We start from the raw sequence: 55,283 nt of genomic DNA on the forward strand, positions 1-55,283 counted from the left end.
CCAGGCCTACTACGACGCCCTCGCCGCCCAGCGCAGCCTGGCCGCCTCGCGGCAGGTCGCGGAGCTGGCGGCGCAGAACCTGGAAGCCGCCGACGCCAAGTACCGGGCCGGCGCCGCCGCCCTTTCCGATCGCCTGCAGGCGCAGACCGCGCTGTCCCAGGCGAGCCTCGCCCAGGTCCGCGACGAAGGCGCCCTGAGCAACGCCCTCGGCGTCATCGCCCTGCGCATGGGCCTGGCGCCGGATACCCCGCTGCGCCTCTCCGGCGAGCTGGAGGCGCAACCCGACACCGGCTTCGTCAAGGCCATCGACGAGATGCTCGCCGAAGCCCGCCGCGAGCATCCGGCGCTGCTCGCCGCCCAGGCGCGGCTGAAAGCCGCCGCCGCCTCGGTGGAGGAAAGCCGCGCCGCCGGCCGGCCGAGCCTGGCGCTGAGCGCCAACCTGGCACGCAGCCATAGCGACCAGGCGATGGCGTTCAACGGCGATACCCGCGAACGCGACCGCAGCATCGGCCTGCAACTGAACATCCCGTTGTTCGAAGGCTTCGAACGCACCTACCAGGTCCGCAACGCCCTGGCCCGCCGCGAAGCCAGCGAAGCGGAGCTGGCCGACACCGAGCAGCAGGTTTCGCTGGAGGTGTGGAACAACTACCAGTCGCTCAGCGTCGAGACCCGCAGCCTGGCGCGCACCCGCGAACTGGTCGAGCAGTCGCGGCAAAGCCTGGAGGTGGTGCAGGGCCGCTACCGCTCAGGGGTCGGCAGCATGATCGAGCTGCTCAACGCCCTGACCGCCTACGCCAGCGCCGAGGACCAGCACATCCGCGCCCTCGGCAACTGGCAGACCTCGCGCCTGCGACTGGCGGCGAGCCTCGGTCGCCTGGGCTTCTGGAGCCTGCGCTGAAAAGCCCGGGAAGCGCCGCCGCTCTCTACCTCTCGCGCTTGTCCGGCTGGCCGCCATCGCGCAGGATGCACCCAGCCCCTGCGACGAGAGACCGCATGATCGACGACATCCGCTACCTGATCGTATTCGCCAAGATCGCCGAGACCGGCTCCGTCTCCGGCGGCGCCGAGGCGCTGGGCCTGAGCGCCGCGACCGCCAGCCTGCACCTGTCCAGGCTGGAACGGAACCTGGGCCGTGCGCTGCTCTACCGCAACAGCCGCAAGCTGTCGCTGACCCAGGACGGCACGCAGTTGCTAGACACCGCCCGCTCCATGCTGGAACTCTACGAGAAGGGCTTCATCGAGTTCCGCCAGCGCGCCGTCTCGACCCGCAACAGCCTGCGCATCTCGATGCCCGCGGTGTTCGTCAACGGCGACTTCACCCGTCACCTGGCAGCCTTCATCGAGGAGCATCCCGACCTCGACCTCGGCATCGCCTGCGACGACAGCCGCCACGACATCATCGGCGACGGCATCGACATCGCCTTCCGCATCGGCGACCTGCCGGACAGCTCGCTGAAGGCCCGTCACCTGTTCCTGCTGCCGCGCCAGGTAGTGGCGGCACCGGCATTCCTGGCCCGGCACGCGCCGCTGGAACACCCGCGCGACCTGCAGCGGCTGGAATGGATCGGGCTCGGCATGCGCCCCGACAGCCGGCTATTCCGTCATGCGCGGGACGACGAGGAGGTACGCGTCGACTACACCCCGCGGGTGCGCGTCGACAGCGTCGAAGCCTCCTGCCGCCTGGCCCGCCTCGGCGTCGGCCTGGCCGCGCCGCCGACCTACCTGAGCGACGAGCCGATCCGCCGCGGCGAGTTGCGCGCGGTGCTGCCGGAATGGCGCCTGGAGCCGTTGAAGGTGTATGCGGTGTGGCCGCCCAACGTACCCGCCAGCAGCATCGCCTATACCCTCATCAATCGCCTCTACGAGGCCTTCAATCCGGGCTAGCGGCGAGCTGCAGGTAGAGCATGTAGCCAGCGGTCAGCACCAGGGTGCCGCCCATCGCCCGATTGAACAGGCGCACCCGCCGGGGGCTGTCGAGCAGCAGCGCCACGCGGTCACCGAGCAGTGCCCAGGCGGCCAGCGAGAGGTAGCAGACCACCAGGTAGATGGCCATGAAGACCAGCAGCGGCGCGTGCGTGCTCGGGCTGGCGAACAAGGCCACGCCGGAAGCGCAGGCGATCCAGGCCTTGGGATTGAGCCATTGCAGGAGCACGCCCTGGAAGAACCCGGGGACCCCGTTTTCCTCCAGGGCCAGGCGTGGATCCGCGGTGGCGATGCGGTAGCCCACATGAGCGATGAACGCCGCGCCGGCCATCCCCAGGTAGTCGAAGAAGCGCGGGTAGGCCTCGATCGCGCGGACGAACCAGAAGCCGATGAAGGCCAGCAGCAGGACGAAGCCGAGGGTGGCGCCGGTGACGAACGGCAGGGTCCGGCGGAAACCATGGTTGGCGCCGGAAGCGACGATGGTCAGGTTCACCGGACCGGGGGAAATCGACAGGCTCAGGGAGAACGCGCCCATGGCGAGCAGCAGGGCTAGCGGCATGGGTCGAACTCCCCGGTCGGATTGCGGGCTGGCTGGTGCGGGGCGGGCATGGGTTTCCTCCGTAGGCTCCTGGCGGGGCGCGACCGAACGGGTTGCGCCGCTGCCCGGAACGCTACAGGGAAAGCCCACCGGCATTAACGGGGCAAGGCTCAAGGCTGGTTTTGATTTTCCGCGCTTGACGACTGCGCCGGCCGCCGGCGCACCTCAGTCGTCCGCCTGGCCCGGCATGCGGATGCCATGCCGGCGCACCCGCCGATACAGGGTCGCTCGCGAGATACCCAGTTCCCGCGCCGCGGCCATGGGTTTCCAGCGATGCCGCACGAGGGCGTCGAGCAGGGCGTCGCGCTCCGGACCGCCGCCGCTCTCGCACGCACTGGCCGGTGTCCGGCCTTCGCCACGCAGCTCTGCCGGAAGGTCGGCGAGTTGCAGGGTGGCGCCGCCGCACAGCGCGCAGGCGTAGCGCAACACATGCCGCAACTGGCGGACATTGCCCGGCCAGCGATAGCCGAGCAGGCATTCCAGGGCTGCCTCGCCGAGTTCGATGCGTACGCCGCAGTGCGCGGTTTCCTCGTCGAGGATGCGCCGGATCAGCGCCAGCCGGTCGCTGCGTTCGCGTAGCGGCGGCAGTTCGAAGCGGGCGCCGCCGAGGCGGAAGTAGAGATCCTCGCGGAAGCCGCCGGCCGCCACCAGCGCCGCCAGGTCGCGGTGGGTGGCGCAGATCACCTGGATATCCACAGCCTGCCGGCGCGCAGCCCCCAGCGGCGCCACCTCGCCCTCGGCCAGCACGCGCAGCAGGCGGGTCTGCAGGCCCAGCGGCATGTCACCGATCTCGTCGAGGAACAGGGTACCGCCATCGGCCTGCTGCAGCAGGCCGCGCATCCCTTTCGCCGCCGCGCCGGTAAAGGCTCCGCCAACGTAGCCGAACAGCTCGCTCTCGATCAGGCTTTCGGGAATCGCCGCGCAGTTGAGCGCGACGAAGGGTTTGTCGCGACGGGCGCTGGCCTGGTGCAACTGGCGGGCGAAAACCTCCTTGCCGGCGCCGGTCTCGCCCTGGATCAGCACCGGCAGGTTGCGGTCCTTGACCCGCACCGCCAGGCGCAGGCTTTCGGCGATGCGCGGGTCGAGCGCAGCGTCGTCGGGCACCTCGCGCTCCAGCCGCCGCGCCTTGGCCCGCGGCGCGCTGAGACGCACGTGCAGCTCGCCGGCCTGGCCGCGCAGCAGGCACGGCGCCTGGTCGGCGGCGGCGTGCAGGGCGTCGAGGTCGAACACCTCGCCGATGTGGCTCGGCACCTGCCCCAGGCGCTGCCGCAGGTAGTGCCGCGCCGCCGGGTTCAACGCCAGCAGGCGCCCATCGGCGTCCCAGGCGAACAGGTAGTCCGGCTGGCTGTCGACGTAGCCCGGCGCACGGTGCGCGCGCAGCACCCAATGGCCCTGGGCGCTGTGCATGAAGAAGGCGTTCTCGATCTCCCGCGCGCTCTGCGCCACCATCTGCCGGATCAGATGCTGGCTACGGCGGTCGTCCGGCGATTGCACGGCGGAAACGTCGAGCACACCGAGCAACTCGCCCTGCGGATCGAAGACCGGCGCCGCGGAACAGGTCAGGTCGATGAAGGCGGCGCGGAAGTGATCGCGCTTGTGCACCGTCACCGCAGTCCTGTCGGTGAGTACGGCGGCCACCCCGCAGGTGCCCTCCTCGCCTTCCGACCAGCAGGTGCCGAGGTACAGCCCGGCCTTGCGGCAGTCGTTGCGGATGGTCGACTCGACACGGTAGTCGATGGTCCGCCCCTGGGCATCGGTGAGCAGTACGCAGTAGTCGGCATCGCGCACCCGTCCATGCAGTCGCGCCACCTCTTCGCTGGCGATGCGCAGGAACAGTTCGGAACGCTCGCGACATTCGTCGAGGAGGGTCTGCGAGAGAATCCGCGGCCCTTGCAGGGACCCCGGGTCGAGACGGTGCTGCTCCATGGAGCGGCGCCAGGAGTCGAGGATCGGCGTCGGCACCGGCGCCTGCGGCAGGCGCGCGGCGTTCCTCAGGACACGGCTGACACAGTCCACATGGTCCTTCGAGTGTGCGGAAAGCATGGGGCCTCCGTTGCTCGGCATCTTGTTGTTGTGCCGCCCATTAAGCGCCCATCGGCGACCCTCGACAAGCGCCGGGCCGCCACAGCCGACGACTGAGACGGAGCGTCTCAGCGTCTCGCCGGGAACCCGTGCGCGATGACATGGGTTGTCTCGCCGGACGTCGCCCCGGCGGTCGCCGGCCTTCCCATGCCGGCGCTCTACGACGGGCCTTCCGGCCGCCACGCCGCAACCTGGCATCGGCCTTGCTCCAGCCACGGCGACGGCAGGGCGGACTGTCCGCTCCTCCCAACGCCCTGCCGCATACACCTACAAGAACAATCAGAGGTGAAGCATGCACGCTACGTCGTCCGACGATTTCTCCCTGTCTTCCCGGGTCGCGCTGGTGACCGGCGCCGGACGCGGCATCGGCCGGGGCATCGCCCTCGCCCTGGCGCGCGCCGGCGCCGACGTGGCGGTGGCCGACCTCGATCCGCAGGTCGCCGAGGAAACCGCCGCCGCGATCCGCAGCCTCGGTCGCCGCAGCCTGGCCCTTGGGGTCGACGTCAGCGACGGCGACAGCGTCCGGGCGATGGTCGAGCGGGTCGCCACGGAGTTCGGCCGGCTCGACGTGGCGGTGAACAATGCCGGGGTGATCAGCATCCGCAAGGTCGCCGAACTCAGCCTCGCCGACTGGGACCGGGTGATGAACGTCAACGCCCGCGGCGTGTTCCTCTGCTGCCAGGCCGAACTGCCGCTGATGCAGGCGCAGCGCTGGGGGCGAATCGTCAACCTGTCATCGATCGCCGGCAAGGTCGGTCTCCCCGACCTCGCCCACTACTGTGCCTCGAAGTTTGCCGTGATCGGTTTCAGCAATGCCCTGGCCAAGGAGGTCGCGCGCGACGGGGTGACGGTCAACGCGCTCTGCCCGGGAATCGTCGGCACCGGAATGTGGCGCGGCGAGGACGGCTTGTCGGGCCGCTGGCGGCAGGCCGGCGAAAGCGAGGCGCAGTCCTGGGAACGCCACCAGGCCAGCCTGCTGCCCCAGGGCGAGGCGCAGACCGTCGAAGACATGGGCCAGCTCGTCGTCTACCTGGCCTGCGCGCCGCACGTCACCGGCCAGGCCATCGCCGTCGACGGCGGATTCTCGCTATGACCCCGCCCTCGCCGATCGTCGGCATCATCGCCAACCCGGCCTCCGGTCGCGACCTGCGTCGCCTCACCGCCCATGCCGGGCTGCACTCCAGCACCGACAAGGCATCGGTGGTGCAACGCCTGCTCGCCGCCTTCGGCGCCACCGGCATCCGCCATGCGTTGCTGCCGCCGGACATGACCGGCATCGCCGCCGCCGTGCTCCGGGCCAGCCAGACCCGCCAGGCCCGCGACGGCCACTGGCCGTTCCTGGAGTTCCTCGACATGCCGCTGCGCCAGAGCGTCGAGGATACCCGCCTGGCGGCGCGGCGCATGGTCGAGCGCGGCGTGGCGCTGATCGCCGTGCTCGGCGGCGACGGCACGCACAAGGCAGTGGCCGCCGAGGTCGGCGACGTCCCCTTGCTGGCGCTGTCCACCGGGACCAACAACGCTTTCCCGGAGCTGCGCGAAGCCACCGGCGCGGGGCTCGCCGGCGGCCTCTGCGCCAGCAACCGGGTGCCGCCGGAGATCGGCCTGCGACGCAACAAGCGCCTGCTGGTGCGCGAGCCGCGCCGCGGGCTCTGCGAGTGGGCGCTGGTGGACGTCGCGGTGTCGCCGCAGCCGTTCATCGGCGCCCGCGCCATCAGTCGCGCCGAAGACCTCGCCGAAGTCTTCGTCAGCTTCGCCGAACCCCACGCCATCGGCCTTTCGGCGCTTTGCGGACTGTGGTCGCCGGTGAGCCGCGAGGAGCCCCACGGCGCCTGGATGCGCCTGCATCCGGACGCCCGCGAGAGCCTGCTGGTGCCGCTGGCGCCGGGCCTGCTGGTGGGCTGCGGGGTCTCTGCCGCCGGCTACCTGCAACCCGGCGTGGCCCACGCACCGAGCCTGTCCAGCGGGACCCTGGCGCTGGACGGAGAGCGCGAGATCGAGTTCAGCGCCACCGACCGCCCGAGCATCACCCTCGACCCTTCCGGCCCGTTCAGCGTCGATGTGCCGGCCACCCTCGCCTACGCCGCCCGCCATCGCCTGCTGGCCGGCCAGCGAACCCCGATGACCCCGTGAAGACAACCTGGAGAACAACAAGATGTCCACTCTGAGCACCGACCAACTGCTCCATGCCTACCGCGTGATGCGCACCATCCGCGCCTTCGAGGAACGCCTGCACGTCGAGTTCGCCACGGGCGAGATACCCGGCTTCGTCCACCTCTACGCCGGCGAGGAGGCCTCCGCCGCCGGCGTGATGGCGCACCTGCGCGACGACGACTGCATCGCCTCCACCCATCGCGGCCACGGCCACTGCATCGCCAAGGGCGTAGACGTGCACGGCATGATGGCGGAAATCTATGGCAAGAAGACCGGGGTCTGCCAGGGCAAGGGCGGCTCCATGCATATCGCCGACCTGGAGAAAGGCATGCTCGGCGCCAACGGAATCGTCGGCGCCGGCGCGCCGCTGGCCGCCGGCGCTGCGCTGGCGGCCAAGCTGAAAGGCAGCGATGCGGTGGCGGTGGCCTTCTTCGGTGATGGCGGCTCCAACGAAGGCGCGGTGTTCGAGGCGATGAACCTGGCCTCGGTGTGGAACCTGCCGTGCCTGTTCGTCGCCGAGAACAACGGCTATGCCGAGGCCACCGCGGCCAACTGGTCGGTGGCCTGCGACCACATCGCCGACCGCGCCGCCGGTTTCGGCATGCCCGGGGTGACCGTCGACGGCTTCGACTTCTTCGCCGTCCACGAGGCTGCCGGCGCCGCCATCGAGCGCGCCCGCGCCGGCGAGGGGCCGTCGCTGATCGAAGTCAAGCTGACCCGCTACTACGGACACTTCGAGGGCGACGCACAGACCTACCGCGACCCCGACGAAGTAAAGCACTACCGGGAAACCCGCGACTGCCTCAAGCAGTTCCGCGAACGCACCTGCCACGCCGGCCTGCTCTCCGCCAGCGACCTGGACGCCATCGACGCCGAGGTCGAGGCACGCATCGAGGATGCCGTGCAGCGCGCGAAGAACGATCCCAAGCCGGAGCCGGACGACCTGCTGCGCGACGTCTACGTGTCCTATCCCTGAGCCGCCCGAAAACAAGAACGAGGAGAACCATCATGGCGAGAAAGATCAGCTACCAGCAGGCCATCAACGAGGCGCTGGCCCAGGAAATGCGCCGCGACCCGAGCGTCTTCATCATGGGCGAAGACAATGCCGGCGGCGCCGGCGCGCCCGGCGAGGACGACGCCTGGGGCGGCGTGCTGGGGGTCACCAAGGGCCTCTACCACCAGTTCCCCGGCCGTGTGCTGGATACCCCGTTGTCAGAGATCGGCTATGTCGGCGCCGCGGTCGGCGCCGCCACCCGCGGCATGCGCCCGGTGTGCGAACTGATGTTCGTCGACTTCGCCGGTTGCTGCCTGGACCAGATCCTCAACCAGGCCGCCAAGTTCCGCTACATGTTCGGCGGCAAGGCGGTCACCCCGCTGGTGATCCGTACCATGGTCGGCGCCGGCCTGCGCGCCGCCGCCCAGCATTCGCAGATGCTCACTTCGCTATGGACCCACATCCCCGGCCTCAAGGTGGTCTGCCCGTCGTCGCCCTACGACGCCAAGGGCCTGCTGGTCCAGGCGATCCGCGACAACGACCCGGTGATCTTCTGCGAGCACAAGCTGCTCTATTCGATGCAGGGCGAGGTACCCGAGGAGCTGTACAGCGTACCCTTCGGCGAGGCGAACTTCCTCCGCGACGGCGACGACGTCACCCTGGTGACCTACGGCCGCATGGTCCACCTGGCGCTGGACGCCGCCGCCAGCCTGGCGCGCCAGGGCATCTCCTGCGAAGTACTGGACCTGCGCAGCACCAGCCCGCTGGACGAGGACAGCATTCTCGAAAGCGTGGAAAAGACCGGCCGCCTGGTGGTGGTCGACGAAGCCAACCCACGCTGCTCGATGGCCACCGACATCGCCGCGCTGGTCGCCGAACGGGCCTTCTCCGCGCTGCGCGCGCCGATCCGCCGGGTCACCGCGCCCCATACGCCGGTGCCTTTCTCCGACGCCCTGGAAGACCTCTACATCCCCGACGCGGCGAAGATCGAGGCAGCCGTGCGCCAGGCCCTGGAAGGGAGGGACGCGGCATGAGCCGGATCCATACACTGACCATGCCCAAGTGGGGCCTGTCGATGACCGAGGGTCGGGTGGACGCCTGGCTCAAGGAAGAGGGCGCGCATATCGAGAAAGGCGACGAGGTGCTCGACGTGGAGACCGACAAGATCTCCAGCAGCGTCGAGGCGCCCTTCTCGGGCGTGCTGCGGCGCAAGGTGGCGCGCGAGGACGAGACCCTGGCGGTCGGCGCGCTGCTCGGCGTGGTGGTCGAGGGCGAGGCGAGCGACGAGGAGATCGACGCACTGGTGCAACGCTTCCAGGCCGAATTCGTACCCGCCGACGAGGACGCTGGGGATAGCGGACCGGCACCGCGGAAAGTCGAGTTGGACGGGCGCCTCCTGCGCTATTTCGACCGCGGCGAGGGCGATCCGGCGCTACTGCTGATCCACGGTTTCGGTGGCGACCTGAACAACTGGTTGTTCAACCACGAGGCGCTGGCCGCCGAGCGGCGGGTGATCGCTCTAGACCTGCCGGGCCACGGCGAGTCCGGCAAGGCCCTGGTGCGCGGCGACCTCGATGAACTCAGCGGCAGCGTGCTGGCCCTGCTCGACCACCTCGACCTGGAACAGGTACACCTGGCCGGTCACTCCATGGGGGGAGCGGTGGCGCTGAACTGCGCGCGCCTGGCGCCGCAGCGGGTGCTGTCGCTGAGCCTGATCGGCAGCGCCGGCCTCGGCGAGGAGATCAACGGCGACTACCTGCGCGGCTTCGTCGAGGCGGCCAACCGCAACGCGTTGAAGCCGCAACTGGTGCAGTTGTTCTCCGACCCCGCGCTGGTCACCCGGCAGATGCTCGAGGACATGCTCCGCTACAAGCGCCTGGAAGGCGTCGATGCGGCCCTGCGCCAGTTGCTGGACAACCTGTTCGCCGACGGTCGCCAGCGCAACGACCTGCGTGCCGTGGCGAGCGAGGGCCGCCAGCCGGTCCTGGCGATCTGGGGCAGCGATGACGCGATCATCCCGGCGCGGCATGCCGAGGGCCTGCCAGCCCAGGTGGAGATCATTCACGGACAGGCGCACATGGTGCAGATGGAAGCCGCCGAGCAGGTCAACCGCCTGCTGCTCGACTTCCTCCGCCAGCATTGAGGAGACGACCGACATGAACAGTTCCCCGCAAGCCAACGCGGCGATGCGCGCCGCCGTCTGGCACGGCCGCCACGATATCCGCGTGGAAGACGTGCCGCTCCCGGCCGAGCCGCCGCCCGGCTGGGTGCAGATCCGCGTGCACTGGTGCGGCATCTGCGGCTCCGACCTGCACGAATACCTGGCCGGCCCGGTATTCATCCCCGTGGAGGCGCCGCACCCGCTCACCGGCCTCAAGGATCAATGCATCCTCGGCCACGAGTTCAGCGGCGAAATCGTCCGCCTCGGCAACGGCGTGACCAGCTTCGCCGTCGGCCAGGCGGTCGCCGCAGACGCCTGCCAGCATTGCGGCACCTGCTACTACTGCCGGCATGGGCTGTACAACATCTGCGAGAACCTGGCCTTCACCGGGCTGATGAACAACGGCGCCTTCGCCGAATACGTCAACGTACCGGCCAACCTGCTCTACGCCCTGCCGGCCGGATTTCCCAGCGAGGCCGGCGCGCTGATCGAGCCGCTGGCGGTGGGCATGCACGCGGTGAAGAAGGCCGGCAGCCTGCTCGGGCAGAACGTGGTGGTGGTCGGCGCCGGCACCATCGGCCTGTGCACCATCATGTGCGCGCGCGCCGCCGGCGCGGCACAGGTGATCGCCCTGGAGATGTCCTCGGCGCGCAAGGCCAAGGCCCTGGAGGTCGGCGCCAGCCAGGTGCTCGACCCCTCGCGGTGCGACGCCCTAGGCGAAATCCGCGCCCTCACCGGCGGGCTTGGCGCCGACGTCAGCTTCGAATGCATCGGCAACAAGCACACCGCCAAGCTGGCCATCGATGCCATCCGCAAGGCCGGCAAATGCGTGCTTGTGGGAATCTTCGAGGAGCCCAGTGAATTCAATTTCTTCGAGCTGGTTTCCACCGAGAAGCAGTTGCTCGGGGCCCTCGCCTACAACGGCGAGTTCGCCGACGTGATCGCCTTCATAGCCGACGGCCGCCTCGACATCGCACCGCTGGTGACCGGTCGCATCGGCCTGGAAGAAATCGTCGAGCGCGGTTTCGAAGAGTTGGTGAACAACAAGGAGCACAACGTGAAGATCATCGTCTCGCCGGGCGGCTGACGCTTCAGCCCTTGTCGCGCTTGCGACACAGCCCCGCGGCCGGCGGGGCTTGCTTTACGAAACGCAGAGACGCGGGCGGAGGCTCAGAACCACTTGTCGTTGCGCTTGCGCCGCACCCTCAGCAGCGACGGCAGGATCAGCCCGGCGAACAGGCCGGCGCCGGCGATGCTGCCGCCGTAGACCATGTAGCGCATCAGCACCTGCTTGTTCTCGTCGCCCAGTTGCGCCTGCACCGCACGCAGGTCGGAGCGGGCCTTGCCGAGCTCGGCGTCCAGGTTGCTGCGCGCCGCCTGCAATTCGTCGATCAACTTCTTGCGCGTGTCGAGGGTTTCCTGCATGCCCTGCACGCGGGTCTTCCAGGTGTCGTTGATGCCGTCCAGCTCGGCGGTCAGGGCGGCCACCTTCTGTTCCAGTTGCGGCAGGCGCTCGGCCTGGCCGGGAACCTCCTGCAAGTCGCGGCTGGGAATCCACACGGTGCTGCCGTTCTCGCCGCGCACCTGGCTGTAGTTGCCCTGGGTGCCAAGCAGCTCGACCTTCTGCCCGGAGGTGAGGGTGCCGACGATGCGATAGCCATCGGTGGGGCCGCTGCGCACGAAAGTGGTCAGGCTGTCGCTCACCCAGCGCGCGTTGCCGGTCGCCTCCTCGGCCTGCGCCGGGGCGCCGGCCGCCAGCAGGCCGCCGAGCAGGCAGGCTCCGATGACGCGGTTCTGGAACGGGGAAAGAGCGGCGGGGATGCGACGGGATAGGGACATGGCAATCTTCACATGGCGAGAGAACGAAACCCGCAAAGGGGAGCGAAAAAGCCGGCCAGTCGAATTGTTATGGACAAGCGCGCGACCGGGGCGGGGCTACCGCATGGCCAAGGGCCATGCGCCCGGCCCGGTTGGGCCGACGGCTGACAGACAGCGCTCGGGGCGATTGAGTTCACTCGTTTCCGCAGGAATGGATGGATGGTTGTAACAGCAGAATGCCAGGCCTGCCGACGGCCAGCGCTGCCCAGGCTGCGACCTGTCCGGATGATCCCCGGGGTACGACGGTATCTACGCCAAGGCAGAGGCTCCCTCGCCTGTACCACGCCCCACCGGTCGGATGGCGTGCTGCGATACAGCGGGCCCGTCAGGCGGCCAACCGCAGGCGGTCACTCGCTCGCCATCGCCGCCAGGACGCGGCCGTCGCCGGCCCTTTCCATCATTCCTCTGCCAGGTGCCCGGCGAAGGTAGTGGCGCTGTAGCGCTCGCGGAACAGCCCCTTCTCCACCAGGCGCGGCACCACCTGTTCGAGGAACAGCCGCAGCGAGCCGACCGAGCCTCCCGGCGCGGCGATGAAACCGTCCATGGCGCCGGCGGCGGCCCAGTCGACGATCTGCTCGACGGCATCGTCCACCGTACCGATGACCTGCCAGTGCGCCGCGGAAACCACCTCGGGGCGCAGCAGCAACTGGTCCAGGCGTAACGTCTCGCGCTCGATCAGGCGCCGCAGCAGGTCAGTGTGGGTGCGGCTGCCGGGGTTGGCCACCGGCGGCGGCAGGTCGGCCGCGGAAATCGGCCGGTCCAGCGGCCAGTCGCTGAGGTCGAGGCCGAGCATCTGCCTGATCGTGGCGAACTTGCGCGTGCGGTCCAGGCGCGCGTGGGTCTGCATGAAGATTTCCCGCGCCTCCTCGCGGCTCTCCGCCAGGTACAGGCTGAAGCCCGGCAGCAGGCGCACGTCGCGCGGCGAGCGACCGTGGCGTTCGGCGCGGCGGGAAAGGTCGCGGCGCAGTTCCAGGGCAGCCTCCTTGTCCGGGGTCGGCGCGAACACCAGGTCGGCCACCGAGGCGGCGAAGTCGCGCCCGCTCTCGGAGGCGCCGGCCTGCACCAGGGGAATCCGCGCCTCGCCGAAGGCCGGCAGGTTGAGCGGTCCCTTGACCTTGAGGAATTCGCCGTCGTGGTCGACCGGGTGCACCCGGGAAACGTCGGCGTAGCGGCCGCTCTCGCGGTCGACCAGGAGTGCCTCGCGGGGGAAGCTGTCCCACAGGTCGTGCACCAGCCGGGTGAACTCGGCGGCGCGCGCGTAGCGCTGCTCCGCATCGGGCATCGCGTCCAGGCCGAAGTTCTCGTGGCCCTGCAGCGCGGTGACGATGTTCCAGCCGGCGCGGCCGTTGCTGATCCAGTGCAGCGATTGCAGCTGCCGGGCCACCACGTAGGGCGGATAGAACGTGGTGGAGACCGTCGACACCAGGCCGATCCGCGAGGTTTCGCGGGCGACCGCGGCAAGCAGTACGGTGGGATCCAGGCTGGCGAAGCCGGAGCCGGTCTCCAGCACGTCCAGTGGCAGGCTGCTGACGTCCGGGCGAAACACGAAGTCGAGGTGGGCGGCTTCGGAGCGCCTGGCGATGTCGACGGCGAAATCGCTGCCGAAGATGCCTTCGATATTGCTGTCGGGGCGCCGCCAGGCATCGCCGCTGAGCCAGGTGGGGGCCAGCGACATGCCGATGTGCAGGCGTTTCGGGGTACTCATCGTGCCAATCTCCTGTATGGGCTCTGGGGCTGGGCCGGCCCTGCGCGGGGCCGGCTTCTCGGGGCGCCTAGAAGGTGCCCTTGATGCCGATGCCGAGGGTCCGCGGCTGCGTCATGCTCGCCTCGATGCCGCCGATCCCCCGGTTTTCCTGCATGTAGGTGGGCGAGCGGTCGTCGAACACGTTCTTCACGTAGCCATAGAGCTGCACCTGGTCGTTGAAGCGGTAGCTGGCGCGGGCGTCGGTGAGGGTGTAGGCCTTGATCGAGTAGGCCTTGGTGTTGGCGGTGTCCGAGTAGTAGCCGTCCAGGTAGCGCACCTGGGCGTTCAGGTTGAGGCGCTCGGTGACGTCCCAGCTCGGTCCGAAGCTGAGGGTATAGCCCGGCGAGCGGGCGAACTCGTTGTGCTCGTAGCCGGTATTGCCGGACATCTCGTCGATCCGGGTGCGTAGCACGCCGGCGCTGGCCTTCAGCCGCAGGTCGTCGCGCAGGCGATAGTCGAGGTCCAGCTCCATGCCGTAGGCGTGGGCCTTCTCGGCGTTGATGGTGTACGACTGCGCCACCCCCGGCGAAACCACCACCGGGATGTTGTACTGGGCGTCCTTGAAATCCATGAAGAACAGGTTGCCGTTCAGCACCAGGCGGCCGTCGAGCAGGCTGGCGCGGGTGAACAGTTCGTAGTTCCAGATGGTTTCTTCCTTGAAGTAGGCCCAGTTGCGGGTGGTCAGGTTGAGCGACACGCCGCCGGGGTTGTAGCCGCGGCTGACCAGGCCGCCGACGGTCCAGTCCGGGGTCGCGGCGAAGGCCAGGGAGACTTTCGGCAGGAAGGCCGAGAAGGTCTTCTGGTAGTCCAGCGGACGCGGCGCCAGCACCGAGTTGCCGCTGCGCTCGATGCGATCCTCCTGGTAGCGCAGGCCGGTGGTCAGGGTCCAGCGGTCGCTCAGGCGGTAGTTCAGCTCGCCGAACACACCGAGGTTCTTCTTCGTGTCGTCGAAGGCCGACAGCCCGCGCAGGTGCAGTGTCTCGTCGGTGCGGGTGCGGGCGTAGTAGACCCCGCCCATGCCACTGATCCGGTCCTCCTGCTCGCCGAAGCTGACCCGCGATTCGTTGGAGGCGTTCTTCTGGCGGATGTCGGCGTCGCCCTCGCCGCCCGCGCCGGTGGTGCGGTGCACCGAGGACAGCGAGTACTGCGCCTGGTTGAACAGGCGGATGCCGTTGTCGAGGTCATAGGCGACGTCGAGGATGCTGGTGTTGGTGTCCTGCTCCCAGCTGGGCATGGTGGTCGAGCGATGGTCGAGCTTGTCGAACGGGCGGGTCGCCGCTTCCTGGGTCGGACGGTTGCTGTCGTTGTGGGAGAAGGTGAACTTGCTCTCCAGGCCCGGAATTCCGCTGGGCAGCCAGAGCAGCTTGGCGCGCGCGTTGAGGGCGCGGAAGTCCTGGTCGGTGCCGCTGTCCTGGAACTTCGGGTTGTCGTAGTCGATGAAGGTGTCGCGGCCCGCGTAGTCCACCGCCAGGCGCCCGGCGAAGTCCTGCGCCAGCGGGCCGGACACTGCGATCGAGCTGCGCCGCGAATGGTAGCTGCCGATCTCCGCCTGGTAGGCAGCCTCGGGGCTGAAGGTCGGGTCCTTGGTGTTGACGATGATCGCCCCGGCGATGGCGTTGGCGCCCTGGGAGGTGGTCTGCGGGCCGCGGAACACCTCGATGCTGTCGACGTCCCAGACCGAGGTCGCGCCGAAGAACATCTCGTTGTAGTTCAGGTAGTGGCCATCGAGGTTGATCGTCGCCCGCGGCACTGTGCCGCCCCAGAACACGTTCTGCCCGTTGTTCGGGCCCTGGGTGTCCTGGCCGCGGATGATCGGCGCGCCCACCGAGTCGGTGTAGACCACGTTGGGACTGCCATTGATCACCTCGGCGACCGAGGCGTTGCCGGTCTGCTTGCGGTCGATGTCGCGGGCGCTGGTGAGCGATACCGAGGACGCCGTGTCCTTCAGCGAGCGTTCACGTTTCTCGCCGGTCACGACCAGCGCCTCGAGGGCGGCGGGTTCGTCCTCGGCGGGCGGGTTTTCCCGGGCCAGTGCCGATGGCGAGGCGAGCAGGGTGGACAGCGTGACGACGCCGATTCCCCGGTTGAGCGTGCGGTGCGTGCGGGCGTTCAAGGATCTTCTCCAAATGGGAATGACTCTCTTTTACATTCAGGCTATCACGCCACCAGAACATTCCTCAATGGGGAATAGATTCCTCATTGCGAAATATGAGATCTCCTACACCCGTCCCTTCCGCGGCGCCCCACCGCCCCGGGGAATCGGTATCATGGGCGCCGCCCGCGCCACCGCAGCGCGGACCGAAGCCTATGGATCAACCGTGGTGAGGAGACCGAGCCGTTGAATACTTCGCAGCCCCCGGCGGACGAGATGCCGGACGCCCCGGGCGAAAAGCGCTCCGGCACCATCCAGTCGGTGTCCATCGCCGCGCGCTTCCTGAAGACCCTGGCCAACGCCGAAGGCGAGCTGGCCCTCGGCGAAGTGGCCCGGCGCACCGGCACCGGCGGCTCCACCGCGCACCGCTACCTGCAGAGCCTGGTGAAGGAAGGCCTGGCCCGCCAGGACCCGCTCAGCGGTCTCTACGACCTCGGGCCGGCGGCGCTGAGCATCGGCATAGGCGCGCTGAAGCGGATCGACGCGGTGGATATCGCCGCCCGCCACATGAAGGCCCTGGCCCAACGGCATGCCGCCAGCGGCGGGGTGGCGATCTGGACCGAGCGCGGCCCGACCCTGGTGCGCTGGTACCGCAGCGCCTATTTCTCGATCAACCCGCTGGCCCTGGGCGATATCCTGCCCATCGACAATACCGCTTGCGGCCTGGTGTTCCAGGCCTTCCTGCCGAAGGCCGTGGTCGACGCCGCGCGCAAGCAGCAACCGGCGCACTTCCGCGGCAGCCCGCCGAGCCGCGCGCTGCTCGACGAGGTGCGTGAGCGCTGCTGGGCCGAACTGACCAGCCACCTGCTGTCGAATGTCACCGGCCAGGCGGCGCCGGTGTTCGACGCCCAGCAGGAGATCGTCTGCGCCATGACCACGGTGACCGATCTCGGCCAGTTGCAGTCGGCGGAAGACCGCGACGCGCTGTTCCACGAGGCGCTGCAGGTCAACCAGTCCACCGGTGGCCTGGTACTCCACCCCGGCATGCGGCCGCCGCCGCGCTGAGCCACCTCAGCCCGGCGCGTCGGCGGCGATCCCGCGCGGCACCAGCAGCGGCGTGCCGCTGACCGGGTCGGCGATGATCAACGAGCGCAAGCCGAACACCTCCTCCACCAGACGCTCGGTGAAGATATGCGCCGGCGCGCCCTCGGCGAGGATCGCGCCGTCACGCATGGCGATCAGGTGCGAGGCGTAGCGGCATGCCTGGTTGAGGTCGTGCAGCACGGCGACGATGGTGCGCCCCTGGCGATTCAGCTCGGCGAGCAGTTCGAGCAATTCGATCTGGTGGACGATATCCAGGTAGGTGGTTGGCTCGTCGAGCAGCAGCAACGGGGTTTCCTGCGCCAGCACCATGGCGATCCACACGCGTTGCCGCTGGCCGCCGGAGAGCGCATCGAGCGGTCGCTCGGCCAGGCCGTCGACCCGCGTGGCGCGTAACGCCGCCGCTACCGCGCGCTCATCCGCCGGCGACCACTGGCGCAGGAACGACTGGTGCGGATAGCGCCCGCGCGCCACCAGCTCGGCCACCGTGATGCCATCCGGCGCCAGCGCGCTCTGCGGCAGCAGGCCGAGACGCCGCGCCACTTCCCGTCCCGGCAGGCTGTGGATATCCCTGCCGTCCAGCACCACCCGGCCCTCGGCCGGCGCCAACAGGCGCGACAATGCCGCCAGCAGGGTCGACTTGCCGCAGGCGTTGGGCCCGACGATCACACTGAACGAACCCTCGGGGATGGCCAGCGAGAGATTCCGCGAAACGGTCCGCGCGTCGCGGCGCAAGGTCACGGCGTCCGCGTGCAGGCGATGGGTCATGGGAGGTTCCTGGATAAGAATGGCTCGAATATGTGGAATCGATTCTACATTATGGAATAGACTGTATGAGAAGCATTATCATATGAATCCGTCCGCCCGGCGTCCCCTACAGCGAAAACAGCCTTCATGCCGACCCGCCGCCGCTCCGCCCTGCCGTTACTCGCCCTCGCCCTGAGCCTGTTCGCCACCCTCGCCGCGGCCGGGGAGCCGAAGCCGGCGCGGATCGTCTCCACCACCCCGAGCGTCACCGGCATCCTGCTGGCGATGGACGCACCGCTGGTGGCCAGCGCCGCCACCACGCCAAGTCGCCTGACCGACGCCAAGGGCTTCTTCTCGCAATGGGCGAAGGTCGCCGACCAACGTGGCGTCGAGGTGCTCTACCGCAACCTGCGCTTCGACATCGAAGCGGTGATCGCCCAGGATCCGGACCTGCTGGTCGCCTCCGCCACCGGCGCCGACAGCGCCGCGCCATACCGTGCGGAGCTGGAGGCGCAGGGCGTACCGACGCTGGTGGTCGACTACTCGAAACACAGCTGGCAGGAACTGGCTACCGAGCTGGGCCGGCACACCGGCCTGGAACGCCAGGCGCAGGCCGCCATCCAGCGCTTCGACGCCTACACCGCCGAAGTCGCCGCGGCCATCGCGCCGCCGCAGGGCCCGGTCAGCGTGGTCGGCTACAACATCGCCGGCAGCTATTCCATCGGCCGCCAGGCCAGCCCCCAGGCACGCCTGCTCGAGGCCCTCGGCTTCCAGGTGGCGGAACTGCCGGAGGCGCTGGCGGGCAAGGTGACGCGCGCCTCGGACTTCCAGTTCATCTCGCGGGAAAACCTGCCCGCCGCCATCGCCGGCGACAGCGTGTTCCTGCTCGGCGCCAGCGACGACGACGTGCAGGCGTTCCTCGCCGACCCGGTACTGGCCAACCTGTCGGCGGTCCGCGAAAAGCGCGTGTACGCCCTGGGCCCCAGTTCCTTCCGCATCGACTACTACTCGGGACGGCAGATGATCGACAACGTCGCCCGCCATTTCCGCTGAGCCATGCGCCCGTTCGCCGGAAGTCCGCTCATGCAGGCGTCCCCGATGCGCCGCCGGCGCCTGCGCGCCTGGGGCCTGCTCGCCGGCGCGCTGCTGCTCGCGCTGGCGGCCCTGGCCAGCCTGGCGCTGGGCTCGCGGCCGGTGCCCCTGGCGGTCACACTGGACGCCCTGCAAGCCGTCGATCCGCACGATGATCGCCACCTGGTGGTACGCGAACTGCGCCTGCCACGCACCCTGGTGGCGCTGCTGGCCGGCGCGGCGCTGGGAGTGGCCGGCGCGCTGATGCAAGCGCTGACGCGCAATCCGCTGGCCGAACCCGGCCTGCTGGGGATCAACGCCGGCGCGGCGCTGGCGGTGATCGTCGGGGTCGCGCTGTTCGACCTGGCGAGCATGGGCCAGTACCTCGGTTGCGCCTTCCTCGGCGCCGGCCTGGCCGGCATCGCCGTATTCCTTCTCGGCCAGGCCCGCGAGACCGGCACCAACCCGGTGCGCCTGGTGCTGGCGGGTGCCGGCTTGTCAGTGATGCTCGCCTCGCTGACCGGGATCATCGTGCTGAACGCCCCGCCGGAAGTCTTCGACCGCTTCCGCCACTGGGCCGCCGGCTCGCTTTCCGGCAGCGGCTTCGCCCTGCTCGGATGGCCGGGCCTGGCCATCGGCGCCGGGCTGGCCGCCGCCTTCGCCCTCGCCGCCAGGCTCAATGCCCTGGCCCTGGGCCAGGAGATCGGCCGGGCGCTCGGCGTCGACCTGCGCCTGACCTGGCTGCTCGCCTGCCTGGCGGTGATGCTGCTGGCCGGCGCGGCGACCGCCCTGGCCGGGCCGATCGCCTTCGTCGGCCTGGTCGCCCCGCACCTCGCGCGACTGCTGGCCGGACCGGACCAGCGCTGGATCCTGCCTTTCTCGGCGCTGATCGCCGCCGGCCTGCTGCTCGGCGCCGACATCCTCGGGCGGCTGCTGGCGGCGCCGGCGGAGATCGCCGCCGGAATCGTCGCTTTGCTGCTCGGCGGACCGGCCTTCATCGTCCTGGTCAGGCGCTTCCGCCTGAGCCGCCTGTGAACGGTCTCCACGCCCTGCGCCTGGGCTCCCTGTCGCTGCGTTGGCGGCCACGGGCGGCGCTGGCCTGCCTGGTCCTCGCGGGGGTCGGACTGGCGCTGGCGGCGGCGCTGCTGGGGACCGGCAGCCTGGCGCTGGGCCCGGCAGAGGTGTTCGCCAGCCTGCTCGGCCAGGGCCAGGACCCCACCGCCCAGCGCATCGTCCAGCGCGTACGCCTGCCACGGGTGCTCACCGCCTGCCTGGTCGGCGCCGCGCTGGGCATGGCCGGGGCGATCTTCCAGTCGATCTCGCGCAATCCGCTGGGCTCGCCCGACGTCATCGGTTTCACCACCGGCGCCGCCAGCGGCGCCATCGTGCAGATCATCCTGTTCGATGCCGGCCCGCTGGCCACCTCGCTGGCGGCGCTGGCCGCCGGCCTCTGCACGGCGCTGGCGGTGGTGCTGCTGGCGCGCCGGGGCGCCACCGCCGGCGGCTACCGCCTGGTGCTGGTGGGCATCGGTGTCGGCGCCAGCCTGTCGGGTCTGAACAGCCTGCTGCTGGTCACCGGCAACCTCGACCAGGCGATGTACGCCCAGCTCTGGCTGGCCGGCTCGCTGAACACCCGGACCTGGTCGCACGTCGTCCCGGCAGCGCTGGGCCTGCTCGCCAGCGTGCCGCTGGCGCTGTACCACGGTCGTCGCCTGGAAGTGCTGGAGCTGGGCGATGCCAGCGCCGCCCAGCTCGGCGTGGCGGTGGAGCGCGTGCGCTTGCAGATGGTCATGGTCGCCGTCGGCATGACCGCCATCGCCACCGCCGCGGCCGGCCCCATCGCCTTCATCGCCCTGGCCGGCCCGCAACTGGCCCGGCGCCTGACCCGCTCGGCCGGGGTGCCGTTGCTGTCCGGCGCATTGATGGGCGCGGTCCTGCTGCTGGCCGCCGACCTGCTCGGCCAGCGCCTGGCATACGTCGCCAACCTGCCGATCGGCCTGATGACCGGCCTGCTCGGCGGTTTCTACCTGCTCTGGCTACTGCTGCGCAGCCGCCGGATCTGAAGCCCCGGCCTCAACGACCGCCCAGGCTGCCGCCGCCGTCGACACCGATCACCTGGCCGGTGACGAACGAAGCGCCCTCGCTGAGCAGGAACTCGATCAGCGCGGCCACTTCGTCCGGCCGCCCGAGCCGCTGCATGGGGATGGTCGAGAGAATCCGCCGTTCCTCCTCGCCGCCGACCGGGCGGGTCTGGCGGAACAGCTCGGTCTCGATCGGCCCGGGCGCCACCGCGTTGACCGTGATGCCCAGCGGCGCCAGCTCCAGCGCCCAGGTGCGAGTCACCCCGACCAGCGCGCTCTTCGCCGCGGCGTAGGCGGTGCGTTCGCGGGCGCCGTGGATCGCCCGGCTGCACAGGTTGACGATGCGGCCCGCCGGCGAACGCTTGAGCCCCGGCAGGCAGGCCTGGGCAAGCTGCACGGCGACCCGCACGTTGAGGTCGAAGACCTGTTGCAGAGCGGCCAGGTCGAGGTTCTCCAGGCTTTGCGGCAAGGCGATCCCGGCGTTGTTGACCAAGGCATCCACGGCGCTTTCCGAGAGCAATCCGCGCAGCGTCTCGGCGGTTTGCGCAGGATCGGCCAGGTCGCAGCACAGCAGACGTCCAGGAAAGTCGTCGCTCGCATGGCGGGCGATGCCCACTACACTCCAGCCGGAGGCCGCCAAGCGCCTGGCCAGGGCCAGGCCGATGCCACGGGTGGCGCCGGTGACCAGCGCGGTACGATGATTCGTCATGACGATTCCCCTGTGTGAAATGGTCCCCCCGACGCCGCACCTTACGCCTCGCCGGCGGCCGGCGACAGCCCGCGGACTTTCTCCGACGCCGCGCTTCGGCGGCAACCCCAGACACTGGCCAGGACCTGCGAGGCCGTTGCCGCGCCCCGCCAGGGAAGCCGCGAGCGCCGGCCAGGATGTACACTGCATCCCCTGTATCGACCCGGCCGCCTCGCGGCCCCCGTCGCAGCAAGCAGAGAACAAGAGGAACGATGATGAGCGTCGCTAACGGTCTCCCCGTCTCCATTCGCCAGGCGGTGACAGCATGATCGAGGTCACCGAGGTTTCCATCGCCGAGCTGCGTGACGCGCTCGAGTCCGGTCGTACCACGGCGGTCGAACTGGTCCAGGCCTACCTGGCGCGGATCGACGCCTACGATGCACCCGGCACGCCCACCGCGCTGAACGCGGTGGTGGTGCGCAATCCCGATGCGCTGGCCGAAGCGCAGGCCTCCGACGCCCGCCGGGCGCGTGGCGAGCCCCTCGGTCCGCTGGACGGCATTCCCTACACCGCCAAGGACAGCTACCTGGTCAAGGGCCTCACCGCGGCTTCCGGCAGCCCGGCGTTCAAGGACCTGGTGGCCCAGCGCGATGCCTTCACCGTCGAGCGCCTGCGCGCCGCCGGGGCGATCTGCCTGGGCAAGACCAACATGCCGCCCATGGCCAACGGCGGCATGCAGCGCGGCGTCTACGGCCGCGCGGAGAGCCCGTACAATGCCGCCTACCTCACCGCGCCCTTCGCCTCGGGGTCCTCCAATGGCGCCGGCACCGCCACCGCGGCCAGCTTCGCCGCCTTCGGCCTGGCCGAGGAAACCTGGTCGAGCGGGCGCGGCCCGGCGTCGAACAACGGCCTGTGCGCCTACACCCCTTCGCGCGGGGTGATCTCGGTGCGCGGCAACTGGCCGCTGACGCCGACCATGGACGTGGTGGTGCCCTATGCGCGGAGCATGGCCGACCTGCTGGAAATCCTCGACGTAGTGGTCGCCGACGATCCCGATACTCGCGGCGACCTCTGGCGCATGCAGCCCTGGGTGCCGATCCCCAAGGCCTCCGAGGTACGCCCGGCGAGCTACCCGGCCCTGGCCGCAGGCGCCGAGGCCCTGGCCGGCAAGCGCTTCGGCGTGCCGCGCATGTTCATCAACGCCGACCCCGATGCGGGCACCAGCGAGTCCCCCGGGATCGGCGGCCCGACCGGCCAGCGCATCCATACCCGGCCCTCGGTCATCGCCCTCTGGGAACAGGCGCGCAAGGCCCTGGAAGCCGCCGGCGCCGAAGTGATCGAGGTGGACTTCCCGCTGGTGTCGAACTGCGAGGGCGACCGACCCGGCGCGCCCACCGTGTTCAACCGCGGCCTGGTGTCGAAGGAATTCCTCCACGACGAGCTGTGGGAACTCTCGGCCTGGGGCTTCGACGACTTCCTGCGCGCCAATGGCGATCCGAAGCTGAACCGCCTGGCGGATGTCGACGGCCCGCAGATCTTCCCCCACGACCCCGGCACCCTGCCCAACCGCGAGGGCGACCTGGCCGCCGGCATGGACGAATACGTGCGGATGGCCGAGCGCGGCATAAAGCCCTGGGACCGGATCGCGACCCTCCCCGATGGCCTGCGCGGCCTCGAGGAAACCCGGCGGATCGACCTCGAGGAGTGGATGCGACGCCTGCGCCTCGACGCCGTGCTCTTCCCCACCGTCGCCGACGTCGGCCCGGCGGACGCCGACGTCAACCCGGCCTCGGCCGACATCGCCTGGAGCAACGGTGTCTGGGTCGCCAACGGCAACCTCGCCATCCGCCACCTCGGCGTGCCGACGGTCACCGTACCGATGGGGGTGATGGCCGACATCGGCATGCCGGTGGGCCTGACCTTCGCCGGCCGCGCCTACGACGACTCGGCGCTGCTGCGCTTCGCCGCGGCCTTCGAGTCGACCGGCTCGCGGCGTATCGTGCCGCCGCGTACTCCACCGCTGGCAAGCAAGTGAAAGGCGCGGGCGGAAGGCTTCGCGTCTTGCGCCCACGCTCTTCCGTTCAAGGGAGTTATCGATGCAGCGACTCTTCGTCTACGGCAGCCTCGGCCCCGGCCGTCCCAACGAACACCTGATGCAGAAGATCGGCGGGCAATGGCAGGCGGCCAGCCTCCGCGGTCGCCTGCTGGAAAAGGGCTGGGGTGCCGGGATGGGCTTTCCGGGCCTGGCGATCGACGCCGACGGCGAGGAAATCCACGGCCATGTGTTCGTCTCCGACCGCCTCGCCGAGCACTGGCCCGCGCTGGATGAATTCGAAGGCACCGAATACCGGCGCGTGGCGACCCGGGTAACGCTGGCCGACGGCGCCCAGGTCGATGCCTACGTCTACGCCCTGCGCGACTGAGCGCTTGCCGGCGGCCTAGGGATTCGTACGCAAACCGCGCAGGGTCTTCGCGAGGACCCCGACCGCCGCCTCCAGCTCGTCCGTGGTGTAGGCGGCGAAGCCCATCAGGAAACCCGCTCGCGGTGGCGCGGCGAGATGCAGGGCGCTGAGCCCGACCAGCTCGACACCGGCGCGGTATGCCGCCGCGACGGCGCGCGTTTCGTCGATTCCCGCGCAAAGCAGCCCGGGCATCTGTAGCCCGCCGGCCGGCACGCGCGGCTCGACCAGGCCGCCCAGACACTTGCCCACCCGCTCCGCGAGGAATCCCAGGCGCTCGCCGTAGAGATTGCGCATGCCGCGCACATAGGCGCCGAAATGGCCGCCGGCGATGAAGCGCGCCAGGGTCAGTTGCGCCAGCGAGGCGTTGTGCCCGTCCTGCAGGGAGCGGGCGACGGTCATCGGCGCCACCAGCGCCGGCGGCAGGACCATGTAGCCGATGCGCAGGCCGGGAAACAGCGACTTGGTGAACGTGCCGATGTAGAGCGTCCGCTCGTGGGCGTCCAGGCCTTGCACGCAGGCGGTGGGCCGGCCGGCGTAGTGGAACTCGCTGTCGTAGTCGTCCTCGATGATCCATGCCTGCTGCCGCTGCGCCCATTCGATCAGCGCCAGGCGGCGCTCCAGCGACAGGGTCACGCCGGTCGGGTAATGGTGCGACGGGGTCAGGCACAGCGCCCGCGCCGCCTGCGGCTGGGCGAGGATCGGCTCGGGCCGCAGGCCCTGTTCGTCGACCGGGACCGGCAGGCACTCCAGGCCTGCGGCCTCGAAGGCCTTGCGCGCGCCGTAGTAGGCCGGGTCCTCGACGAATATCCGCTCGCCGGCGTCGAGCAGCACGCTGGCGCAAAGACCCAGCGCCTGTTGCGAACTGGTCAGCACCAGTACCCGGTCGGCCGTGGCCCGTGCGCCACGCTCCAGGTTGACGTAGTCGGCGATCGCCTGGCGCAGCGGTTCGGCACCCTGCGGGTCGCCATGGGTCAGGGCGCGCGCGCCGTATTCCTTGAGGACCTGGCGCTGCAGGCGCTCCCAGGTCGCCAGGGGAAAGGTGCGGGTCTCCGGCACGCCGGGAGCGAAGGGGCGCGGGACGAGCTGCTCGCGAACCCCGCCGCCAGCCTGCATCGCCTCGCCACGCCGGCTCAGTCGCGGCGCGCCGCCGCCCCGTCGTGGAGCGCCCGCGCCGCGCCGGCCGGGGGACAGCCGGGTAGCCGCGGCGACCACGCTGCCGCTGCCGACCCGACGCTCGATGAAGCCCTCGGCATGCAGGTGCGAATAGGCCGCTTCGACGGTGTCGCGGGATACCCCCAACGACTGCGCCAGCGCCCGCGAGGCCGGCAACGGATTGCCCGGCGCCAGCGCACCGTCGAGGATCAGTTGGCGGATCGCGCGCTGGATTCGCGCATGCAGCGGCAGGGCCTGGAGCTGTGGATGGAGGAGGCGCGCCTTGACCGACTCGAGCAGTGACTGCCTGAACAAATGGTCTGCCCTCGATTATCTAATTGGTGGGGTATGGCAAGCCATTAGGCGGCTATAAAAACAGCCGGGTCAAGACCCTCGGTCCCGGCCTCCGCCGGATCGCCCCATCAAGCCAAAAAAGGAAGCACTGGATGCAATCCCTGCACACACTGGTATCGGTACGCCCCGTGGCACCCGAGGACTTCGAGCAGTGGCTCGAATACTGGAAGGCCTACCAGGCGTTCTATGAAGTCGAACTCTCGGCACAGGCCACCGAGGCCACCTGGCGGCGCTTCTTCGACGAGGGCGAACCGATGCACTGCGCCGTGGCCACCGACGGTAGCCGCCTGCATGGCATCGTCAACTTCCTCTACCACCGCTCGACCTGGGCGGCACAGGACGTCTGCTACCTGGAAGACCTCTATGTCTCGCCCGACGTGCGCGGCCAGCAGATCGGCAAGCAGTTGATCGAGTACGTCCGCCGGCAGGCCGAGGAACGTCGCTGCGCGCGGCTCTACTGGCATACCCAGGAAAGCAACCACAGGGCACAGCGCCTGTACGACTGGGTGGCGGACAAGCCGGGTGTGATCGAATACCGCATCGAGCTCTGAACCGGCCGCGCGACCGGAGCCTCGGCGCGGCGGACCCTCGACGCGGTTCTCAGTCCCAGGCCGGCGCCAGGCCCTGCGGACTGACCTCGCGGCCGTTACGCTCGAGGCCGGCGATGCGCGCCATGTCCTCGGCGTCCAGGCGCAGGTCGCGCGCCAGCAGGTTGCTGGCGAGGTTCTCGCGGCGGGTCGAGGACGGAATCACCGCGTAGCCCAGTTGCATCGCCCAGGCCAGCGCCACCTGGGCGACCGTGGCCCGGTGCCTGGCGGCTATCCCGGCCAGCGTCGGGTCCTTCAGCACCTTGCCGTAGGCCAGGGTCATGTACGAGGTGACCGCGATGCCCTGCTCCTCGAGGTAGGCGGTCAGCGCGCGGTTCTGCAAGTAAGGGCTGAGTTCGATCTGGTTGGTGGATATCTCGCCCGCACCGACCGCGGCGATGGCCTGGCGGGTCAGTTCGATGTTGAAGTTGGAGACGCCGATCCGCCGGGTCAGGCCCAGGGACTTGGCTTCCGCCAGCGCCGCCATGTACTCCGCCAGCTCGACGCCGTTGCCGGGTGCCGGCCAATGGATCAGGACCAGGTCCAACCGGTCGGTGCGCAGTTTCTCCAGACTCTCGCGCAGGCTGGCGAGCAGCTTTTCGCGGGCGTAGTTGTCGACCCAGACCTTGGTGGTGAGGAACAGCTCGGAACGCGGTACGCCGCTCTCGGCGATCGCGCGGCCGATATCCGCCTCGTTGCCGTAGATCTGCGCGGTATCGATGGCGCGATAGCCCAGTTCGAGGGCGCTGCGCACCGAGTCGACGACGACCTGGCCGGTAAGGCGGAAGGTGCCGAGACCGAAGGACGGGAGGGGGTGGATGGTGGACGACATGGCTGCGCTCCGTGGGCGGGATGGCTCGAATGAAGCGCAGTGTGGCGGCTTACATCTCTTCGATTAAGACCCGAATCGAGCAAATTCATTTGCGCTGGAGTCACGAATCCAGACGGCCTTCACGGGAGGTATCCAGCGGAAATCCCCGTCAGCCGCTGGCAGGACGCAGTTCATCGGATTCCTGCGAATACTGCTGATAACGATAATCTCTATCATTTACTCCATTTTTACATTTACATACACTTGCCCCGCCGCGAATTCCTACGCCGGTTTCCCACATAAACAAGAAACGCAGCCGGTCGCGCCAACGGCCTGCCTGCGCCGCCATCCAGGACACTGCAGATGAAACACGTCGTTTCCAGTGCGTTATTGCTCGGTCTCTCCTCGCTTTCCCTGGCCGCCCAGGCCGCTCCCATCGCCCTTGACCTTCCCGCCCAGCCCCTGGCCGCATCCCTCGAGCAATTGCAGGGCGCCAGCGGCCTGCGCATCCGTTTCGACCGCGCGGCCGTGGCCGACCGGCGCGCACCGGCCCTACGCGGCACGCTGGAGCCAAGCGAGGCACTGCAGCGTCTGCTCGCAGGTTCCGGACTGAGCGGGGAGGTACGGGGCGGCGACGCCTGGGTCGAGGCCGCGGCGACAGGTGCCGGCATCGCCCCCGGCGACAGCGTCGACCTCGGCGCGCTCAGCGTGGTCGCCACCCAGGACCCGGCCACCGCCGCCATCACCGAAGACAGCGGCTCCTACACCACGCGGGCGATGCGCACCTCGACCAAGCTGGCGATGTCGATCCGCGAGACCCCTCAGTCGGTCAGCGTGGTCACCCGCCAGCGCATGGACGACCAGGGCATGCGCGACCTCAACGACGCGGTGAAGGGCGTCACCGGCCTCACCGTGCAACAGTACGGGCCGGCCCGGGTGAAGTACGCGGCGCGCGGCTTCGACGTCGACAACATCATGTACGACGGCCTGCCGACGAGCATTTCCACCTATACCCAGGACGTCATTTCCGCCGCCGACCTGGCCATGTTCGACCGCGTCGAAGTGGTGCGCGGCGCCACCGGACTGATGCAGGGCGCAGGCAACCCGGCGGCGGCGATCAACATGGTGCGCAAGCGTCCGACCCAGGACTTCCGCGCCTCCCTGCAAGGCAGCGTCGGCACCTGGGACCGCTATCGCAGCGAGGCCGACGTTTCCGGCCCGCTGAACAGCGAAGGAACCCTGCGCGGCCGCGCGGTGGTCGCCTACCAGAAAGGCAACAGCTTCCAGGACCACGTCAGCAGCGAACGCGGCGTGTTCTACGGGATCGCCGAAGCCGACCTGAGCCCGGACACCACCTTCGCCATCGGCGCCTCGAACCAGAACGACAACCGCAACGACAACTGGGTAGGCCTGCCCAGCCCGCTGGGCGGCCGCCACCTGGACCTCAAGCGCTCGTCCTATTACGGCGCCGACTGGTCCTACTGGGATACCGACACCACCCACCTGTTCAGCGACCTGACCCACCGCTTCGCCAACGGTTGGCAGATGAAGCTGGCCGCCGACAAGCTGTGGGCGCGAATCAACATGCTCGGGCTGTACAACGACTGCTACTACTCGACCACCGGCTGCGCCAGCATGACCCAGAACCCCGGCGACTACAGCTACACCGACGACCACGACAGCTATGACGCCTATGCCAACGGTCCCTTCCAGTTGCTCGGCCGCGAGCACGAGCTGGTGGTCGGCGCCAGCTATCGCCAGGAACGCTTCGACGGCCACGGCGGCTGGGGCAGCCTGTTCAACAAGGACGGCACCCTCACCGGGCCGATGGACCCGACCCAGTGGGACCCGAGCTCGACTCTCAAGCCGAGGCTGAACACCAGCCTGTGGGGCATGAAGCTCGACCAGGAACAGAAAGGCGCCTACCTCACCACCCGGTTGAACCTCGCCGACCCGCTGAAAGTGATCCTCGGCGGGCGCCTGGACTGGTACAAGGCCGACGCCGATACCGACAGCTACAAGGTCACCCGCAACGTCACCCGCTATGCCGGGGTGATCTACGACCTGAACCAGACCTACTCGGTCTACGCCAGCTATACCGACATCTTCAAGCCGCAGAGCAACTTCGACGCCGGCGGCGGCCTGCTCGACCCGATCACCGGCAAGAACTACGAGATCGGCCTGAAGGGCGAACACTTCGGCGGCGCGCTCAATTCGCAGATCGCGCTGTTCCAGATCGACCAGGAAAACCGCGCCACCGAGGACGTCGGCGGCCCCTCGCCATGCCCCTTCAGCCCCACCTCGCGCTATTGCTCGCGCGCTTCGGGCAAGGTCCGCAGCCAGGGCGTCGACCTGGAGCTGAGCGGTGCGCTGAGCGACGACTGGCAGATGATGGCCGGCTATACCTACGTCGACGCCAAGTACAAGCACGACAGCAACAAGGCCAACGAGGGCAAGCCATTCGACGCGGCCAAGCCACGCCACCTGTTCAAGCTCGCCACCAGCTATACGCTACCCGGCGAACTGCACAAATGGCGCGTCGGCGGCGACCTGGCCACCCAGAGCAAGACCGAGGACAGCAGCACCGGTTTCCAGCAGGGCGGCTACACCGTGGTCAACGCCATGCTCGGCTACAAGGTCAACGAACGGATCGACACGCGGCTGAACTTCAACAACCTGTTCGATAGTTTTGTCAAGCAGAATTTTCAAGCGGCCTGATCGCCGGAAAGCCAGTCCCCATGCGGGTTTAGCGCCCGTTCCTCGCTGCCCAAGATGCCCTGCCTGCCTGGTCTAGGAGCCGGATAAGAGCCAAGGGAAAGAACGCCACCGGACAAGCATGGCGTGTTCCAGCGCAGCAGTTCCCCCAATTCCTCTGTTCCTTCGATGCCCATGTTGGGCGTCCCGGCGTTCCGCCGTCGGGTGCGCGGGCTGCGCCCCGCGCTTCGTGCCGAATCGCGGCCATCCGGCTTTTTCCCCTGACGCCTTCGGCCCTCGGTCGTCGCTATGGAAATTTCCCAGGCAGTGTCTGGGAAATCTTCCCTGACGCTTTTGGCCCCACAGGCCTGCGCGCTCCGCTTGCCCCAAAAGCCGACTTTGTGCAGTGGGCGGGGTGTGGGCGGTCTTGCTGTTCCCTTCACCGTATCACGGCGTTCTCGCCGTCAATGACTGCGCGTGCTCGCACGCTTGCGGCCTGATGGCCGTCTTCGATCCCTGACTGCTTGCGCTGCGCCGTGCTCGCCACGGTTCCGGGCAATTCCGCCCGAGCAACCGGAGCACGATCATGTCGCAACTGACCCTTCTTCCTTCCGTCGATTCTCCGCTCATGGTGCGCGATGGTCGCGGCCGCTATCGGCCGGCGACGGCCGACCAGATTCTGGAAGCTGCGCGCCAGGCCATCGAGCACAAGATGCAGCGCGGGGATTCATTCACGTCGCCGGCGGCCGTCAAGGAGTACCTGCGCGCCAAGCTGGCCGGCTTCGAGCATGAGGTGTTCGCGGTGCTGTTCCTCGATACACAGCATCGCCTGATCGAGTATGCCGAGATGTTCCGCGGCACGATCGACTCGGCCGAGGTGCATCCGCGCGAAGTGGTCAAGACGGCCCTGCGTCACAACGCGGCGGCAGTCGTCATTTCGCACAACCACCCGAGCGGGAACCCGGAGCCGAGCGCCGCAGACAAGGTGCTGACCAAGCAGCTCAAGGAGGTGCTGGCGCTGGTGGATGTCCGCACGCTGGATCACATCATCGTGGCGGGCAGCAAGACCACTTCATTTGCCGAACACGGCCTGCTCTGACCGAAGGGGCTTCGGCCCCTTTTTGCTGCGTCCGCAGCTCGCTCAGGCCATTGCCCGCAACCATGCCAGCAAGTCGGCCTGCGGCCCATCGGGCGGCAGGGGCTGGGGCGATAGCAGGCAGTAACGCGAGCCGTCTTCGATGAAGCCGAGCGGCGCGGCCAGCACGCCGCTGTCCAGATCGTCGCGCACCAGGTGCCAGGGGCCGATGGCGACGCCGAGGCCGGCCACGGCCGCCTGCAAGCTGAAATAGAAGTGCTCGAAGGTCTGCCCCGGCGCGTCCGACACGGGCTGGCCTGCGGCCGTCGCCCATTCCGACCATGCGCCCGGCCGCGTGCGCGTGTGCAGGCGCGGTGCGCCGGCCTTGAGCACGGCGCCGGCCTTCTTCGTGGAGAACCAGGTCGCCACCTTGTCGGGGCGGCAGACCGGGCCGACCTTTTCCGCGAACAAGGGTTCGGCGTGGTAGCCCTCGGGCCAGGGGAAGTCGTCGCGACGGATGGCCAGGTCGATGCCGCTGGCGAAGGAGAACGACCCGCCGCCGGCCACCAGATGCACGTCGATCCCCGGATGCCGGGCCTGGAAGTCCGGCCAGCGCAGGATCAGCCAGCGCATCAGCAAGGTCGGCTCGCACGACAGCACCCAGCGCCGCCCCTGGCGGGCGCTGGCACGCAGCTCGCCGACGGCCTGCCGCATCAGATCCAGGCCATTGCCCACGGCGCGCGCCAGTGTGCGCCCGTCATCGGTCAGGAACACGCGCCGGCTGCGGCGCTCGAACAGGGCCACGCCCAGCTCGTCTTCGAGCAGACCCACGGCCCGGCTGACCGCGCCGTGGGTCAGGTGCAGTTCGTCGGCGGCCCGGCTGAAATTCTCCAGCCGGGCCGCTGCCTCGAAGCAGCGCAAGGCCAGCAGCGAAGGCAGGCGCGTGTCGGTCAATGGTGATTCCAGCTCACCATTCTTGTCAGAAAGCATCGTTATTCACTGGGGATTTTCGTCGGTAGTATCTCGACAATTCGTTGTTATTCGACAGGATACGCCATGCCAGAACTGATAGCTGTCATCACAATCACCTTGCTGGCTGTCATCAGCCCTGGGCCGGACTTTGCGATGGTCACGCGCAACAGCCTGATGCTGTCGCGTCGCGCCGGTGTGCTGACGGCCCTGGGCATCGGCCTGGGCGTGCTGGTGCATGTCACCTATACGCTGGTCGGCGTGGGCCTGCTGATCCAGCAGTCGTTGTGGCTGTTCAATGCCATCAAGCTGGTCGGTGCCGCGTATCTGGTCTATCTCGGTGTGAAGATGCTGCGGGCCAAGCCTGCCGGCGCGCTGGCTGACAGCACCGTGGCGCCGCTGTCGGATGCGGCGGCGCTGCGCACCGGCTTCCTGACCAATGCGCTGAATCCCAAGACCACGGTGTTCATCGTCAGCCTGTTCATGCAGGTGGTGCGGCCGGACACCCCGCTGGCGGTGCAGATCGGCTATGGCGCTTTCATCTCCGTGGCGCACATGGCCTGGTTCGCCTTGGTCGCCTTGTGCTTCTCGGCCGGGGCCGTGCGCGACCGGCTGCTGGCGGTGCGCCATTGGATCGACCGTGCTTTCGGCGGGCTGCTGGTCGGCTTCGGCGTTCTGCTGGCGGTGGCGCGCGGCTCACGCTGACCGCCACGGAAATCCGAGACAGTGTTTCGGAAATTCAGCATGCCAAGGTTTGTGCATGACGTGGGGCGGTCTTGCTGTCCCCTTCACCGTATCACGTCGTTCTCTCCGTCAAGGGCTGCGCGTGCGAGCACGCTTGCGGCCCGTGGCCGTCCTTGACCCCTGACGGCTGCGCTGCGTCGTGCTGGCGACGGTTCCGGGCAATTCCGCCCGTGCAACCGGAGATCGTCATGAACGACAAATCGCACGTTTCCCTCGAACAACACGTTTGCCTGGTCTGCGGCGCTCGCTTCGACACCGGCGCGATCCTGCTGGACAAGCGCCTGCGCGCGAGCATGGAGCGCCACACGGCGACAGGCTGGGGCTTGTGCCCGGAACATCAGAAGCTGTCCGACGATGGCTTTGTCGCCTTGGTCGAATGCGACCCGCAGCGCAGCGGCTCACAGGCCAGCGGCCGCATGAAGCCCGAACAGGCGTACCGCACGGGCCGCCTGGCGCACCTGAAACGCGAGGTATTCGCCGATGTGTTCAACGTGCCTATCGAGGACAAGCAGCCCTGCGTGTTCGTTGAACCCGGCGTGATCGAGCAGTTGCAGGCGATGACCGCGCATTGATCGCACAGCCACCATCCGGCGCGTTGTCCTTCGGGACGACGCGCCATTTTTTTTGCTGTATCCGCGTCCTTCGCGCTTTCGCGCAATGCCACCTCGAAAAAGCCAGATGGTGTCTGGCGAATCTGCCGCGCCGAGGCGCATGGAGGGTGTGGGCGGTCTTGCTGTTCCCTTCATCGTGCCACGGCGTTCTCGCCGTCAAGGGCGGCGCGCGCTTGTGCGCGCTTGCGTCCTGGCGGCCGTCTGCGACCCCTGACTGCTTGCGCTGCGCCGTGCCCCGAAAGGGGCGGGCAATTCCGCCCGGCAACCTTTCAGGAGTTCATGTCATGAGCAGCCATCACGATTGGGTCATCGAAGTTTCGGCACAGCACGACGCGCACAAGCCGTTCGCGCCGGAGAACGGCCAGCCGCTGCGCTTCAAGATCGGCGACGCGGTGATCTACACCAACGACTTCGGCGCACAGTTCCATCGCCGCGTCACCGGGTTCTATCAGCCTGCCGGGCCTTGCGGGCTGTACGCGCTCGGCCGACGCTACTTCATCAATTCGACCTCGCCCTGGATGCCAGTCGCGGAATCCAGCCTGCGCCCTGACGACGCGGCTTAATGCCTTCGCGCCCCTCGATGCCGCCGAACCGGCTGGCGCCGGATCGGCACTGTATGGCGTCAGTCGTACATCCTGTCCGGGCGCTCTCGCCGTTGTCCGCGCTCATTGGCTTCCAGCCAGTCGAACAGCGCGTCAATGTCTTGATCCAACTGGAACAGCGACGCCTCGGCCATCATGTGCCAGGTGGCGCATTCGTCGGCATGGTGCGCGTTGTTCACCACGGCATTGAGCTGCTGATGCAGGGCCAGCAGCCGCTTTTTCTCCGCTGCGACTGTCTCGCGGTCGGTCGTCCAGACCATCGAGGGCAGAAAGATGCCTGACGGTGATGCGCTGGTCGTTGAAGCCTCGGTGCAAGGTTGTTGTGTCACGGGAACTCTCCGAAGTTGGGAAGCCTTCACGATAGGCAGGCACCTTCTTTGTCTCCAGTCGAAATTCGCTCAAAAACGCACCGATTTCGGCATCAGCTCCAGCAGCGCCAAGGCAAAGGCGGGATGGGCGTCCCCGGCCAGAAAACATGGCCGGTCGCGCTGTCGTGCTGCGCATCGAACCCCCTGCGGGGTTTCGCCCCTGACGGGCTTCCATCGTTCCCTCGCTCCGCTCGGCTGACGCCTCCGGCCCGGCTTCCAGATCCGGGCCTGCGCGCTTCGCTTGCCGTGCGGTTCGTCACACAAGGGCGGCCGTTGCCATGTCCAGCCGTCTCCCCTGACTTCATCACCTTGTCCGCGACCGTAGCCCGCTTCCGTGTGCCGTCAAGGCGCGCAGGGCCGTGTCCTCGGCTGCGCCTGCGGGCCGCACCAACCCCGCGCTTGTTTCCTTGACGGCCCCCGTCCGCGCGCTCCTTTGGCCGCGGGCGATGAACTCAGGAAAGACGGTGGCAACAGGGCCAACCGGGTTCCTCGTGCCGACCGCACCGAACAGCCGAAAGGCTGGGCTCCGAATCTAGGAATCCGGTGTGCGGTGTGAACAGCAAACCCTTTTCGTCAGGAGAAAGACCATGCAACTCGCATCCCGATTCGCTTCCCGTTCCCCCTCGCTGCGCAGCGACTACCCGCTGACCGATGACCAGATTCACCGCGTAGCGCCGTCCATCTTCGCGGACGCGCCGCATGAAAGCCGTTCGCAGCGTTACGCCTATATCCCCACCGCCGCCGTGCTGGCCGAGCTTCGCAAAGAAGGGTTCCAGCCCTTCATGGTGACGCAGACCCGCGTGCGCGACCAAGGTAAGCGCGAGCACACCAAACACATGCTGCGCCTGCGCCACGCCAGCCAGATCAACGGCGCGGAGGCCAATGAAATTGTGTTGCTGAACTCGCATGACGGGACGAGCAGCTATCAGATGCTGGCCGGCATGTTCCGGTTCGTGTGCAGCAATGGCCTTGTCTGCGGCGACACCGTGGCCGATGTGCGCGTGCCGCACAAGGGCGATGTTTCCGGGCATGTCATCGAAGGCGCTTACGAAGTCTTGCGCGGCTTCGACCGGGTGAAGGATTCCCGCGATGCCATGCGCGCCATCACGCTGGACGAAGGCGAGGCCGAAGTGTTCGCCCGTTCCGCGCTGGCACTCAAGTACGACCCCACCGATAAAAAGCCCGCACCCATCACCGAATCGCAAATCCTGATGCCGCGCCGCTTTGATGACCGCCGCCCGGACTTGTGGAGCGTGTTCAACCGCACGCAAGAGAACCTGACCCAAGGCGGCCTGCGCGGGCGCAGCGCCAACGGACGCCGGCAGCAAACCCGCCCGGTGCAGGGCATCGACCAAAACATCCGACTGAATCGCGCCCTCTGGCTGCTGGCCGATGGCATGCGCCAGTTGAAAGCCTGATTCCCCACGCGGCAGGGGCAGGCAGCAGCCCTTGCCGCATCCCTCGTTGCTGCATCCCTGAACCGTTAGGAGTTATCACCATGAACGCCATTACCCAAACCGAAGCCCGCGCCCTCAACACCGCCGCCGCTATCCCGCTGGAAACCGCCGACCCGACCAAGAACCTGATTCTTGTCCCTCTGTCGCGGCTGGTGTCGCGGCCGACTGGCCGCAACGTGCGCAAGACCCCGCGCATGTCCATTCCCGAACTCGCCGCCAGCATCCAGCGTGTCGGCCTGCTGCAAAACCTCATCATCATTGCCGCCGCCGATGGCGAGCATTACGAAGTGGTGGCCGGTGGCCGTCGCCTCGCCGCGTTGAAGCTGCTGGCGAAGAAGCACCGCATCAGCAAGGAATGGGAAGTGCCTTGCCTGCTGGTGGCCGATGGCACCGCCCGCACGGCCAGCCTCACCGAGAACGTGCAGCGCGAAGCCATGCACCCCGCCGACCAGTTTGAGGCATTCGCCGCGCTGGTGGCCGATGGCCGCAGCATCGAGGACATTGCAGCGGATTTCAGCGTCACGCCGCTGGTGGTGCAACGCCGCCTGAAACTCGCCAACGTGTCGCCGCGCCTGCTGGCCGACTACCGCGCCGATGCCGTCGCGCTCGACCAGCTGATGGCCCTTGCCATCACCGACGACCACGCCGCGCAGGAAAGCGCCTTCTACGATGCGCCAACGTGGCAGCGCCAGCCGTCCGCGCTGCGCGACCGTCTGACCGAACGCGAAATCGACGCCTACCGGCATCCGCTGGTGCGCTTCGTCGGGCTGGACACCTACGACGCCGCAGGCGGCGGCATCCGCCGCGACCTGTTCGCCGAAGGCGATGCGGGCGTGTATCTGACCGATGCCGCGCTGCTGGAACGGCTGGCGCAAGACAAGCTGGCAGGCATCGCCGCAGAGGTGAAGGCCGAGGGATGGGCATGGGTGGATGCCACGCCCGGCACGACCCATGCCGACCTGCACGCCTTCCAACGCGCCCCGAGGGAACGCCGCGAACCGAACAAGCGCGAAGCCGCACGCATCGAGAAGCTGCAAGCCAAGCTGCACGAACTGGCCGAGGCCGTGGATGCCGCGCTGGACGCCGACGACGAGGAAAAGGCCGATGCCTTGCAGGAGGAAGGCGAACGCCTGGGCGAGCAGTTGCAGGCGCTGGAAGATGGCTTGCAGGACTACGGCGCGAACGTGAAGGCGGCAGCCGGTGCCATCGTCACCATCGACCGCAGCGGCGAAGCCGTGGTGCATCGCGGCCTGATGCGCGAAGCCGAAGCCAAGGCGCTGCGCACGCTGGAACGGCTGCGGCAGGGTTTCGGCGGCACAGAAGCCGAGAACGACGACGAAGGCGAGGACGGAGACAGCGAAGGGCAGCCCAAGACCGCCGCCATGTCTGACAAGCTGGCGCAGCGGTTGAGCGCCCACCGCACCACCGCGCTGCAAATCGAAGTCGCCCGGCATCCGCAAGTGGCGCTGGCCGCGCTGGTGCATGGCATGGTGCAGACCGTCTTGCAGGAAAGCCACTACGGGCACGACCTGCCGCTGGGCGTGAGCCTGAAAGTGCAAGACCGGCTGGAAAGCCTTGCCCCGGACGTGTCGGAATCGCCTGCCGCCGTGGCGCTGCGCACCTTGCAGGAAGTCGCGGGCGAAGCCTTGCCGGAGGACAGCGCCGAACTATTCGCCGCGCTGGTGGCGAAGTCGCAGGATGAACTGGTGCGGCTGCTGGCCGTGTGCGTGGCTTCCACGGTGGACGTGGTGACGCCCCGCGCTACGACGCAGCAACCGGGCGCGGAACTGGCGCAGGCTGTCGGCTTGGACATGGCCGCATGGTGGAAGCCCACCGCTGACGGCTATTTCCAGCATGTGCCGAAGGCCGCAATTCTGGAAGCCGTGGAGCAGTACGCCCCGGTGCACGTCACCCGGCTGGCGAAGTTGAAGAAAGGCGACATTGCCAGCGAAGCCGAGCGGCTGGCCGATGGCACCGGCTGGATGCCCGCCATCTTCCGTGCCGAAGCCCCGCAGCAGGACGCGCAGGACGTGACGGCGGACGAGGAAGCCGAACCGCCGGAGGAAGTCGCCGCCGTGGCGGATGAGCAGCCGCAGGCCGAGGCACTGGCCGCGTGACCTTGCACCACAGATAGCGCCCCGGTTCCGGCCGGGGCGCTTCATGCCGAGGATTCCCCCATGAGCCACGACACCACGAACCGCCCCCGCATGGCCGCGACCTACGCCCCCGGCACGGTACGCGCCCGCCGCTGGCATGGCGCTGGCGACGTGCGCGGCTACCGCCCGCCTCGCGGCTGGACAGCCCGCGCCGCCCTGACCGACCTGCACCCCATTACGGGCCGCGCCTTGCCGCGTGCCGTGTGGTGGATCATCGAAACCAAAGAATAGGGAGCAGCCCGCGCCCAAGCCGTTCCGTCTTGGGCGCGGGGAATGCCAAAAATCCGGGCGCGGTCGTGGCCGCGCCCGGTGTTCAAGGCCCAAAGCCAGAGCGCCCCTGCGCCGCCTTCGGGCAGGCGACGCAGGGGCGGCGCACAAGTAGCCTTGTGCGCGAGAAACCCTCGAAGCCCATCAGTGCGTCGGCGCACAGCACCGACGACATTCCGAATGCGCCCCGCCACAATGATCGGGGCTTGTGGGCCTACGCCCCGGCTTGCTGCCACAGGTTGCATGAAAGCGTGCCGTCCTCGACGCTGGCGGTTCGTCGCTTGTACGTCACGAAGGACGGTTCACCGACACGCCGCCCGGCCTTGCAATGGAGCTTCCACGCCACGCCTCAGGCAAGAAGCCACCTGCTACGTCAGGGACGCTTTCACCTTGTCGCTGGGCGTTGTCCTTGCCCGTGTCAGGGCGCAAGCCGATGAAGCCGTCACGCGGGGAGCCGAGTCGGCCATGTTTCCTTTCGGAGCGGGTCGGCCCAAGGCGTCCTTTCTGTTTGTGAATCCTGGCGGTGGCCGGGCTTCTATGGCTGCAACCTTCCAGCGAAAACAATTTCCCCTGCGCTGCGCGCATTCCTCGCGGGACAAATTCTTTTCGCTTCCAGGCGCTCCACTGCGTTGCGCCCGCAAGCGGTGCAGCCAGCCCGTCCCCCGCCGGTCGGATCACAACAGGACGCGATGGGCGCGAACCCTGTTCAACCGAAAGGAAATTCATCATGGCAAACATCGGCACCTTCACCGCAGAGAAAGACGGCTTCACCGGCACGCTTCGCACCCTGACCCTCAACGTCAAGGTCAAGCTGGTTCCCAACGACAAGGGCGACAACGAGAACGCTCCCGACTACCGCCTGCAAGCGGCTGGCCACGACATCGGCGCTGCGTGGAGGAAGACCAGCGAGGCCGGGCGCCCCTACGTGTCCGTGACCCTGGACGATCCTTCGTTCCCGGCGACCGTCTATGCCCGCCTGATCGAAGGTGAGAACGGCACGCACGACCTGATCTGGTCGCGCAACAAGCCCAAGGCGGCCTGACGGCCGCCCACCGCGNNCGATGCTGCTGATCGCAGCGCCGCACGCACATGGTTTCGGCGGTTGTCTCCTGCCCCGCATGTCCAGCGACGGCATCGCATCGGTGATGGTCGAATGGCTCGAAGCCCGTGGCAGCAAGCGCAAGATGGCGTGTCGGCGCTGGAAGCGCCGCCGGGCTTTCGGGCTGCGCCCCGTACCGGCAAGCCGTCACGGCCATGCGGCTTCAATCCCTCACGCCTTCGCGCCTGATGGCGCTGCGCGCTCCGCTTGCGGCTATGTCTCGGACGCCGCGATCTGGCTTTCCGTCTCGGCCATCAGCACCGCCGTACTGCAATCGAGTGCGCGGGCGATCTTGAAGATGGCCGCCAGCGTGGGCATGTGTTCGCCACGCTCGACCTTGCCCATGTGCGAACGCTCGATGCCGGCCAGGTGCGCCAGCGATTCTTGCGCAATCCCTCGCTCCATCCGTAGCGCGCGCACCGCCGCGCCGAAGGCTTGCGCCAGATCGGCATCGAAGGTGGTAACGCCGGCCGGTCGGCCTGGCTGAACGGATCGCTTCTGCATAGACAGAAGCGTCGAATCGAAGGACAATTAAAACCACGTTATCTTTAACTCATTGACGAAAAAACGCTGTTCCGTGCCTTTACGGAAATCCGTATCTACGGATTCCAGCAGAACCGGGGAATCGCATCCGTGTCTTTCCGGCTTTCTACAATTCCGCTTTTGCGCTTGCGTTCTTCTCAGGATGCGATGGCTTGCGCATCCGTGCTTGCGCACGAAAGCACGGAGACGGTTCGGCGGTTCCGTGCTTCGACGCAGAAGCGCATCCGTGCATCCTCGGTTTCGTGGAGGTTCCGGCCATGACCCTGCCACTTGTCACCGCTGACGAACGCGCCCGGCTGCTCGCCCACGGCGCGGCGCTCGCCGCTGGCCAGCACCTCGACCCGCTGCCCGTGGTGCGGCTGTTTACCCCCGATGCGCATGTGACCTGGCTGCTGGTGTCGCTCGACCCGGTGGACGGCGACACGGCCTACGGGCTGATCGACCTCGGTATCGGGATGCCCTCGCTGGGCACGGTCAAGCTCTCCGACCTGGCCGGCATCGTCGGCCCGCGCAAGCTGCCGGTGCGGCGGGATCGGTATTTCCAGGCGCTACGCCCGCTGTCGGAGTACGTCCGGCTGGCGCAGGAAAACGGCGCGATCACGGACTGATGAAGGCCAGCGCAGCCCGGCCAGCCGGGGCGCATTGTGACTATTTCGGTCTTACCCAAGACCTGTACGGTCTCAATCGGCATTGATGCACCGAAGCGGTGCCAGCCTGATGCAAACAGTCATGATCTTTGGCGCGGCCTGCGGCACGGTATCCGATGCCGCGCACCATTTCCGGGTTGCGTAGCCGTCGCATTCAGACGATTTCCGCAACACGCCGGAGCCAAACGGTCTTGACACCGACAGTTACAGCTTAATCTTTTTTGATGACGACCTGATGGCGTTTCGATAGCTCCCGCACGACGGAATCCGTGGCGACGCACCCCAAGCACAGGGAGGTCTCGCCATGACTGATCGCAGCGCCGAACACTGGTATCCGACAGCGGCTTATCTCTACATCCTGCACCTGGACGGCCCCGCGCTGGCCTGGGAGTACCTGCGAAGGAATCCCGACTACCGCCGCGACTGGCTGCGCCGTCGCCGCCGGCCGGACGCGGCGCAGGCGTGGGGCCTGCGCCTGCTGGAAGATCCCACCCTGGATGCGCGTGACGCGCATCCGGCCTGGTTCCCCGATCACGATGCCGTGGTGCAGCTCTACCCCGATGCAGATCCGCCGCCCGATGCCTACGCCTTCGAGTTCTGGCGCGTGCCTGGCCGCAAGCAACTGATCCACGACGGCAAGCGCCTGGTGCTGGTGTCGCACTGGCCCGGCTGCTGCCTGCGGCTCGCCCTCGGGCCGGGCCTGGAGGATGGCATGGCCTACCTCTACGCCACCCGCGCCTGCGCCACGCCCTGCGCGCGCTATCGCACGCTGGCGGCCGAACTGGATGCCTTGGCCGCCGCCACGGTTGCTGCACCGGCGGCAGCGGCTCGTTCCCGACCCATGCCGGCCGCGGTGCTGGAACTGCATACCTTGCAGGCCCTCGACGCGACCCTGGCAGGTGCATCCTTGCGCGAAGTGGCCGAAGGGTTGTTCGGCGCAGATGCCGTCGCGGCCGACTGGCACAAAGACAGTGCTTTGCGTGCCCGCGTGCGGAGGCTGGTGCGCCGTGGCGAGGCGCTGATGCGCGGCGGCTATCGCAGCCTGGCGCAGCTCCCGCCAGTTGTATCGCAGTAAGGGGGGACGTTTTGCAGTCCCTGCAATTCGTCCCTTAGCAAGAAGCCTCGCTTTCTTGAAAGTGCCTCTATCCGGCCGCGTGGTGTGGCCGGGCTTGATGGAGGTACTTCCCATGCGACCTGCTCCCTTGCGGCCTGCCGCCGCTGCGCCCGCGCAGCCCCAACGCTATCTCACCAACGACGAAGCCGCCGACTACCTGCGCCTGTCGCCGCGCACGCTGGAGAAACAGCGCGTGATCGGTGGCGGGCCGAAGTTCCGCAAGTTCGGCCGCCGCGTCATGTATGCCGTGAGCGACCTCGACGCCTGGGCCGATGCGCGCAGCTACGCGGCGACTTCCGACCCGGAATACGCCGAGCGGCATGCGGGCGACTATCGTGACGGCCGCTGATCTCTGGCTCGCCGGTGGCCATCGCCATGTCCAGCCCATCGCTGCCCCTGCGGCAGCGACCAGCGCAGCAGCGCGAACAGCTCGACCTGTTCCGCGCGCTGCCGGGCGACATGGCGCCGCGCGACAGCCAGGACTTGATGGCCTTTCCGTTCTTCTCGCTGGCGAAGTCGCGGCGCGTTGCGCCGATCGACTTCCGGGCGGGCGGCATCACCATCCGCGTGGAAGGCACGCAGGAACACGGCATCGCCACGATATGGGATGCCGACATCCTGATATGGGCCGCCTCGCAGATCGTGGAAGCCCGCGACGCGGGCATCCCGACCTCGCGGCTGATGCAGGTGCGTCCCTACGAGATCCTGCGCTTCATCGGGCGCGGTACGTCGCTGCGCGACTACCAGCGCCTCAAGGCCGCGCTCGACCGGCTGCAATCGACCACGGTGGCCACGTCCATCCGCGAAACCACGGGACGGCGACTGCACCGCTTCTCGTGGATCAACGAGTGGAAGGAACTGGCCGATGCCAGCGGCACACCGCTGGGCATCGAGCTGATCCTGCCGGACTGGTTCTACGCGGGCGTGGTGGACGCGGCCCTGGTGCTGACCATCGACCCGACGTACTTCCGGCTCACTGGTGGCATCGAGCGGTGGCTGTACCGCCTGGTGCGCAAGCACGGCGGACGACAGGAACACGGCTGGCAATTCGATTTCCAGCACCTGTACCGCAAGTCGGGCAGCGTGGCGCGTTTCTACGACTTCGCCGCCGACCTGCGCGCGCTGGTGGCGCGGCAGTCGCTGCCCGGCTACGTCCTGGGCATCGAGCGGATGCCTGGCGAGAAAACCGAACTGCTGACCTTCCGGCCCGTGCCGCCCACGGCACGGGGATAACTGCGGGAAAACCTGTTAATTCACTCGTGCTATCAGGCAACAGGAGGCTCGTGCTATCAGGCAACAAATCCTCGTGCTATCAGGCAACAAAATCGGCCGCAAACCCTTGCCAGCATTGGGTTTCGTCGCCCTCTAACATTCCTAACTTAAATTCTCTAACTTTTAGTAGAGAAGCGCCGTTTCGGTGGACAACCGCCAAACGGCACGGCGAAAGGCGTTTCGCAGAGCAGGCAACGCCCGGCTTTCCAGCAAGGAGGGCCGCGCCATGATCGTCGCACTGCTCAACCAGAAAGGCGGCGTCGGCAAGACCACGCTCGCCACGCACATCGCCGGCGAACTGGCGATGCGCGGCCAGCACGTCGTGCTGCTGGACGCCGACCCGCAGGGTTCATCGCTGGACTGGACGCAGCGCCGAAGCCAGCAAGGCTTGCCACGGCTGTTCAGCGCCGTGGGCCTCGCACGCGAAACGCTGCATCAGGAAGCGCCAGAACTCGCCAGACGGGCCGATCACGTCGTCATTGATGGGCCACCCAGGATTGCCGCCTTGGCGCGCTCCGCGCTGCTGGCGGCCGAGCGCGTGCTGATCCCGGTGCAGCCCAGCCCCTACGACGTATGGGCCAGCGCCGAGATGGTTTCGCTGATCCGCGAGGCGCAGGTGTTCCGGCCGCAACTCGCGGCGGCCTTCGTCATCAACCGGCGCGTCAGCACCACCATCATCGGCCGCGAGGCGCGGCAGTCGCTGGCCGAACAGCCGCTGCCCGCGCTGCGCTCGGAGGTGCATCAGCGCATCGTCTTCGCCGACAGCGTGGCCGCTGGCCGGCTCGCACGCGAGACAGCGCCCGACAGCGCCGCCGCCCGCGAAATCACCGCCCTGGTGGACGAACTGCTGAGGTGGCCGACATGACAGCCAAGCCACCACCACGCAGCAAGCGCGTCGGCATCGGCGCACGTCCGCCCGCGAATCCGCACGCAGAAGCGTGGATTCGCCAAGGCGATGCCGATGCGCTGGGCAAAGGCGACCTTTACACCGCGCGCCTGACCCTGGACATCACGCCCGCCATGCGGGCGCGCATCAAGGTGTCGGCCTTCACGCAAGGCGTGACCGTGGCCGAACTGCTGCGCGGTCTGCTGGAGCGCGAGTTTCCCGAGCACCACAGGGAGAACACACCATGACCGCATCCGCTTTGCCTGCCGCTGGCGCGGCACCGGCTACGCCGTTGCCTGCGCTTTCGGCACTCGCCGGACAGGCCAGCAACGTGCCGCTGACGCGCGTTTCGCTGGCCTACATCGAGGCCCGTTTCAAGCTCTACCTGCGCTTCGGAGAACCGGCGCGCACGCTGCGGCTCGACCGCTGGCGGCGCTGCGCGGTGTTCCTGCCGCGTGCCATGTTCTGCCGCGTGCGCTGGGAAGCAAACGACTACGGCACGATCCGCTGGCAGCTCATGGTGATGCAAGCCGCCACGCCGCTGGACGACATGCAGCGCATCCCCGGCGTNACGCCTGCTGCTGCACGCCGAAGGCGAAAACGCGGTGCGTGCCGTGCTGGAACGCATCGACGGCATCGAAGGGCAAGGCATCGCCGCCATCGACGTGTCGTCCGCGTACTGGCGCACGCTGGGCAACTGTCTGGCGGCCCGCCTGGCGCTGCCCGAATACACCGCCGAGCGGCACGCCGCCTGGCTGGCCGGAAGGGCGCTGCCATGACGACCCAATCCAATACCACATGCACGCAAGAAGCCGCGCCGCATCCTCGCTCGCGCCGATGCGCTCGCCTCGCGCTGGCGGGCTTCGCCGCCGTCGGCCTCGCTGCGCTGGCCTGGGCGGCTTTCGTGTCGCCGCTGCCGCGTCTGACCTACAACCCGTCCAACAGCGTGGCGGTCGGCTGGTATCGCATCGAACCGTTCGACCCGCGCACCGCCTCGCTGCCACGTCCGCTGTCCGTGGACAGTATCGTGCTGGTGCCGCTACCCGACAGGGCCGCCATGCTGGCCGCGCAGCGCGGCTACCTGCCGACGCGCGTGCCGCTGCTCAAACGTGTGGGCGCGGTTGCGCCGCAACACGTCTGCATCGTCGCCGGGCAGGTACGCATCGACGGCGTGCCTGCGGCCACCGTGCTGCCTGCCGACCGGCTGGGCCGGCCGCTGCCATCCTTGCAGCTTTGCCGCCGCCTTGAGCCGGGCGAACTGTTCCTGTTGAGCGTGACCAATCCGGCGTCGTTCGACAGCCGGTATTTCGGCCCGGTCAGCGCATCCGCCGTGATCGGCGTTGCGCATCCGGTCTGGCTGGAGACACGCCCATGATGGCCGCCGATTCGCTGCACGTTGTCGTGCCTCTCATCGTGCCATCGGGCATGTCGTTCCAGTGGCTGCCGCCGTGTCGTCGCGCGTGCAGTGCGGGCGCATTCGCGCCGCACTTCGCGCTGCCTTCGGCGCAGCCGTCCAACGTGCAGGCGTCTTGCCTCGAACGCGCTCGGCCTGCGGCCTTCATGGCGTCAGTTCGCGCGTTCGCCGGCGCGCTGGCTGCTCCCGCAGCAGCGCCGCCGGGCCGCCGCTGCCCGGAGCGCCAGCGAAGGGCAAAGGCGGAAGGCAAGACAAAAGGACACGGCACCAGGCCGCGTCGAAAGCCAGTCTGCACATGGGGGGAACGCAGCACGGAGCGGCTTCGCCGCCGTGCCGCGTGGGGCGCGAGGCCCGCGCCAATGCAGGCATGTCCGCGTGCTTCGCGCGACCGGACACGCCGGAGCTTGCGGGGAGCGCGGCCATGACCGACCGCCGCGACGACGATTTCCGCGTGCGCCCCAGCGCCCCGACGAACCGGGGCAAGGGCCAAGGCCAGAGCTTCGTTTCCAAGGTACTCAAGCAGGCGGGCAAGGCCAGCGGCGGCAAGTCGGCGGTGCGCCGTCCTGGCACTGGCGTGAACGGACAGCGCGCTGGCCAGCGGCCCGGCTCGCGCCTGGGACGCGGCCACACGGTGGCGCGTTTCGCGGGTGCGAAGCTGACCCTCATGTCGCGGCGCGTGACCATCAAGACCCTGCTGGTCAATCAACGCAATGCCAGCCCGCAGTCGCTGGCGAAACATCTGCGCTACATCGAGCGCGATGGCGCCGGCCGCGATGGCGAACCTGGGCGGGCCTACGGGCCGCAGACCGACGAAGCCGACCTCGATGCCTTCAAGGAGCGGGCCGACGACGACCGGCACCATTTCCGCTTCATTGTCTCACCGGAGGACGGCGCCGAGCTGGACGACCTGCGCACCTACACCCGTCATCTGGTGAACCGGATGGAAGCCGACCTGGGAACACGGCTGGATTGGGTGGCGGTCGATCACTGGAACACCGACAACCCGCACACCCACCTGATCGTGCGCGGGCGCGACGACACCGGCAAAGACCTCATCATCGCCGGCGACTACATCGCCCACGGCTTCCGCCACCGGGCCGCCGAGTTGGCGACCGAATGGCTGGGGCCGCGCACCGAACTGGAGATCCAGCAGACCTTGCAGCGCGAGGTGGAAAAGGAGCGGTGGACAAGCCTCGACCGCACATTGCAGCGCGAGGCCGGCGAGGATGGCCGGGTGCAGATCGAACGCTTCAACGAACCCAGGCTGCAACGCCAGCGCCTGCTGCTGATCGGCCGCCTGCAACGCTTGCAGCGCCTTGGCCTGGCCGACGAGGTGCAGCCCGGCACCTGGGCCATCCATGCCGATGCCGAGAAGACCTTGCGCGCCCTGGGCGAGCGTGGCGACATTATCCGCACCATGCAGCGGGCCATGAGCGGCCAGCCGCGCGAGCTGGCGGTGTTCGAGCCGGGCGACGATGGCCGAACCGTCATCGGCCGCGTGGCCGGCAAGGGGCTGGCCGACGAACTGCACGACCGCGGCTATCTGGTCATCGACGGCATTGACGGCAAGGCTCACTACGTTGCCTTGAACGCCCGCGACGAACTGGCGAACTATCCCACCGGAGCGGTGGTGGAGGTGCGCGGTTCCGCCGGGGTACGGGCGGCCGACAAGAACATCGCCGCGCTGGCGAGCGATGGCTTGTATCGCGCTGATCATCACCTTGCCATCGAACAAGGCCGGGCCACGGCTGGACGCGATCCGCAGGAAGTCGTCGCGGCTCACGTTCGCCGGCTGGAAGCCCTGCGCCGCGCCGGCATCGTGGAGCGCGTGACCGAAGGGCTATGGAAGGTGCCGGACGACCTGGCCGAGCGTGGCCGCCAGTACGACGCGCAACGGCTGGGCGGTGTGGCCGTGGAACTGAAATCGCATCTACCCATCGAGCGGCAGGCCCGCGTGATCGGGGCCACCTGGCTCGACCAGCAACTGATCGGCGGCGGCCGAGGGCTGGGCGACCTGGGCTTTGGCGGCGACGCGAAGGAAGCCTTGCAGCAGCGCGCCGACTTCCTCGAAGAACAGGGGCTGGCCCAGAGGCGCGGGCAGCGGGTGATCCTCGCCCGCAATCTGCTGGGAACGCTGCGCAACCGGGAACTGGCGCAGGCCGCGAAGGACATTGCCACTGAAACCGGCCTGGAGCATCGGCCCGTCGCGGACGGGCAGCGCGTCGCTGGCATCTACCGGCGCTCCGTCCAGCTGGCGAGTGGGCGCTACGCGATGCTCGATGACAACAAGGGTTTCAGCCTGGTGCCATGGCGGCCGGTGATTGAGCCTCGGTTGGGACACGTCGTTGAGGGCGTCATTCTGAATGGAGGCGTTTCGTGGAATATCACCAAACAATTAGGAATATCGGTTTGATCATGTGTGATCGGACTCAAGGCGTAATGGACATTGGCAACTCAGATTCGCATTCCGCCGGAAACCTCGATCCTCTGTGCGTTCACCCAGCGATGATCCTCCGACAGCAGCGAGGCAATCATCGGCCCGATGTCGTCGGGCTTGCCTGGTCGGCCAAGCGCGGTCATTCCGGCAATAGCCTTGGCAACATCAGGATTATCGCGCACGACACCCCCGCTGAAATCGGTTGCAATAGCGCCGGGCGCAACGCAGTTCACGGCGATGCGTCGCTCGCCCAGCTCGAACGCCATATATTTGGTCATCGTTTCGACAGCAGCCTTCATCGTGGCGTAGGCGGCGCGGTTCGCCATGATGATCCTCGTCAGGCCCGATGAGACATTCACGATGCGACCACCATCCTTGATCAGGGGCGCAAGCTTTTGAGTGAGGAAAAACACACCTTTCACATGGATTCTGTAGAGAGCATCGAACTCATCCTCCTGCGCATTCAGGAAGCTCATGCCACTCGAATTTCCGGCATTGTTGACGAGTGCATCGATGCCTTCGGCGCCTAGTTTGGCCAACGCCGATTGAAGTGTTTTGATGAAGCTGTCGAACGACGCGCTGTTGCCTGTATCGAGTTGCAGGGCAATGGCGCGACGACCTGCCGCTTCGATGAGCGAGACGACGCGTTCGGCCTCGTCCTTGTTGCTCCGATAAGTGAGGATAACGTCGAACCCACGCCTGGCTAGGTTTTCGGCGGTGTTGCGGCCAAGGCCACGGCTGCCGCCCGTGACGAGGGCGATTTTGATCAGGTCGGTCATGTTGGGCTCCTTATGCTCGATTTCGTAGTATTTGCACTATGCTGCCTACATGAAGAATATTGAAGGCATAAAAATGCCAAATTCATGCCTATTCCTGCCTCCTGCCCTGAAGCAAAGGATATGAACTTGAGCGGAAAGATGCGCGATCTAGCCCGGGCCATCGCGGCCTACACCGAAGCTCATCCCGGTAGCCCTTTCTGGGAAACGGCAATAGCTGGGCTGTTGCTGTTGCGCTCGGATCACGAGAAGCCGCCGAACCCCATCATTTCTCGGCCAGCGCTCTGCGTCGTCGCGCAGGGCGCGAAATGGACCAGCTTTGGCGACGAGCGCCATACCTACCACGCAGGGGAAGCGCTCGTGGTCACCATCGAGATGCCCTCGGTGGGGCGAGTTTTCGAGGCCAGCCCGGATGCCCCGTTTCTTGCCGCGGTCGTCGAATTTTCTCCTGTGGTGCTCCGTGACGTGCTGAAACAATTGACGTTGCCACCAGCGACAAAGAATGAGCCCGGGCGTGGAGGCGCGACCGTCATCAAGATGGATCCGCCAATAACGGATTGCGTGTTGCGCATGGTGCAGCTGCTCGATCGGCCCGAAGCCATTCCGATTCTCGCCCCACTGCTGATTCGGGAACTTAGCTATTGGCTGCTTGTCGGCCCTATGGGAGGCCGGATTGTCGGTATGACCTTGGGGCATGATCGCTGGGATCAGATCACACGCACGATAGGCCGGCTGCGCGAGCAATTCACCGAGCCTCTTCGCATCGTCGATCTCGCTGCCGAGGCCGGCCTCAGCCCGTCGGCCTTCCATCGCCAGTTCAAGGCGGTCACATCAATGACCCCCATCCAATATCAGAAGCAACTTCGCTTGCTGGAAGCGCGGCGCATGATCCTGACGCAGCGAACCAAGGTCGAATCTGCCGCATATGCAACGGGCTACGAGAGCCCTTCGCAGTTCAGCCGGGAGTACGCGCGCATGTTTGGGCGGTCGCCGAAGCAGGATGCGAATACTGGGACTGTGGAGTTGGAGTAATGGTGTGGCAAAAGCACGAAGCCAAATAGCTTTCCTACACGTCCGTAGAGAACGAGATTTGCCGCCTTCCTGGGTAGCGAGCGGAAGCGGACTGGCAGCCCCGGCGTGCCATGTCATTTTAGGGAGAGGATCATTCCTGCTGCTCCGGCGACGAGAACCACATCAATGAGAAGCTCGAACGTGTGCATCTGGAGCCGCTGAACGAGACGTTTCGCAATCATGGAACCGGCAAGCAATGCGATGCCGATGGCAAGTCCACGTGCGATGACGGGCGGTGCAAGTACGCCCGACACTCCGAACGTACCCAGCTTGCCTGCGTAGAGCAGGATAGCGCTTGCCGCCTCCGATCCGAGAAATGCACCGCCGCTCATTCCGTACCCGGTGAATACCGGCACGCTGAGCGGCCCGGTGGACAGCACGAATCCTGTCAGGAAGCCGACAATCGCGCCGGCAAGACTCATGTGCCAGAGGTTCAGATGGAGGTTCGATCGCCTGATGAGGCGGCGCAGCGGGATCATCGCAAGGAAGAAAGCTGCCAGGAACACGTCCACAGTGGCAGGAGAGATCGTCAGCAGCGTGTGCGCCCCGAGCACAGCCGCCGGAACTCCCGCCAACGAGTAGGCAAGCACTGGCCGCCAACGGATCTCGTGCCACCAGGCAATCACCCGCCCGATGTTGCCGAACAGGGACGCAATCGCCATCACAGGTACCGCGATCCGTGGCCCGTACAGCGTGACGAGGACGGGCAGCATGATGAGCGACGAGCCGGTACCGACGACGCCGCTGAGCACGCCGGCACCGAGTGCGAGAAAGAAGAGACATAACAGCGCGATCATCGACTCTACGATCAACCTGGGCCGTCGCTCGCAGCCGCAAGAAGCGGCACCAGGATGTCGCTGATCGGGGTCGGAATGCCGTGAGCCTGGCCGCGACGCGCAATGACGCCGTTGCGGATATCCCATTCGAGCGGTCGGCCAGCTTCTCGATCCGTGAGGATGGAGGTGCTCATGTCTGTGGGTGCCGCCCGGAACTTGTCGAGAATCTCTTGCGGCACTTCGTCGCCGAGTTCAGCGCCCTCCGCACGTGCCACGGCCAGGCATTCCTGCAAATAAGCCAGCGTAAGTCTGGCGATATCAGCGCGACCGAACATGCCTGAGCGGCGGTGCGTGAGTGCCATGAGGCCAGCCACCGCGTTCTGCATCAGCTTGCGCCAAGCCAGCGAGCTGAAGTTCGCGGCCAAATCTACGGCGCACCGTGTGCCTTGCAGCGCTGCGGCCACTACGCGGGAAGCTGACGTGTCCGGCAGGCTGAGGCGCGCTTCGCCACGCAAGCGTACCGAGCCGTCGGATTGCGCCTGCGCAGGGAACCACACGACGGCAGGAACGATTTGCCCGTGTGGCGAGTACGGGCGAACCGTATCCAACTGTTCGATCCCGTTCTGCAAGACGCACAACACGGTTTCTGGACCGGCCAACACCGCGAGCCATTCTGCTGCCGCCTCGATTTGTGTTGCCTTGACTGCCAAAAAGACAAGATCAACCGTGCGAGCAATTTGTGCCGGATGCGTCCGAACCGGACCGGGTACGGTGATAAAGCGGTCGCCATCTTGCAGGGTCAGGTGATCGCGGGGGCTACGTCCACACAGCAACGGCGTGCGGCCGACCTCGTGTAGCGCCGCTGCGATCGTGGTGCCAATGGCACCGGGACCGACGACAGCAACGCCAGGGTTGATTTCAGGATTCATGAATGCGGACTCCTTTAACGGCATCTGTCCACGTGATGGTTGTGCCCTTCACGTAGGGCATGTAATATATTACACATGATAATCGAACCTGGTAATAGAGTTTCAGAGAGCGAGCAACGCTTGCAGCAATGGATCGGCAGCATTCAAGCCCGAAGCGGCGACCTCGCCGCAAGCGAGGCGAAAGTTGTCGATCTCCTGCTCACCGAGCCTTTGTTTGTCGGAGCAAGCACGACCGCTCAGGTTGCCGCCCGTGCCGGCGTTTCTCCGCCGACGGTGGTCCGCGCCGCGCGTGCGCTCGGGTTCAGCGGGTTTACCGAGCTGAAGATCGAGATCGCGCGTGCTCGCGGCACAGCCCGATTCTTCGCGCCTCCTGAAGCACTCGCCGCGGATGCGACGTCGGCCTCAGTGCTGGAAACATCCATTCGTACTGGTACCGATGCACTGACCGCGCTCAGTGGGGCTATCGAACTCTCTGCGCTGGATAAGGCCGTCGACTTGATCCAGCGCGCGCGCCAGGTATTTGCATTCGGTGCTGGACCTTCCTCCACGGTGGCCGCCGATGCAGTCTTCCGTCTGCGTACGATCGGCGTGATGACCGTGGGCATCACGGATCATCTGTCGGCCATGATTGCGGCACGGCTCCTGGGCGCAGAAGACGTCGTCATCGCGGTCAGCTCGACCGGCCGCACGTCTTCAACGCTAGCCGTCGCGGATGCGGCATCCTCGGCTGGCGCCTCCCTGATCGCCGTCACCAATCAGTACGGCACGCCCTTGGCGACCCTTGCCGACGTCGCGCTCGTCGTCGGCGGCGCACCGCTACCGGCACAGATGGCCGCTGCGGGAAGTCGATTGGCTCAGCTTGTCGTTATCGATGCGTTGGTCGCATCCCTGGCGCTGCGCGATCAAGAGCGAACCCGCTTGGCGGAGCGGGCGGGCATAGATCTTCCCGACATTTCCTGATGCAGCCCGGCACCATCGCAATGGTTCTCGCCGCAGCGGTAGCCCATGCGGTGTGGAACCTGGCCTCGAAGTACAAGCGGGGAGACACTTTACTGTTCGTCTGGGCTTATAGCTGTGCTTCGACGCTGCTGTGGGTCCCGATCGGTCTCGTTCTTATGGTTCAGGGCCAAGGGGCGATCGATTGGCGGCTCGGAGTGGGAGCGGCCGTTTCGGCGGCATTGCACATTGCGTATTCCCTGACCTTGCAGGCTGGCTACGATCGTGCCGAACTAGGGGTGGTTTACCCGATCGCCCGCGGCACAGGGCCGGTACTGACGATGCTGTTTGCGATTCTTCTTCTGGGGGAGCGGCTCTCCCTTGTCGCGCTTTTCGGGGCACTCCTCGTTGTCACAGGCATTCTTGTCGTTACCGGCAACCCGTTTGGAAGCGGAACCCGCCGCCCGCTCCAGGGGATGTTTTGGGGAGGTGCTACGGGGGCCACCATCGCAAGCTATACCGTCTGGGACAGCTATGCGGTCACGTCGCTGCATTTGGCGCCGGTGAGCTACTACGCTGGCACACTGCTTCTGCAAACCCTGATCCTGACGCCAAGCGCACTGCGCCGATGGCGTCACATTCACGCAGTTATCCGTGCTGATGCCGTGCCTATACTCATAGTGGCCGTATTCTCCCCACTGGCCTACATCCTCGTGCTAACCGCCATGTTGACGGCACCGCTCGCGCTCGTCGCTCCTGTGCGCGAGTCGTCCATCATCATCGGCTCTCTCCTCGCGTACAGACTTTTCCGTGAGGGGCATCTCGCGCGTCGTGTGGCCGGGGCGGCGATCGTTCTAGCAGGGATCGCGGCGATTAGTGTCTGATGCTTTCGACGGTAGCATGAGCAGACGTTCCGGCGAGGGTTGTGTGTAGGCTGGACTCGCCCCCGTCACCGCATCAAGCGCCTTACAAGTGCATGCTTAGCCCTCGATCTTGTTGTGCCAGTCCTAGACAACTCGTGACAGCACGCCCACTGCGGCTTGGGCCGGTGGCTGATTCAGGTCTTGAATCCAACCGCCGTGAACGCATGCCGCGTGATCGCCTCCAGCGTGCGCCGGCTGGGCCGGGTCTTGGCCAGGACATTGAGTCCTTGCGTCGTGCATACGAGGAATGCGGCAGCTTCGGCCGCATCGACGTCCCGCGATAGTTCTCCCGCTTGCTTTGCCCGCTCGATCGCGCCAGATAGGGCCGTTTCCAGCCTGGCCAGGTGGAGCTGGAAGGCTTCGCTGATCTGCGGATCATTCATGGCGAACTCGACGATCGAGTTCGTCACAAGGCATCCCCAGCGCCGTTTGCCGTCCAGCATCGCTTCGATGAGCGCCGCGTAGTAGTCGGCAATCCCGGCCCGACCGGACGGATTGCTGTTCAGGCGCGCGATCGTCTCTCGCGACATGGATGCCATGTAGCTCTTCAAAGCCTCGATGAAGAGGCCGTGCTTGTCACCGAAGGCAGCGTAGACGCTGCCCGGGTTGAGCCCGGTGACCCGGCAGATCTCCTGCATGCCTGCCCCGTCATAGCCCCGCTCCCAGAAGACGTCCACCGCGCTCTCAAGCACCGCATCGCGGTCAAAGTTTCGTATTCGGCCCATGGCTTATTGATGATTCATAAATCAAGTATTTTTCACACAACTCAAGCATACATTGCCATGAAGACTTGTTGAAGCTAGAATTTTCTTGAATTCATATTCAAGAATGGAGCCATGCATGAAGATCGCGATCATGGGCACCGGAGGCGTAGGTGGCTATTTTGGAGCCAAACTGGCTCTCGGAGGCAATGACGTCAGCTTCATTGCCAGAGGGGCGCACCTGGCTGCCATCAAGTCCCAAGGCCTCATCGTGCGCAGTCCGCTAGGGGACATGCATGTCCCCACGCCCAGAGCAACCGACACGCCGTCGAACGTCGGGCCAGTCGATGTAGTTTTGTTCGGTGTCAAGCTTTGGGATACCGAGACGGCCGCCGAAGCGATCAAGCCACTGATCGGCCCCGAAACGATGGTGATCTCGTTCCAGAACGGGGTGGTCAAGGACGAATTGCTGAGAGCCACGCTCGGAGAAAAGCCGGTAGCAGGTGGCGTTTGCTACATCGCGGCAACCATCGAGGCCCCGGGCGTCATCGGTCATGCCAACAACTTGCAGAAGCTGGTCTTTGGTGAGTACAGCGGCCATCGCAGCGCGCGTATCGAGCGCTTCCATCAGGCCTGCATCCAGTCGGGGATCGACGCCGAGATCAGCGACGACATCGCCAGAGTGATCTGGGAAAAGTTCGTCTTCCTGGTTGGTCTGTCGGCGACCACCGCGTCTACCCGCTGCCCGATCGGCGTTGTACGCGGCAATCCAGCCTCTCGCAGGCTGCTCGAAGGCATCATGCAGGAGGTGGTCGAGGTCGGACGTGCTGAAGGCGTCAATCTCGCCACTGACTTTGCCCAGGACCGCCTTCGCTTTTGCGACCAACTGCCCGCCGACATGACCGCTTCCATGCTGCGCGACTTGGAACGCGGAAACCGGCTGGAAGCGCAGTGGCTCAGCGGCGACGTCAGCAGCAGAGGCCAACGGCTCGGCGTGCCTACTCCGCGAAATTCAGTGGTCTGCGAAATCCTTGCGGTTCATGCCGATGGGGCGCAGCGCCATGAATAACGAAACTCTTGAAAATGGCTTTCTCGACGTGGCTGGTCATCGCATTGCCTACACCCGCCAAGGGCGAGGGAGTGCTATCGCCCTTGTTCACGGCATTCCTACGAGCCGCCATCTTTGGCGCAACGTCATTCCGCTTCTCGCCGCATCAGGCCATGAAGTGCTTGCGATCGACCTTCTCGGCTATGGCGATTCCGACAAGCCTTCGGACGCGGATCTTGGAATCCAGGCGCAATCCGAAATCATCTTTCAGGCGCTTTCGGCCCTGGGGTGGAAGCGCGCGACCATAGTGGGCCACGACATCGGAGGTGGGATTGCCCAGCTTGTGGCCATCAACCATCCCGAAATTCTGGATCGCCTCGTTCTGATCGACTCCATCCTCTATGACTCGTTTCCAGAGCCTGGAATTGCCCGCTTGAAGGAGCCGGTTTGGGACGAAATCCTTGGCGCAGCAAATTTCGATCTGAAGAAGGGCCTGGCGAAAGGCTTTTCACGAGGCATGTTCCATACCGATCGAGTTACCGCTGAACTGGTTGATGCCTATGAGCGTCCGTTCCATGGCATCGACGGGAGGCACGCATACCTGCGTGCAGCCCGGGCGTTGAGGACAGAAGAACTTTCCTCGCGCATGGAAGACGTCGAGGAGTTGGCCGTGCCCACGCTCCTTGTCTGGGGCAGGCTCGACTCATTCCAGCCATTGCACTTTGCAGAGCGATTGGGCGGAAAGATGCCCAATGCCCAAATCAAGGTATTCGATGAGGCTGGGCATTTCTTGCCAGAGGATGTGCCGGAAGCATTGGCTTCCCGTATCTCGGAATTTACAAGCTCCCAACAGGGGACACGCTGATGGCACGAAATTCCCACGCTCCTGCATCCAGCCAGGCTGGCTTTCTTGTCACGCTTTTCGCATCGACCTTCTTGATGGGGTCCAGCTTCGTCGCAGGAAAAATTCTGCTACAGCAGGGTTTCACGCCGATGATCCTGGTCGGGTGGCGCTTCTTTGCCGCGGCCTTGGCGACCTTGCCGCTAGTGTTGGCCGGCGAGCGAAATATTGTGGCGGCGCTCCTGCCGGC

53 protein-coding genes and 2 pseudogenes (1 of these 55 running past the window's edge) are annotated in these 55,283 nt (G+C 67.1%); 39 read left to right on the forward strand and 16 right to left on the reverse strand.

Translation table 11 applies throughout. The features are described from left to right. Nucleotides 1-898: TolC family protein (locus ACTJJX_RS22380; RefSeq protein WP_034080906.1), on the forward strand; the 898-nt coding region annotated here is incomplete at its 5' end. A gap of 95 nt (nt 899-993) precedes the next feature. Next, a complete protein-coding gene (locus ACTJJX_RS22385) occupies nt 994-1,884 on the forward strand; it encodes a LysR family transcriptional regulator (RefSeq protein ID WP_003093500.1) in 891 nt (296 codons plus the stop codon). Here ACTJJX_RS22385 and ACTJJX_RS22390 read toward each other — a convergent pair. Beyond that, on the reverse strand, nt 1,871-2,482 hold the full coding sequence (locus ACTJJX_RS22390) for a LysE family translocator (RefSeq protein ID WP_003118186.1): 612 nt from the start codon (nt 2,480-2,482) through the stop codon (nt 1,871-1,873). The two genes, ACTJJX_RS22385 and ACTJJX_RS22390, sit on opposite strands and share 14 nt — an antisense overlap. A gap of 204 nt (nt 2,483-2,686) precedes the next feature. After that, entirely contained in the window at nt 2,687-4,564 is a 1,878-nt protein-coding gene (locus ACTJJX_RS22395) for a sigma-54-dependent Fis family transcriptional regulator (protein ID WP_003104795.1), read from the reverse strand. A 331-nt stretch (nt 4,565-4,895) separates the two neighbouring features. Between ACTJJX_RS22395 and ACTJJX_RS22400 the strand changes: the two genes are divergently transcribed. The 6 genes from ACTJJX_RS22400 to ACTJJX_RS22425 are packed head-to-tail and all read left to right on the forward strand — an operon-like array spanning nt 4,896 to nt 10,996. Continuing rightward, the gene (locus tag ACTJJX_RS22400) at nt 4,896-5,696 is read left to right on the forward strand and encodes an SDR family NAD(P)-dependent oxidoreductase (RefSeq protein ID WP_003104791.1); all 801 of its coding nucleotides are present in this window, start codon (nt 4,896-4,898) and stop codon (nt 5,694-5,696) included. After that, complete coding sequence (locus ACTJJX_RS22405) at nt 5,693-6,733, forward strand: ATP-NAD kinase family protein (RefSeq protein ID WP_003112999.1); 1,041 nt, start codon at nt 5,693-5,695, stop codon at nt 6,731-6,733. Before ACTJJX_RS22400 ends, ACTJJX_RS22405 begins: the two co-directional genes overlap by 4 nt. 22 nt (nt 6,734-6,755) lie before the next feature. Next, on the forward strand, nt 6,756-7,730 hold the full coding sequence (locus ACTJJX_RS22410; protein ID WP_003112998.1) for a thiamine pyrophosphate-dependent dehydrogenase E1 component subunit alpha: 975 nt from the start codon (nt 6,756-6,758) through the stop codon (nt 7,728-7,730). A gap of 32 nt (nt 7,731-7,762) precedes the next feature. Continuing rightward, entirely contained in the window at nt 7,763-8,782 is a 1,020-nt protein-coding gene (locus ACTJJX_RS22415) for an alpha-ketoacid dehydrogenase subunit beta (protein WP_003104786.1), read from the forward strand. Then, on the forward strand, nt 8,779-9,891 hold the full coding sequence (locus tag ACTJJX_RS22420; protein WP_003104784.1) for an acetoin dehydrogenase dihydrolipoyllysine-residue acetyltransferase subunit: 1,113 nt from the start codon (nt 8,779-8,781) through the stop codon (nt 9,889-9,891). The genes ACTJJX_RS22415 and ACTJJX_RS22420 overlap by 4 nt, the downstream gene beginning before the upstream one ends. A gap of 43 nt (nt 9,892-9,934) precedes the next feature. Continuing rightward, nucleotides 9,935-10,996: a 2,3-butanediol dehydrogenase gene (locus ACTJJX_RS22425; protein ID WP_223656448.1), complete on the forward strand. Its 1,062-nt coding sequence runs from the start codon at nt 9,935-9,937 to the stop codon at nt 10,994-10,996. A gap of 83 nt (nt 10,997-11,079) precedes the next feature. Here ACTJJX_RS22425 and ACTJJX_RS22430 read toward each other — a convergent pair whose 3' ends face one another. From ACTJJX_RS22430 to ACTJJX_RS22440, 3 genes are all read right to left on the reverse strand, one after another. Next, a complete protein-coding gene (locus ACTJJX_RS22430) occupies nt 11,080-11,748 on the reverse strand; it encodes a TIGR04211 family SH3 domain-containing protein (RefSeq protein ID WP_003104779.1) in 669 nt (222 codons plus the stop codon). A 436-nt stretch (nt 11,749-12,184) separates the two neighbouring features. Continuing rightward, on the reverse strand, nt 12,185-13,492 hold the full coding sequence (locus ACTJJX_RS22435; protein ID WP_003118183.1) for an NtaA/DmoA family FMN-dependent monooxygenase: 1,308 nt from the start codon (nt 13,490-13,492) through the stop codon (nt 12,185-12,187). Between the two features lie 67 nt (nt 13,493-13,559). After that, complete coding sequence (locus ACTJJX_RS22440) at nt 13,560-15,644, reverse strand: TonB-dependent receptor (RefSeq protein ID WP_003118182.1); 2,085 nt, start codon at nt 15,642-15,644, stop codon at nt 13,560-13,562. 255 nt (nt 15,645-15,899) lie between these two features. On the opposite strand from ACTJJX_RS22440, the gene ACTJJX_RS22445 reads away from it, so the two are divergent. After that, entirely contained in the window at nt 15,900-16,688 is a 789-nt protein-coding gene (locus ACTJJX_RS22445; protein ID WP_003119004.1) for an IclR family transcriptional regulator, read from the forward strand. A gap of 6 nt (nt 16,689-16,694) precedes the next feature. Here the strand turns inward: ACTJJX_RS22445 and ACTJJX_RS22450 are convergent, their stop codons facing one another. Further along, nucleotides 16,695-17,492: an ABC transporter ATP-binding protein gene (locus ACTJJX_RS22450; protein ID WP_003093530.1), complete on the reverse strand. Its 798-nt coding sequence runs from the start codon at nt 17,490-17,492 to the stop codon at nt 16,695-16,697. 126 nt (nt 17,493-17,618) lie between these two features. On the opposite strand from ACTJJX_RS22450, the gene fepB reads away from it, so the two are divergent. From fepB to ACTJJX_RS22465, 3 genes are read left to right on the forward strand one after another with little or no spacing between them, the layout of a single operon-like run. Continuing rightward, on the forward strand, nt 17,619-18,524 hold the full coding sequence (gene fepB, locus ACTJJX_RS22455; protein ID WP_003093531.1) for a Fe2+-enterobactin ABC transporter substrate-binding protein: 906 nt from the start codon (nt 17,619-17,621) through the stop codon (nt 18,522-18,524). Between the two features lie 30 nt (nt 18,525-18,554). Further along, complete coding sequence (locus tag ACTJJX_RS22460) at nt 18,555-19,577, forward strand: FecCD family ABC transporter permease (protein ID WP_003118181.1); 1,023 nt, start codon at nt 18,555-18,557, stop codon at nt 19,575-19,577. Then, nucleotides 19,574-20,605: a FecCD family ABC transporter permease gene (locus ACTJJX_RS22465; protein ID WP_003118180.1), complete on the forward strand. Its 1,032-nt coding sequence runs from the start codon at nt 19,574-19,576 to the stop codon at nt 20,603-20,605. The genes ACTJJX_RS22460 and ACTJJX_RS22465 overlap by 4 nt, the downstream gene beginning before the upstream one ends. A gap of 10 nt (nt 20,606-20,615) precedes the next feature. Here the strand turns inward: ACTJJX_RS22465 and ACTJJX_RS22470 are convergent, their stop codons facing one another. Continuing rightward, entirely contained in the window at nt 20,616-21,332 is a 717-nt protein-coding gene (locus ACTJJX_RS22470; RefSeq protein WP_003101310.1) for an SDR family oxidoreductase, read from the reverse strand. 304 nt (nt 21,333-21,636) lie between these two features. Here ACTJJX_RS22470 and ACTJJX_RS22475 point away from each other — a divergent pair, with 304 nt between their 5' ends. Beyond that, nucleotides 21,637-23,346 carry an amidase gene (locus ACTJJX_RS22475; RefSeq protein ID WP_003101313.1) on the forward strand — a complete coding sequence of 570 codons (1,710 nt, stop codon included), beginning with the start codon at nt 21,637-21,639 and terminating at the stop codon, nt 23,344-23,346. Between the two features lie 61 nt (nt 23,347-23,407). After that, nucleotides 23,408-23,734, forward strand: a complete 327-nt coding sequence (locus ACTJJX_RS22480; RefSeq protein ID WP_003093540.1) for a gamma-glutamylcyclotransferase family protein — start codon at nt 23,408-23,410, stop codon at nt 23,732-23,734. A gap of 15 nt (nt 23,735-23,749) precedes the next feature. On the opposite strand, the gene pdxR is transcribed toward ACTJJX_RS22480, so the two are convergent. Then, on the reverse strand, nt 23,750-25,240 hold the full coding sequence (gene pdxR, locus ACTJJX_RS22485; RefSeq protein WP_023082758.1) for a MocR-like pyridoxine biosynthesis transcription factor PdxR: 1,491 nt from the start codon (nt 25,238-25,240) through the stop codon (nt 23,750-23,752). A 131-nt stretch (nt 25,241-25,371) separates the two neighbouring features. On the opposite strand from pdxR, the gene ACTJJX_RS22490 reads away from it, so the two are divergent. Next, nucleotides 25,372-25,830 carry a GNAT family N-acetyltransferase gene (locus tag ACTJJX_RS22490; RefSeq protein WP_003144557.1) on the forward strand — a complete coding sequence of 153 codons (459 nt, stop codon included), beginning with the start codon at nt 25,372-25,374 and terminating at the stop codon, nt 25,828-25,830. Nucleotides 25,831-25,879: 49 nt separating this feature from the next. On the opposite strand, the gene dkgB is transcribed toward ACTJJX_RS22490, so the two are convergent. After that, on the reverse strand, nt 25,880-26,698 hold the full coding sequence (gene dkgB / locus ACTJJX_RS22495; RefSeq protein WP_003118179.1) for a 2,5-didehydrogluconate reductase DkgB: 819 nt from the start codon (nt 26,696-26,698) through the stop codon (nt 25,880-25,882). Between the two features lie 342 nt (nt 26,699-27,040). On the opposite strand from dkgB, the pseudogene ACTJJX_RS22500 reads away from it, so the two are divergent. Together ACTJJX_RS22500 and ACTJJX_RS22505 are read left to right on the forward strand one after the other, a co-directional pair. Then, a pseudogene (locus tag ACTJJX_RS22500) lies at nt 27,041-29,368 on the forward strand (TonB-dependent siderophore receptor); the annotation flags it as partial. 589 nt (nt 29,369-29,957) lie between these two features. Then, entirely contained in the window at nt 29,958-30,470 is a 513-nt protein-coding gene (locus tag ACTJJX_RS22505; protein ID WP_043154520.1) for a JAB domain-containing protein, read from the forward strand. Between the two features lie 42 nt (nt 30,471-30,512). Here ACTJJX_RS22505 and ACTJJX_RS22510 read toward each other — a convergent pair whose 3' ends face one another. Then, nucleotides 30,513-31,436, reverse strand: coding sequence for a LysR family transcriptional regulator (locus tag ACTJJX_RS22510; protein ID WP_043154523.1), 924 nt, complete (start codon nt 31,434-31,436; stop codon nt 30,513-30,515). 66 nt (nt 31,437-31,502) lie between these two features. Here ACTJJX_RS22510 and ACTJJX_RS22515 point away from each other — a divergent pair, with 66 nt between their 5' ends. The 3 genes from ACTJJX_RS22515 to ACTJJX_RS22525 all read left to right on the forward strand — a co-directional run bounded on the left by ACTJJX_RS22515 (nt 31,503) and on the right by ACTJJX_RS22525 (nt 33,333). Next, nucleotides 31,503-32,120, forward strand: a complete 618-nt coding sequence (locus ACTJJX_RS22515; RefSeq protein WP_043154526.1) for a LysE family transporter — start codon at nt 31,503-31,505, stop codon at nt 32,118-32,120. 227 nt (nt 32,121-32,347) lie between these two features. Then, the gene (locus tag ACTJJX_RS22520; protein WP_043154531.1) at nt 32,348-32,731 is read left to right on the forward strand and encodes a hypothetical protein; all 384 of its coding nucleotides are present in this window, start codon (nt 32,348-32,350) and stop codon (nt 32,729-32,731) included. Nucleotides 32,732-33,054: 323 nt separating this feature from the next. Next, a complete protein-coding gene (locus tag ACTJJX_RS22525) occupies nt 33,055-33,333 on the forward strand; it encodes a hypothetical protein (RefSeq protein ID WP_043154534.1) in 279 nt (92 codons plus the stop codon). A gap of 59 nt (nt 33,334-33,392) precedes the next feature. Here ACTJJX_RS22525 and ACTJJX_RS22530 read toward each other — a convergent pair whose 3' ends face one another. After that, complete coding sequence (locus tag ACTJJX_RS22530) at nt 33,393-33,701, reverse strand: hypothetical protein (protein WP_052158434.1); 309 nt, start codon at nt 33,699-33,701, stop codon at nt 33,393-33,395. 626 nt (nt 33,702-34,327) lie between these two features. Here ACTJJX_RS22530 and ACTJJX_RS22535 point away from each other — a divergent pair. The 4 genes from ACTJJX_RS22535 (at nt 34,328) to ACTJJX_RS22550 (ending at nt 38,662) form a co-directional block, all read left to right on the forward strand. Beyond that, nucleotides 34,328-35,158: a DUF932 domain-containing protein gene (locus ACTJJX_RS22535; RefSeq protein WP_043154539.1), complete on the forward strand. Its 831-nt coding sequence runs from the start codon at nt 34,328-34,330 to the stop codon at nt 35,156-35,158. Nucleotides 35,159-35,238: 80 nt separating this feature from the next. Then, entirely contained in the window at nt 35,239-37,314 is a 2,076-nt protein-coding gene (locus tag ACTJJX_RS22540) for a ParB/RepB/Spo0J family partition protein (protein WP_043154543.1), read from the forward strand. Between the two features lie 60 nt (nt 37,315-37,374). Further along, nucleotides 37,375-37,584: a hypothetical protein gene (locus ACTJJX_RS22545; RefSeq protein WP_043154546.1), complete on the forward strand. Its 210-nt coding sequence runs from the start codon at nt 37,375-37,377 to the stop codon at nt 37,582-37,584. Nucleotides 37,585-38,347: 763 nt separating this feature from the next. Further along, entirely contained in the window at nt 38,348-38,662 is a 315-nt protein-coding gene (locus ACTJJX_RS22550; RefSeq protein ID WP_043154548.1) for a DUF736 domain-containing protein, read from the forward strand. A 270-nt stretch (nt 38,663-38,932) separates the two neighbouring features. On the opposite strand, the gene ACTJJX_RS22555 is transcribed toward ACTJJX_RS22550, so the two are convergent. Continuing rightward, on the reverse strand, nt 38,933-39,223 hold the full coding sequence (locus tag ACTJJX_RS22555; RefSeq protein ID WP_004335983.1) for a helix-turn-helix domain-containing protein: 291 nt from the start codon (nt 39,221-39,223) through the stop codon (nt 38,933-38,935). A 296-nt stretch (nt 39,224-39,519) separates the two neighbouring features. Here ACTJJX_RS22555 and ACTJJX_RS22560 point away from each other — a divergent pair, with 296 nt between their 5' ends. From ACTJJX_RS22560 to ACTJJX_RS22600, 9 genes and pseudogenes are all read left to right on the forward strand, one after another. Next, nucleotides 39,520-39,870, forward strand: coding sequence for a DUF2958 domain-containing protein (locus ACTJJX_RS22560; protein ID WP_028792031.1), 351 nt, complete (start codon nt 39,520-39,522; stop codon nt 39,868-39,870). Between the two features lie 343 nt (nt 39,871-40,213). Continuing rightward, a complete protein-coding gene (locus ACTJJX_RS22565) occupies nt 40,214-40,984 on the forward strand; it encodes a DUF2285 domain-containing protein (RefSeq protein ID WP_043154556.1) in 771 nt (256 codons plus the stop codon). Between the two features lie 112 nt (nt 40,985-41,096). After that, a complete protein-coding gene (locus ACTJJX_RS22570; RefSeq protein WP_004335979.1) occupies nt 41,097-41,372 on the forward strand; it encodes a helix-turn-helix domain-containing protein in 276 nt (91 codons plus the stop codon). A 26-nt stretch (nt 41,373-41,398) separates the two neighbouring features. Beyond that, nucleotides 41,399-42,256, forward strand: coding sequence for a replication initiator protein A (locus ACTJJX_RS22575; RefSeq protein ID WP_043154559.1), 858 nt, complete (start codon nt 41,399-41,401; stop codon nt 42,254-42,256). A 265-nt stretch (nt 42,257-42,521) separates the two neighbouring features. Then, nucleotides 42,522-43,160, forward strand: coding sequence for a ParA family partition ATPase (gene parA / locus ACTJJX_RS22580; RefSeq protein ID WP_043154561.1), 639 nt, complete (start codon nt 42,522-42,524; stop codon nt 43,158-43,160). Continuing rightward, nucleotides 43,157-43,429 carry a hypothetical protein gene (locus tag ACTJJX_RS22585; RefSeq protein WP_043154586.1) on the forward strand — a complete coding sequence of 91 codons (273 nt, stop codon included), beginning with the start codon at nt 43,157-43,159 and terminating at the stop codon, nt 43,427-43,429. The genes parA and ACTJJX_RS22585 overlap by 4 nt, the downstream gene beginning before the upstream one ends. After that, nucleotides 43,426-43,960 (forward strand): annotated as a pseudogene (locus ACTJJX_RS22590) (DUF2840 domain-containing protein). Before ACTJJX_RS22585 ends, ACTJJX_RS22590 begins: the two are co-directional and overlap by 4 nt. Next, nucleotides 43,957-44,556: a S26 family signal peptidase gene (locus ACTJJX_RS22595; protein ID WP_076412931.1), complete on the forward strand. Its 600-nt coding sequence runs from the start codon at nt 43,957-43,959 to the stop codon at nt 44,554-44,556. The pseudogene ACTJJX_RS22590 and the gene ACTJJX_RS22595 overlap by 4 nt, the downstream one beginning before the upstream one ends. Before the next feature lie 460 nt (nt 44,557-45,016). Further along, entirely contained in the window at nt 45,017-47,008 is a 1,992-nt protein-coding gene (locus ACTJJX_RS22600) for a relaxase/mobilization nuclease and DUF3363 domain-containing protein (RefSeq protein ID WP_043156046.1), read from the forward strand. Nucleotides 47,009-47,049: 41 nt separating this feature from the next. Here the strand turns inward: ACTJJX_RS22600 and ACTJJX_RS22605 are convergent, their stop codons facing one another. Next, entirely contained in the window at nt 47,050-47,802 is a 753-nt protein-coding gene (locus ACTJJX_RS22605; protein ID WP_347176401.1) for an SDR family NAD(P)-dependent oxidoreductase, read from the reverse strand. A gap of 135 nt (nt 47,803-47,937) precedes the next feature. Between ACTJJX_RS22605 and ACTJJX_RS22610 the strand changes: the two genes are divergently transcribed. After that, nucleotides 47,938-48,840: an AraC family transcriptional regulator gene (locus tag ACTJJX_RS22610; protein WP_199866362.1), complete on the forward strand. Its 903-nt coding sequence runs from the start codon at nt 47,938-47,940 to the stop codon at nt 48,838-48,840. A 113-nt stretch (nt 48,841-48,953) separates the two neighbouring features. Here the strand turns inward: ACTJJX_RS22610 and ACTJJX_RS22615 are convergent, their stop codons facing one another. Beyond that, nucleotides 48,954-49,676 (reverse strand): sulfite exporter TauE/SafE family protein, encoded by a 723-nt coding sequence (locus ACTJJX_RS22615; RefSeq protein WP_043156051.1) that lies wholly within the window; start codon nt 49,674-49,676, stop codon nt 48,954-48,956. 11 nt (nt 49,677-49,687) lie between these two features. Beyond that, nucleotides 49,688-50,584: an oxidoreductase gene (locus ACTJJX_RS22620; RefSeq protein WP_043156053.1), complete on the reverse strand. Its 897-nt coding sequence runs from the start codon at nt 50,582-50,584 to the stop codon at nt 49,688-49,690. Nucleotides 50,585-50,704: 120 nt separating this feature from the next. Here ACTJJX_RS22620 and ACTJJX_RS22625 point away from each other — a divergent pair, with 120 nt between their 5' ends. Together ACTJJX_RS22625 and ACTJJX_RS22630 are read left to right on the forward strand one after the other, a co-directional pair. Continuing rightward, a complete protein-coding gene (locus ACTJJX_RS22625) occupies nt 50,705-51,544 on the forward strand; it encodes a MurR/RpiR family transcriptional regulator (protein ID WP_235612575.1) in 840 nt (279 codons plus the stop codon). Continuing rightward, the gene (locus ACTJJX_RS22630) at nt 51,544-52,404 is read left to right on the forward strand and encodes a DMT family transporter (protein WP_043156056.1); all 861 of its coding nucleotides are present in this window, start codon (nt 51,544-51,546) and stop codon (nt 52,402-52,404) included. The genes ACTJJX_RS22625 and ACTJJX_RS22630 overlap by 1 nt, the downstream gene beginning before the upstream one ends. Nucleotides 52,405-52,577: 173 nt before the next feature. Here ACTJJX_RS22630 and ACTJJX_RS22635 read toward each other — a convergent pair whose 3' ends face one another. Next, a complete protein-coding gene (locus tag ACTJJX_RS22635; protein WP_199866363.1) occupies nt 52,578-53,120 on the reverse strand; it encodes a TetR/AcrR family transcriptional regulator in 543 nt (180 codons plus the stop codon). A gap of 163 nt (nt 53,121-53,283) precedes the next feature. On the opposite strand from ACTJJX_RS22635, the gene ACTJJX_RS22640 reads away from it, so the two are divergent. The 3 genes in view from ACTJJX_RS22640 to ACTJJX_RS22650 are tightly spaced (each overlapping or abutting the next) and all read left to right on the forward strand, a layout consistent with a single transcriptional unit that may run on beyond the window. Continuing rightward, nucleotides 53,284-54,213 (forward strand): ketopantoate reductase family protein, encoded by a 930-nt coding sequence (locus ACTJJX_RS22640; RefSeq protein ID WP_043156059.1) that lies wholly within the window; start codon nt 53,284-53,286, stop codon nt 54,211-54,213. Further along, on the forward strand, nt 54,206-55,057 hold the full coding sequence (locus ACTJJX_RS22645) for an alpha/beta fold hydrolase (protein ID WP_043156062.1): 852 nt from the start codon (nt 54,206-54,208) through the stop codon (nt 55,055-55,057). The genes ACTJJX_RS22640 and ACTJJX_RS22645 overlap by 8 nt, the downstream gene beginning before the upstream one ends. Beyond that, nucleotides 55,057-55,283, forward strand: the start of a protein-coding gene (locus tag ACTJJX_RS22650) for a DMT family transporter (RefSeq protein WP_043156063.1). 751 nt of this gene lie beyond the right edge of the window; the window shows 227 of its 978 coding nt (coding positions 1-227); it begins with the start codon at nt 55,057-55,059; its stop codon lies off the right edge, out of view. Before ACTJJX_RS22645 ends, ACTJJX_RS22650 begins: the two co-directional genes overlap by 1 nt.

The organism is Pseudomonas sp. 22490 (assembly GCF_052044465.1).
In the GTDB taxonomy this organism is placed as follows: domain Bacteria; phylum Pseudomonadota; class Gammaproteobacteria; order Pseudomonadales; family Pseudomonadaceae; genus Pseudomonas; species Pseudomonas aeruginosa.

Excerpts from the sequence above, each read along its gene's own strand:
- ACTJJX_RS22395 (WP_003104795.1), bottom strand. The coding sequence starts at position 4,564 with ATGCTTTCCGCACACTCGAAGGACCATGTGGACTGTGTCAGCCGTGTC.
- fepB (WP_003093531.1), top strand. The coding sequence starts at position 17,619 with ATGCCGACCCGCCGCCGCTCCGCCCTGCCGTTACTCGCCCTCGCCCTG.
- ACTJJX_RS22645 (WP_043156062.1), top strand. The coding sequence starts at position 54,206 with ATGAATAACGAAACTCTTGAAAATGGCTTTCTCGACGTGGCTGGTCAT.
- ACTJJX_RS22435 (WP_003118183.1), bottom strand. The coding sequence starts at position 13,492 with ATGAGTACCCCGAAACGCCTGCACATCGGCATGTCGCTGGCCCCCACC.
- ACTJJX_RS22525 (WP_043154534.1), top strand. The coding sequence starts at position 33,055 with ATGAGCAGCCATCACGATTGGGTCATCGAAGTTTCGGCACAGCACGAC.
- ACTJJX_RS22560 (WP_028792031.1), top strand. The coding sequence starts at position 39,520 with ATGACCCTGCCACTTGTCACCGCTGACGAACGCGCCCGGCTGCTCGCC.
- parA (WP_043154561.1), top strand. The coding sequence starts at position 42,522 with ATGATCGTCGCACTGCTCAACCAGAAAGGCGGCGTCGGCAAGACCACG.
- ACTJJX_RS22510 (WP_043154523.1), bottom strand. The coding sequence starts at position 31,436 with ATGCTTTCTGACAAGAATGGTGAGCTGGAATCACCATTGACCGACACG.
- ACTJJX_RS22475 (WP_003101313.1), top strand. The coding sequence starts at position 21,637 with ATGATCGAGGTCACCGAGGTTTCCATCGCCGAGCTGCGTGACGCGCTC.
- ACTJJX_RS22390 (WP_003118186.1), bottom strand. The coding sequence starts at position 2,482 with ATGCCGCTAGCCCTGCTGCTCGCCATGGGCGCGTTCTCCCTGAGCCTG.
- ACTJJX_RS22565 (WP_043154556.1), top strand. The coding sequence starts at position 40,214 with ATGACTGATCGCAGCGCCGAACACTGGTATCCGACAGCGGCTTATCTC.
- ACTJJX_RS22630 (WP_043156056.1), top strand. The coding sequence starts at position 51,544 with ATGCAGCCCGGCACCATCGCAATGGTTCTCGCCGCAGCGGTAGCCCAT.
- ACTJJX_RS22420 (WP_003104784.1), top strand. The coding sequence starts at position 8,779 with ATGAGCCGGATCCATACACTGACCATGCCCAAGTGGGGCCTGTCGATG.
- ACTJJX_RS22505 (WP_043154520.1), top strand. The coding sequence starts at position 29,958 with ATGTCGCAACTGACCCTTCTTCCTTCCGTCGATTCTCCGCTCATGGTG.
- ACTJJX_RS22570 (WP_004335979.1), top strand. The coding sequence starts at position 41,097 with ATGCGACCTGCTCCCTTGCGGCCTGCCGCCGCTGCGCCCGCGCAGCCC.
- dkgB (WP_003118179.1), bottom strand. The coding sequence starts at position 26,698 with ATGTCGTCCACCATCCACCCCCTCCCGTCCTTCGGTCTCGGCACCTTC.
- ACTJJX_RS22430 (WP_003104779.1), bottom strand. The coding sequence starts at position 11,748 with ATGTCCCTATCCCGTCGCATCCCCGCCGCTCTTTCCCCGTTCCAGAAC.
- ACTJJX_RS22555 (WP_004335983.1), bottom strand. The coding sequence starts at position 39,223 with ATGCAGAAGCGATCCGTTCAGCCAGGCCGACCGGCCGGCGTTACCACC.
- ACTJJX_RS22550 (WP_043154548.1), top strand. The coding sequence starts at position 38,348 with ATGGCAAACATCGGCACCTTCACCGCAGAGAAAGACGGCTTCACCGGC.
- ACTJJX_RS22585 (WP_043154586.1), top strand. The coding sequence starts at position 43,157 with ATGACAGCCAAGCCACCACCACGCAGCAAGCGCGTCGGCATCGGCGCA.
- ACTJJX_RS22520 (WP_043154531.1), top strand. The coding sequence starts at position 32,348 with ATGAACGACAAATCGCACGTTTCCCTCGAACAACACGTTTGCCTGGTC.
- ACTJJX_RS22515 (WP_043154526.1), top strand. The coding sequence starts at position 31,503 with ATGCCAGAACTGATAGCTGTCATCACAATCACCTTGCTGGCTGTCATC.
- ACTJJX_RS22410 (WP_003112998.1), top strand. The coding sequence starts at position 6,756 with ATGTCCACTCTGAGCACCGACCAACTGCTCCATGCCTACCGCGTGATG.
- ACTJJX_RS22405 (WP_003112999.1), top strand. The coding sequence starts at position 5,693 with ATGACCCCGCCCTCGCCGATCGTCGGCATCATCGCCAACCCGGCCTCC.
- ACTJJX_RS22400 (WP_003104791.1), top strand. The coding sequence starts at position 4,896 with ATGCACGCTACGTCGTCCGACGATTTCTCCCTGTCTTCCCGGGTCGCG.
- ACTJJX_RS22490 (WP_003144557.1), top strand. The coding sequence starts at position 25,372 with ATGCAATCCCTGCACACACTGGTATCGGTACGCCCCGTGGCACCCGAG.
- ACTJJX_RS22470 (WP_003101310.1), bottom strand. The coding sequence starts at position 21,332 with ATGACGAATCATCGTACCGCGCTGGTCACCGGCGCCACCCGTGGCATC.
- ACTJJX_RS22445 (WP_003119004.1), top strand. The coding sequence starts at position 15,900 with ATGCCGGACGCCCCGGGCGAAAAGCGCTCCGGCACCATCCAGTCGGTG.
- ACTJJX_RS22540 (WP_043154543.1), top strand. The coding sequence starts at position 35,239 with ATGAACGCCATTACCCAAACCGAAGCCCGCGCCCTCAACACCGCCGCC.
- ACTJJX_RS22425 (WP_223656448.1), top strand. The coding sequence starts at position 9,935 with ATGCGCGCCGCCGTCTGGCACGGCCGCCACGATATCCGCGTGGAAGAC.
- ACTJJX_RS22460 (WP_003118181.1), top strand. The coding sequence starts at position 18,555 with ATGCAGGCGTCCCCGATGCGCCGCCGGCGCCTGCGCGCCTGGGGCCTG.
- ACTJJX_RS22450 (WP_003093530.1), bottom strand. The coding sequence starts at position 17,492 with ATGACCCATCGCCTGCACGCGGACGCCGTGACCTTGCGCCGCGACGCG.
- ACTJJX_RS22545 (WP_043154546.1), top strand. The coding sequence starts at position 37,375 with ATGAGCCACGACACCACGAACCGCCCCCGCATGGCCGCGACCTACGCC.
- ACTJJX_RS22480 (WP_003093540.1), top strand. The coding sequence starts at position 23,408 with ATGCAGCGACTCTTCGTCTACGGCAGCCTCGGCCCCGGCCGTCCCAAC.
- ACTJJX_RS22640 (WP_043156059.1), top strand. The coding sequence starts at position 53,284 with ATGAAGATCGCGATCATGGGCACCGGAGGCGTAGGTGGCTATTTTGGA.
- ACTJJX_RS22385 (WP_003093500.1), top strand. The coding sequence starts at position 994 with ATGATCGACGACATCCGCTACCTGATCGTATTCGCCAAGATCGCCGAG.
- ACTJJX_RS22620 (WP_043156053.1), bottom strand. The coding sequence starts at position 50,584 with ATGAATCCTGAAATCAACCCTGGCGTTGCTGTCGTCGGTCCCGGTGCC.
- ACTJJX_RS22575 (WP_043154559.1), top strand. The coding sequence starts at position 41,399 with ATGTCCAGCCCATCGCTGCCCCTGCGGCAGCGACCAGCGCAGCAGCGC.
- ACTJJX_RS22600 (WP_043156046.1), top strand. The coding sequence starts at position 45,017 with ATGACCGACCGCCGCGACGACGATTTCCGCGTGCGCCCCAGCGCCCCG.
- ACTJJX_RS22595 (WP_076412931.1), top strand. The coding sequence starts at position 43,957 with ATGACGACCCAATCCAATACCACATGCACGCAAGAAGCCGCGCCGCAT.
- ACTJJX_RS22535 (WP_043154539.1), top strand. The coding sequence starts at position 34,328 with ATGCAACTCGCATCCCGATTCGCTTCCCGTTCCCCCTCGCTGCGCAGC.
- ACTJJX_RS22615 (WP_043156051.1), bottom strand. The coding sequence starts at position 49,676 with ATGATCGCGCTGTTATGTCTCTTCTTTCTCGCACTCGGTGCCGGCGTG.
- ACTJJX_RS22415 (WP_003104786.1), top strand. The coding sequence starts at position 7,763 with ATGGCGAGAAAGATCAGCTACCAGCAGGCCATCAACGAGGCGCTGGCC.